General features: G+C 67.4%; 58 protein-coding genes, 1 tRNA gene and 1 riboswitch (1 of these 60 running past the window's edge). Of the genes, 37 read left to right on the plus strand and 22 right to left on the minus strand.

What is annotated here, in order from left to right:
- Positions 1–160: 160 nt before the first annotated feature.
- Positions 161–1039 (minus strand): class I SAM-dependent methyltransferase, encoded by an 879-nt coding sequence (locus EG854_RS01365; protein WP_123285950.1) that lies wholly within the window; start codon positions 1037–1039, stop codon positions 161–163.
- Between EG854_RS01365 and EG854_RS01370 the strand changes: the two genes are divergently transcribed.
- From EG854_RS01370 to EG854_RS01395, 6 genes are all read left to right on the plus strand, one after another.
- Entirely contained in the window at positions 1038–1847 is an 810-nt protein-coding gene (locus tag EG854_RS01370; protein WP_241153080.1) for a ComF family protein, read from the plus strand. The genes EG854_RS01365 and EG854_RS01370 overlap by 2 nt on opposite strands.
- A gap of 63 nt (positions 1848–1910) precedes the next feature.
- Complete coding sequence (gene grxC / locus EG854_RS01375; protein ID WP_123285951.1) at positions 1911–2168, plus strand: glutaredoxin 3; 258 nt, start codon at positions 1911–1913, stop codon at positions 2166–2168.
- 9 nt (positions 2169–2177) lie between these two features.
- The gene (locus tag EG854_RS01380) at positions 2178–3026 is read left to right on the plus strand and encodes a carbon-nitrogen hydrolase family protein (RefSeq protein WP_123285952.1); all 849 of its coding nucleotides are present in this window, start codon (positions 2178–2180) and stop codon (positions 3024–3026) included.
- Positions 3023–3448: a DUF1178 family protein gene (locus EG854_RS01385; protein WP_123285953.1), complete on the plus strand. Its 426-nt coding sequence runs from the start codon at positions 3023–3025 to the stop codon at positions 3446–3448. Before EG854_RS01380 ends, EG854_RS01385 begins: the two co-directional genes overlap by 4 nt.
- 2 nt (positions 3449–3450) lie before the next feature.
- Entirely contained in the window at positions 3451–4266 is an 816-nt protein-coding gene (locus EG854_RS01390; RefSeq protein WP_123285954.1) for a DUF6597 domain-containing transcriptional factor, read from the plus strand.
- 16 nt (positions 4267–4282) lie between these two features.
- The gene (locus EG854_RS01395) at positions 4283–4753 is read left to right on the plus strand and encodes a DUF6265 family protein (RefSeq protein WP_123285955.1); all 471 of its coding nucleotides are present in this window, start codon (positions 4283–4285) and stop codon (positions 4751–4753) included.
- Here the strand turns inward: EG854_RS01395 and EG854_RS01400 are convergent.
- The gene (locus tag EG854_RS01400; RefSeq protein ID WP_123285956.1) at positions 4750–4962 is read right to left on the minus strand and encodes a hypothetical protein; all 213 of its coding nucleotides are present in this window, start codon (positions 4960–4962) and stop codon (positions 4750–4752) included. The two genes, EG854_RS01395 and EG854_RS01400, sit on opposite strands and share 4 nt — an antisense overlap.
- A gap of 96 nt (positions 4963–5058) precedes the next feature.
- Entirely contained in the window at positions 5059–5862 is an 804-nt protein-coding gene (gene ubiG, locus EG854_RS01405) for a bifunctional 2-polyprenyl-6-hydroxyphenol methylase/3-demethylubiquinol 3-O-methyltransferase UbiG (protein WP_123285957.1), read from the minus strand.
- 53 nt (positions 5863–5915) lie between these two features.
- On the opposite strand from ubiG, the gene EG854_RS01410 reads away from it, so the two are divergent.
- From EG854_RS01410 to EG854_RS01440, 7 genes are all read left to right on the plus strand, one after another.
- Entirely contained in the window at positions 5916–7175 is a 1260-nt protein-coding gene (locus EG854_RS01410; RefSeq protein WP_123285958.1) for an aspartate kinase, read from the plus strand.
- Positions 7176–7226: 51 nt separating this feature from the next.
- Positions 7227–9494 carry a phosphoenolpyruvate--protein phosphotransferase gene (ptsP, locus tag EG854_RS01415; protein ID WP_123285959.1) on the plus strand — a complete coding sequence of 756 codons (2268 nt, stop codon included), beginning with the start codon at positions 7227–7229 and terminating at the stop codon, positions 9492–9494.
- Positions 9495–9740: 246 nt separating this feature from the next.
- Positions 9741–10721 (plus strand): helix-turn-helix domain-containing protein, encoded by a 981-nt coding sequence (locus EG854_RS01420; protein ID WP_241153081.1) that lies wholly within the window; start codon positions 9741–9743, stop codon positions 10719–10721.
- A 70-nt stretch (positions 10722–10791) separates the two neighbouring features.
- Positions 10792–11937, plus strand: coding sequence for a flavodoxin-dependent (E)-4-hydroxy-3-methylbut-2-enyl-diphosphate synthase (gene ispG, locus EG854_RS01425; RefSeq protein ID WP_123286024.1), 1146 nt, complete (start codon positions 10792–10794; stop codon positions 11935–11937).
- 42 nt (positions 11938–11979) lie between these two features.
- Complete coding sequence (gene relB / locus EG854_RS01430) at positions 11980–12162, plus strand: type II toxin-antitoxin system RelB family antitoxin (RefSeq protein ID WP_123285961.1); 183 nt, start codon at positions 11980–11982, stop codon at positions 12160–12162.
- The gene (locus EG854_RS13430) at positions 12162–12443 is read left to right on the plus strand and encodes a type II toxin-antitoxin system RelE/ParE family toxin (protein ID WP_123285962.1); all 282 of its coding nucleotides are present in this window, start codon (positions 12162–12164) and stop codon (positions 12441–12443) included. Before relB ends, EG854_RS13430 begins: the two co-directional genes overlap by 1 nt.
- Complete coding sequence (locus EG854_RS01440) at positions 12440–13039, plus strand: glutathione S-transferase N-terminal domain-containing protein (RefSeq protein WP_123285963.1); 600 nt, start codon at positions 12440–12442, stop codon at positions 13037–13039. Before EG854_RS13430 ends, EG854_RS01440 begins: the two co-directional genes overlap by 4 nt.
- A 21-nt stretch (positions 13040–13060) precedes the next feature.
- Here EG854_RS01440 and EG854_RS01445 read toward each other — a convergent pair whose 3' ends face one another.
- On the minus strand, positions 13061–13837 hold the full coding sequence (locus EG854_RS01445) for a sulfite exporter TauE/SafE family protein (protein WP_123285964.1): 777 nt from the start codon (positions 13835–13837) through the stop codon (positions 13061–13063).
- Positions 13838–14020: 183 nt separating this feature from the next.
- On the opposite strand from EG854_RS01445, the gene prfA reads away from it, so the two are divergent.
- The 3 genes from prfA to EG854_RS01460 all read left to right on the plus strand — a co-directional run bounded on the left by prfA (position 14021) and on the right by EG854_RS01460 (position 19050).
- Positions 14021–15088, plus strand: coding sequence for a peptide chain release factor 1 (gene prfA, locus EG854_RS01450; RefSeq protein WP_123285965.1), 1068 nt, complete (start codon positions 14021–14023; stop codon positions 15086–15088).
- 35 nt (positions 15089–15123) lie between these two features.
- A riboswitch (TPP riboswitch) is annotated at positions 15124–15229 on the plus strand.
- Positions 15230–15368: 139 nt separating this feature from the next.
- A complete protein-coding gene (gene thiC, locus EG854_RS01455; protein WP_123285966.1) occupies positions 15369–17342 on the plus strand; it encodes a phosphomethylpyrimidine synthase ThiC in 1974 nt (657 codons plus the stop codon).
- A 241-nt stretch (positions 17343–17583) separates the two neighbouring features.
- On the plus strand, positions 17584–19050 hold the full coding sequence (locus tag EG854_RS01460) for a restriction endonuclease (RefSeq protein ID WP_164461760.1): 1467 nt from the start codon (positions 17584–17586) through the stop codon (positions 19048–19050).
- 453 nt (positions 19051–19503) lie between these two features.
- Here EG854_RS01460 and EG854_RS01465 read toward each other — a convergent pair whose 3' ends face one another.
- The 3 genes from EG854_RS01465 to EG854_RS01475 form a co-directional block, all read right to left on the minus strand.
- On the minus strand, positions 19504–20205 hold the full coding sequence (locus EG854_RS01465; RefSeq protein WP_123285968.1) for a DsbA family oxidoreductase: 702 nt from the start codon (positions 20203–20205) through the stop codon (positions 19504–19506).
- Positions 20206–20786: 581 nt separating this feature from the next.
- Positions 20787–21464 (minus strand): bifunctional 4-hydroxy-2-oxoglutarate aldolase/2-dehydro-3-deoxy-phosphogluconate aldolase, encoded by a 678-nt coding sequence (locus EG854_RS01470; RefSeq protein WP_123285969.1) that lies wholly within the window; start codon positions 21462–21464, stop codon positions 20787–20789.
- Positions 21465–21523: 59 nt separating this feature from the next.
- The gene (locus tag EG854_RS01475) at positions 21524–22288 is read right to left on the minus strand and encodes an alpha/beta hydrolase (RefSeq protein ID WP_123286025.1); all 765 of its coding nucleotides are present in this window, start codon (positions 22286–22288) and stop codon (positions 21524–21526) included.
- 116 nt (positions 22289–22404) lie between these two features.
- On the opposite strand from EG854_RS01475, the gene EG854_RS01480 reads away from it, so the two are divergent.
- A complete protein-coding gene (locus EG854_RS01480; protein ID WP_123285970.1) occupies positions 22405–22659 on the plus strand; it encodes an Lrp/AsnC family transcriptional regulator in 255 nt (84 codons plus the stop codon).
- Positions 22660–22665: 6 nt separating this feature from the next.
- On the opposite strand, the gene EG854_RS01485 is transcribed toward EG854_RS01480, so the two are convergent.
- The 4 genes from EG854_RS01485 to EG854_RS01500 all read right to left on the minus strand — a co-directional run bounded on the left by EG854_RS01485 (position 22666) and on the right by EG854_RS01500 (position 27442).
- Positions 22666–24033 (minus strand): amidohydrolase family protein, encoded by a 1368-nt coding sequence (locus tag EG854_RS01485; protein WP_123286026.1) that lies wholly within the window; start codon positions 24031–24033, stop codon positions 22666–22668.
- A gap of 1 nt (position 24034) precedes the next feature.
- Positions 24035–25534: an amidohydrolase gene (locus tag EG854_RS01490; protein ID WP_123285971.1), complete on the minus strand. Its 1500-nt coding sequence runs from the start codon at positions 25532–25534 to the stop codon at positions 24035–24037.
- A 214-nt stretch (positions 25535–25748) separates the two neighbouring features.
- Entirely contained in the window at positions 25749–26678 is a 930-nt protein-coding gene (locus EG854_RS01495) for an electron transfer flavoprotein subunit alpha/FixB family protein (protein WP_123285972.1), read from the minus strand.
- Positions 26678–27442: an electron transfer flavoprotein subunit beta/FixA family protein gene (locus EG854_RS01500; RefSeq protein ID WP_123285973.1), complete on the minus strand. Its 765-nt coding sequence runs from the start codon at positions 27440–27442 to the stop codon at positions 26678–26680. Before EG854_RS01500 ends, EG854_RS01495 begins: the two co-directional genes overlap by 1 nt.
- A gap of 135 nt (positions 27443–27577) precedes the next feature.
- Here EG854_RS01500 and EG854_RS01505 point away from each other — a divergent pair, with 135 nt between their 5' ends.
- Positions 27578–27919, plus strand: a complete 342-nt coding sequence (locus EG854_RS01505) for a hypothetical protein (RefSeq protein WP_123285974.1) — start codon at positions 27578–27580, stop codon at positions 27917–27919.
- A gap of 10 nt (positions 27920–27929) precedes the next feature.
- Here the strand turns inward: EG854_RS01505 and EG854_RS01510 are convergent, their stop codons facing one another.
- The 3 genes from EG854_RS01510 to ahcY form a co-directional block, all read right to left on the minus strand.
- On the minus strand, positions 27930–28502 hold the full coding sequence (locus EG854_RS01510) for a cob(I)yrinic acid a,c-diamide adenosyltransferase (RefSeq protein WP_123285975.1): 573 nt from the start codon (positions 28500–28502) through the stop codon (positions 27930–27932).
- A 4-nt stretch (positions 28503–28506) separates the two neighbouring features.
- Positions 28507–28713, minus strand: coding sequence for a twin transmembrane helix small protein (locus EG854_RS01515; RefSeq protein ID WP_123285976.1), 207 nt, complete (start codon positions 28711–28713; stop codon positions 28507–28509).
- Between the two features lie 67 nt (positions 28714–28780).
- Positions 28781–30172 carry an adenosylhomocysteinase gene (gene ahcY / locus EG854_RS01520; RefSeq protein ID WP_123286027.1) on the minus strand — a complete coding sequence of 464 codons (1392 nt, stop codon included), beginning with the start codon at positions 30170–30172 and terminating at the stop codon, positions 28781–28783.
- Positions 30173–30355: 183 nt separating this feature from the next.
- Between ahcY and EG854_RS01525 the strand changes: the two genes are divergently transcribed.
- Genes EG854_RS01525 through EG854_RS01535 form a run of 3 tightly spaced genes read left to right on the plus strand, consistent with a single transcriptional unit; the run spans position 30356 to position 32739 of the window.
- Positions 30356–31285, plus strand: a complete 930-nt coding sequence (locus EG854_RS01525) for an aspartyl protease family protein (protein ID WP_164461762.1) — start codon at positions 30356–30358, stop codon at positions 31283–31285.
- 44 nt (positions 31286–31329) lie between these two features.
- The gene (bioB, locus tag EG854_RS01530) at positions 31330–32334 is read left to right on the plus strand and encodes a biotin synthase BioB (RefSeq protein ID WP_123285978.1); all 1005 of its coding nucleotides are present in this window, start codon (positions 31330–31332) and stop codon (positions 32332–32334) included.
- Between the two features lie 57 nt (positions 32335–32391).
- On the plus strand, positions 32392–32739 hold the full coding sequence (locus EG854_RS01535; RefSeq protein ID WP_123285979.1) for a Tat pathway signal protein: 348 nt from the start codon (positions 32392–32394) through the stop codon (positions 32737–32739).
- A gap of 7 nt (positions 32740–32746) precedes the next feature.
- On the opposite strand, the gene EG854_RS01540 is transcribed toward EG854_RS01535, so the two are convergent.
- Positions 32747–33721, minus strand: coding sequence for an ABC transporter ATP-binding protein (locus tag EG854_RS01540; RefSeq protein WP_123285980.1), 975 nt, complete (start codon positions 33719–33721; stop codon positions 32747–32749).
- Between the two features lie 93 nt (positions 33722–33814).
- Between EG854_RS01540 and EG854_RS01545 the strand changes: the two genes are divergently transcribed.
- The 4 genes from EG854_RS01545 to polA all read left to right on the plus strand — a co-directional run bounded on the left by EG854_RS01545 (position 33815) and on the right by polA (position 38178).
- On the plus strand, positions 33815–34063 hold the full coding sequence (locus tag EG854_RS01545) for a zinc-finger domain-containing protein (protein WP_123285981.1): 249 nt from the start codon (positions 33815–33817) through the stop codon (positions 34061–34063).
- A gap of 114 nt (positions 34064–34177) precedes the next feature.
- Positions 34178–34618 carry a VOC family protein gene (locus EG854_RS01550; protein WP_123285982.1) on the plus strand — a complete coding sequence of 147 codons (441 nt, stop codon included), beginning with the start codon at positions 34178–34180 and terminating at the stop codon, positions 34616–34618.
- A complete protein-coding gene (locus tag EG854_RS01555; RefSeq protein WP_241153082.1) occupies positions 34615–35226 on the plus strand; it encodes a DUF6655 family protein in 612 nt (203 codons plus the stop codon). The genes EG854_RS01550 and EG854_RS01555 overlap by 4 nt, the downstream gene beginning before the upstream one ends.
- 57 nt (positions 35227–35283) lie before the next feature.
- Positions 35284–38178, plus strand: coding sequence for a DNA polymerase I (gene polA, locus EG854_RS01560; RefSeq protein ID WP_123285983.1), 2895 nt, complete (start codon positions 35284–35286; stop codon positions 38176–38178).
- Here polA and EG854_RS01565 read toward each other — a convergent pair.
- On the minus strand, positions 38175–39146 hold the full coding sequence (locus EG854_RS01565) for a calcium/sodium antiporter (RefSeq protein WP_206423361.1): 972 nt from the start codon (positions 39144–39146) through the stop codon (positions 38175–38177). The two genes, polA and EG854_RS01565, sit on opposite strands and share 4 nt — an antisense overlap.
- Positions 39147–39227: 81 nt before the next feature.
- Between EG854_RS01565 and EG854_RS01570 the strand changes: the two genes are divergently transcribed.
- Positions 39228–40415, plus strand: a complete 1188-nt coding sequence (locus EG854_RS01570; protein ID WP_123285984.1) for a BaiN/RdsA family NAD(P)/FAD-dependent oxidoreductase — start codon at positions 39228–39230, stop codon at positions 40413–40415.
- A 250-nt stretch (positions 40416–40665) separates the two neighbouring features.
- Here EG854_RS01570 and EG854_RS01575 read toward each other — a convergent pair whose 3' ends face one another.
- The gene (locus tag EG854_RS01575; RefSeq protein WP_123285985.1) at positions 40666–42378 is read right to left on the minus strand and encodes a hypothetical protein; all 1713 of its coding nucleotides are present in this window, start codon (positions 42376–42378) and stop codon (positions 40666–40668) included.
- Positions 42379–42586: 208 nt separating this feature from the next.
- Here EG854_RS01575 and EG854_RS01580 point away from each other — a divergent pair, with 208 nt between their 5' ends.
- The 6 genes from EG854_RS01580 (at position 42587) to EG854_RS01605 (ending at position 47420) form a co-directional block, all read left to right on the plus strand.
- Entirely contained in the window at positions 42587–43291 is a 705-nt protein-coding gene (locus EG854_RS01580; RefSeq protein WP_123285986.1) for a response regulator transcription factor, read from the plus strand.
- Complete coding sequence (locus EG854_RS01585) at positions 43242–44891, plus strand: ATP-binding protein (protein ID WP_123285987.1); 1650 nt, start codon at positions 43242–43244, stop codon at positions 44889–44891. The genes EG854_RS01580 and EG854_RS01585 overlap by 50 nt, the downstream gene beginning before the upstream one ends.
- Positions 44888–45337, plus strand: coding sequence for an HPr kinase/phosphorylase (locus EG854_RS01590; RefSeq protein ID WP_123285988.1), 450 nt, complete (start codon positions 44888–44890; stop codon positions 45335–45337). Before EG854_RS01585 ends, EG854_RS01590 begins: the two co-directional genes overlap by 4 nt.
- Before the next feature lie 109 nt (positions 45338–45446).
- Positions 45447–45851, plus strand: a complete 405-nt coding sequence (locus tag EG854_RS01595) for a PTS sugar transporter subunit IIA (RefSeq protein WP_123285989.1) — start codon at positions 45447–45449, stop codon at positions 45849–45851.
- The gene (locus EG854_RS01600) at positions 45848–46141 is read left to right on the plus strand and encodes an HPr family phosphocarrier protein (protein ID WP_123286030.1); all 294 of its coding nucleotides are present in this window, start codon (positions 45848–45850) and stop codon (positions 46139–46141) included. The genes EG854_RS01595 and EG854_RS01600 overlap by 4 nt, the downstream gene beginning before the upstream one ends.
- Positions 46125–47420 (plus strand): APC family permease, encoded by a 1296-nt coding sequence (locus EG854_RS01605; protein WP_206423362.1) that lies wholly within the window; start codon positions 46125–46127, stop codon positions 47418–47420. The genes EG854_RS01600 and EG854_RS01605 overlap by 17 nt, the downstream gene beginning before the upstream one ends.
- On the opposite strand, the gene arsC is transcribed toward EG854_RS01605, so the two are convergent.
- The 4 genes from arsC to EG854_RS01625 all read right to left on the minus strand — a co-directional run bounded on the left by arsC (position 47389) and on the right by EG854_RS01625 (position 49365).
- Positions 47389–47787 (minus strand): arsenate reductase (glutaredoxin), encoded by a 399-nt coding sequence (arsC, locus tag EG854_RS01610; RefSeq protein ID WP_123285991.1) that lies wholly within the window; start codon positions 47785–47787, stop codon positions 47389–47391. The genes EG854_RS01605 and arsC overlap by 32 nt on opposite strands.
- Positions 47784–48839, minus strand: coding sequence for an ACR3 family arsenite efflux transporter (gene arsB, locus EG854_RS01615; protein WP_123285992.1), 1056 nt, complete (start codon positions 48837–48839; stop codon positions 47784–47786). The genes arsC and arsB overlap by 4 nt, the downstream gene beginning before the upstream one ends.
- Before the next feature lie 2 nt (positions 48840–48841).
- The gene (locus EG854_RS01620) at positions 48842–49207 is read right to left on the minus strand and encodes an ArsR/SmtB family transcription factor (RefSeq protein WP_123285993.1); all 366 of its coding nucleotides are present in this window, start codon (positions 49205–49207) and stop codon (positions 48842–48844) included.
- 82 nt (positions 49208–49289) lie between these two features.
- A tRNA-Ala gene (locus tag EG854_RS01625) sits at positions 49290–49365 on the minus strand.
- A 182-nt stretch (positions 49366–49547) separates the two neighbouring features.
- Here EG854_RS01625 and EG854_RS01630 point away from each other — a divergent pair.
- The 5 genes from EG854_RS01630 (at position 49548) to hisS (ending at position 54327) form a co-directional block, all read left to right on the plus strand.
- The gene (locus tag EG854_RS01630; RefSeq protein ID WP_164461764.1) at positions 49548–49871 is read left to right on the plus strand and encodes a YggT family protein; all 324 of its coding nucleotides are present in this window, start codon (positions 49548–49550) and stop codon (positions 49869–49871) included.
- 95 nt (positions 49872–49966) lie between these two features.
- The gene (locus EG854_RS01635; RefSeq protein WP_123285994.1) at positions 49967–50845 is read left to right on the plus strand and encodes a 3-hydroxybutyryl-CoA dehydrogenase; all 879 of its coding nucleotides are present in this window, start codon (positions 49967–49969) and stop codon (positions 50843–50845) included.
- Complete coding sequence (locus EG854_RS01640) at positions 50842–51411, plus strand: phthalate transporter (RefSeq protein WP_123285995.1); 570 nt, start codon at positions 50842–50844, stop codon at positions 51409–51411. Before EG854_RS01635 ends, EG854_RS01640 begins: the two co-directional genes overlap by 4 nt.
- 102 nt (positions 51412–51513) lie before the next feature.
- Positions 51514–52761: a DUF418 domain-containing protein gene (locus tag EG854_RS01645; protein ID WP_123285996.1), complete on the plus strand. Its 1248-nt coding sequence runs from the start codon at positions 51514–51516 to the stop codon at positions 52759–52761.
- A gap of 48 nt (positions 52762–52809) precedes the next feature.
- Positions 52810–54327: a histidine--tRNA ligase gene (gene hisS / locus EG854_RS01650; RefSeq protein WP_123285997.1), complete on the plus strand. Its 1518-nt coding sequence runs from the start codon at positions 52810–52812 to the stop codon at positions 54325–54327.
- Positions 54328–54631: 304 nt separating this feature from the next.
- On the opposite strand, the gene EG854_RS01655 is transcribed toward hisS, so the two are convergent.
- Positions 54632–55760, minus strand: the 3' portion of a protein-coding gene (locus EG854_RS01655) for a M13 family metallopeptidase (RefSeq protein ID WP_123285998.1). 1019 nt of this gene lie beyond the right edge of the window; 1129 of the gene's 2148 nt are visible here — the last part of the coding sequence; its start codon lies off the right edge, out of view — the gene reads right to left on this strand; the stop codon is at positions 54632–54634.

Here is a 55760-nt window from a genome sequence, read left to right on the forward strand (position 1 = left end):
AGCCCGTCTCGATCCGCTCGGCCAACAAGGCTCGACCCGACGGCGTCAGACGGGCATTCTTGTGTACGTTCATCCGGGGAACTCTTCGGTTGAGGTTGGTGCTTCGCAACCCCAGCTTCTCAGCCCATCCCCGGGTGAACAACCTTCATAGCTTCGACAGCTAGGCCTTGCCCGGAGCGATCCTGAACCCGGGTGCGACCGACCCCGGCTTCAACGGCTTGGGCTGATCGGGTGAGGGCGCCCAGCCGGTCAGGAACAGGGTCTCGAACGTCGCCTGCACCCTGGGCCGCGCATCGTCACCCGTCACCGAATATCGCTCCTCATAGAGCCCCGCCGCCTGGGCCACCGTCCAGCGCGACAGGGAAGGCTTCGGCCCCTCTGGCGCACCCGCCTCGCCCATGCCGCGCAGGTCCTTCACCAGCGCCATCATGCCGCGATAGCGCACCGCCACCGTGTCACCGTCCACCACCGGCAGGGCGAACCCGGCCCGCTGCATCAGACCTGCCGCGTCATAGGCATCGGCAAAAGGCGACACGCGCGGGGCCGCGCCCCCGGACACCTCCAGCTCGGCCCGGGTCAGCACATCGCGCAGCTCGATCAGTGTCCCCGCCCCGAACATAGCCCCCAGAAACAGGCCGTCCGGCTTCAGCGCCCGCCGGATCTGGCTGAGCGCCCCCGGCAGGTCATTGGCCCAGTGCAGCCCCAGCACCGAGACGATCAGATCGACTGACCAGTCCTCAAGCCCCAGCGCCCCCTCGCCCGGCACGACCCGGTCGGGCAGCGGCACCGGCGTGGTCACCGGCCCGATCCGGGCCGCGGCGTCATGCTCCGCCAGCACTTCAGCAAAGATCCCGGCGCGCGGCGACAGATCGACGACGACGGAGAAGTCGCGCGGAATGGCATCCAGACTGTCCGCCAGCCCCTCGGCAGCGCGCCGGTGCAGAAAGTCGACCGGCGTCCCGGCACGCTCGGCCCGTTGCACCCGCGCCTTCCTGCGGGCAGGGTCGAACAGACGAGGCGGAGCGGACGTGGGGGTCATGCGGATCGATATGGGGGCGGAGGGAGACTTCTGGAAAGCCGGTCCCGGCGCGCGTGTCCAGTCTTTCGCGCGTACGATGGGGCGTGGACTGGCCGATCTGATCCTGCCGCCGCCGGAAAGTCCGGGGCCGGCGGGCCGCATCGGCGCGGCCCTGACGTCGCTGGAATGGTCACGCATCACCTTTCTGGATGACCCCGTCTGCGATGGCTGCGGCGCCCCCTTCACCGTCGACTCCGGCGATTTTGCCGAGGGCCGCTGCGCCCCGTGCCTCGCCCATCCGCTGGCCTTCGGGCGGGCGCGCGCCGCCTGTCTGTATGACGATGGCTCGCGGCCGCTCATCCTCCGGTTCAAGCACGCTGACGACCAGCCGCTGGCCCCATTGTTCGCCCGCTGGCTGTCGCGCGCCGCCCGCCCCCTGCTGGATCAGGCCGATGCCGTGGTGCCCGTGCCGCTGCACCCCTCGCGCCTCTTGGCCCGCCGCTTCAACCAGGCCGCCGAGATCGCCAGGCCCCTCGCCCGGACCGAACGCCTCGACTATCTGCCCGACAGTCTGGTGCGCCGGGCCGCCACGGCCTCTCAGGGGGGCCTTGGCGCCCGGGGCCGCAAGCTGAATGTGAAGGGGGTCTTCTCCGTGCCCGAAGAGCGCCGGGGCCGTCTGCGCGGCCGGCGCATCCTGCTGGTCGATGATGTGCTGACCACCGGCGCCACAGCCGAGGCCTGCGCCCGCGCCTTGCTGGACGCCGGGGCCCGGGCTGTTGACCTCGCCGTCGTCGCTCGCGTGCAGACCGCCCGCACAATGCCTACATAGGGGAACAATCCGCCCGTCTACGGGCTGAACCGCTGTCTGAAACGTTCAAGGAGTATCTGCCCCGTGGCCGATGTCGTTCTCTATACCAAGCCGGGCTGCCCCTACTGCATCTCGGCCATGATGCTGCTGAAGAAGAAGGGCGTGGACTATCAGGAGGTCGTCGCCTCCAACGATCCGCAGCTCAAGGCCGAGATGACGTCAAAGTCGGGCGGTCGCGCCACCTTCCCGCAGATCTTCATCGGCGATCGCCATATCGGCGGCTCGGACGAACTGCATGCCCTGGACGCCCGCGGCGGGCTGGATCCTTTGCTGGAAGCCTGACACCCGCCCATGGCCGAACCGCTCGACATCGCCCTGATCCAGACCCGCACCCCGGCCACCAGTGCGACGGGTCTGGATCACGTCGCGCCCCTGATCCGTCAGGCGGCCGGTGAGGGCGCAAGTCTGATCCTGACGCCCGAGGCCACCAATCGCGTCGAGCGGCGTCGTGAGGGCCGCGCCACCCTCATGGCCGAGGCGGACGATGCCGCCGTGCAGGGGTTGTCGGCGCTGGCCCGCGAGCTGGGCATCTGGCTGCAGGTCGGCTCGGTCATGGTCCGGGCCGAGGACGATGCGGCCGGCCGCGCCGCCAACCGGGCCCTGCTGATCGACCCCGAGGGCCGGATCATCGCCCGCTATGATAAGCTGCATGTCTTCGACGTCGACCTCGACACGGGCGAGAGCTGGCGCGAGAGCAAGGTCGTTCGCCCGGGAGAGCGTGCCGTGGTGGCCGATACGCCCTGGGGCGGTCTGGGGCTTTCCATCTGCTATGATGTGCGCTTTCCGCAGCTCTATCGCGATCTCGCCAAGGCCCACTCTGATGTGCGCATGATCACCGTCCCCGCTGCCTTCACCGTGCCCACCGGCGAGGCCCACTGGCAGGTCCTGTTGCGCGCCCGCGCCATCGAGACCGGTGCCTTCGTGCTGGCGGCGGCCCAGGGCGGAACCCACGAAGACGGTCGCGCCACCTGGGGCCGGTCTACTGTGGTCGACCCCTGGGGCAAGGTGATCGCCGCCCTCGATCACGACCGGCCCGGCATCCTGCACGCCTCGCTGGACCTTGATGCCGTGGACCGCGCCCGCCGCGCCATCCCGGCCCTGACCCACGACCGCCCCTTCCGCTCCGCGAGCGACGCATGATCCGCTACGCCCTTTCCTGTGCGGCTGACCACCCGTTCGAGGCCTGGTTCTCCAGCTCGTCCGACTATGACGATCAGGCGGCCCGGGGGCTGGTCGAGTGCCCCTTCTGCGGCTCGCGCGAGGTGGCGAAACAGATCATGGCCCCCGCCGTCGCGGGCACGAAGAAGCGGTCCGTTCCCGATCTGCCGCTCCAGACCCTGATGACCGATATGGCCAAAAAGGTCCGGGCCCATGTCGAGGCCAATTTCGACTATGTCGGCGACACCTTCGCCCGCGAGGCGCGCGCCATCCACGAAGGCACCTCCGAACAGCGTGAAATCTATGGCGAAGCCACCGCCGAGGAGGTCAGGGCGCTCAAGGAAGACGGCATCCCCTGCGCGCCCCTTCCGGCTCCGCCGCCGGACCCGTCGAAGGCACACTGAGGGTGGATACGGGGGAGCGCTATCACGAGGTCGACCCGCCCGAGGCGCTCCGCCCCTGGGTGCGCATGGTCTGGACCTACGCCTGCCCCCGGCCCAGCCGGACGATCCAGCGGATCGCCCCCGACGGCTGCCCCGAACTGATCCTCGACCTCGGCGATCCCTATGAAGAGGCCGACACCGACGGCACCTTTCGCCTGCAGCCTCACGCCCTGTTCGCGGGGCAGATGACCCGGCCCATCGCCATCCGCCCGACCGGACCCGTCGAGATGGTGGCCCTGCGTTTTCACCCCGACGGCGCGCGCGACTGGCTGGGCCAGTCCCTCCGCACCGCCACCGACCAGCGGCTGGACATGACCGCACGGCTTGGGGGCCTCTCGCCTCCGTCCGGCGATCCCGAGGCGCAGGCGCATGTGATGCTGGACTGGCTGGAGGGTGAACGCCGGACCGGGGCCTGGACCCTCGACCCGCGGGTTCGGGCCGAGGTCGAGGCCCTTCATGCCGACCAGCCCCTGCCGGCCCGTGATGCCGCTGCCCGCCGCGCCCTGCAACGCCGCTTTCTCGACCGGGTCGGCATCGCGCCGCGCACCCTGCGCTCGGTCATCCGCTTCCGGCGCGTCTTTGATCATGCCATGGCCGAGGACGCCGAGGGCTGGCTGGATGCCGGTCTGGGCGCCGGCTATTTCGACCAGCCGCAGCTGGCCCGCGACTTTCGCCGCTTCCTGGGCTGTACCGCCACCGAATGGGCCCGCGAACAGGTCGAGCTGGCGCGCGCCATCGCGTCGCAAACCTACAAGCCCGGCGGGCCGGAACCGGTCTAGAAACCGGAGATCGCCGATGTCCCTTCTGCCTGCTCTCGCTGCTGCCCTGCTCACAACCACGGCCCCGGACCCCGTCGCCGGCCTCGGCTGGATGAGCGGCTACTGGCTCGACTGTTCGGACGGGCGCGAGGCGTCCGAGACCTGGAGCGATCCCCGCGTCGGCCTGATGGCCGGCCATGCCGTCACCGTGTCGCCGCAGGGGCGCGTCGGCTTTGAACTGGCCTTCATCACCACCCTGCCGGACGGCGTGGCGGTCTATGTCGTCAAACCCTCAGGTCAGGACGAGGTGCGGTTCGCCCTGACCGAACAGGGTGAGGACTTCGTCGTCTTCTCGAACCCGGACAACGACTTCCCCACCCATATTCGCTACGAGCGCGACGGCGAAGGGCTCCGCGCCCGCATCGACGGCGAGATCGCGGGCACGCCCCGCAGCGTCGAATGGCGCTTCGACGCAGCCCCGCTCAACAGCCGCTGCCCGTCGGATTAATCGCGGGTCCAGCCCTGCCCGGCCATGCAGGTCTCGAACGCCGGGCTGTGAACGTCGGCGGTCTCGCGGCACAGGTCACGGGCTTCGTTGAAGGGCGTGGCGGCCTTGGCCCGCCAGCCGTCCTCATGGGAGGCGTCGATGATGGTGACACAGGCCGAGGTGCTGAGGCCCGCCGCGATCAGGGCGGCGGTCAGAAGGATGCGTTTCATGGGGTCATCTCCGGTGAAGTTTGAGCTCACCTGTACGCCCCGCCCCCCACGCATTCCCGTTACAAGTCTGAAATCTGGATGAATTCCTCGTAAGGTTCAGTCCCGGTCGGCGATCATCATATAGTTGATGCCGACGTCGTCGCTCTCCGAAAACCGGCCCGACAGCGGGTCATAGGTCACGCCGAACGGCCCGCGTACGGCTACCCCGGGCGCCGCCTCCAGCCAGTCCTTCAGCGTGTCGGGCTTGATGAACTGGTTCCAGTCATGGGTGCCCGGCGGCATCCAGCGCAGGATGTATTCCGCCGCCACCTTGCCCAGCGCCAGAGACTTCAGCGTCTTATTGAGGGTCGCAACGATCATCATCCCGCCCGGCGCGATCATGGCGGCGGTGTCGCGCAGATAGGCGGCGGGGTCGGCGACGTGCTCGACCACCTCCATGTTCAGGATCAGGTCAAAGGGCGGCTCGCCTGCCGCCATCAGCCCCTCGGCCGTGCCGTGGCGAAAATCGATCGTCAGCCCCTGCGCCTCGGCATGGATGCGCGCCGTGCCGATATTCTTCTCCGAGGCATCGACCGCTGTGACATCAAAGCCCAGCCGCGCCATGGGCTCGGACAAAAGGCCGCCGCCGCAGCCGATATCCAGCAGCCTCAGCCCCTCGAACGGCCGCCGCGCGCTACCGTCGCGTCCGAACCGCGCCAGCGCCTCGCGCCGGATGAAGCCGAGCCGGACCGGATTGAACCGGTGCAGGGGCGCAAATGGTCCCTTCGGATCCCACCAGGTCTCGGCCAGCGCCGAAAAGCGCGCCACATCCGTCGGGTCGACGCTGTACGTCGGACCCGAGGCCTGCCCCGGATCGGTTTTCGGTTTGCGCGGCCCGGCCGTGTCGTTAGAAGCGCCCATGGGCATGGCATGAACGCCCCCGACATCAGTTTCAAGAGAGGATCCCGGTCAGAATGACGCGCCTTGTGCTGAAGTTCGGCGGGACCTCCATGGGCGACCTTGACCGGATCCGGCGTGCAGCGCGGATCGTGGCCGCCGAATACAATGCCGGACGGCGTGTGGCCGTGGTTGTCTCGGCCATGGCCGGCAAGACCAATGAGCTGGTCGCCTGGACCGACGGCGCGGGCCGGCCCGCCCAGGGAATCGACCCCACCGATGACGAATATGACGCCGTGGTCGCCTCGGGCGAACAGGTGACGGCCGGCCTGCTGGCCCTGACCCTGCGCAACATGGGTCTGCGCGCGCGCAGCTGGATGGGCTGGCAGATTCCCATCATCACCGACGACCAGCACGGCAAGGCCCGCATCATCGACATTCCGGGCGAGGCCTTGGGTCTGGCCGTCGACGGCGGCGAGATCGCCGTGGTGCCGGGCTTTCAGGGTGTCACCGCCGGCGGCCGTATCACCACCCTCGGCCGCGGCGGCTCCGACACCTCGGCGGTGGCCGTGGCGGCGGCGCTCAACTGTCCCTGCGACATCTACACCGACGTGGACGGCGTCTATACGACCGACCCCCGCATCGAGAGCCGCGCCCGGCGGCTGGAGCGGATATCCTACGAGGAAATGCTGGAAATGGCCTCGCTGGGGGCCAAGGTGCTCCAGACCCGCTCGGTCGAACTGGCCATGGCGAAAAAAGTGCCCCTTAGGGTGCTGTCCAGCTTCATTGAACCCGACGATCAGGGCGTGCTTCCCGACAAGGGCGGCACCCTGATCTGCGACGAGGAAGAGATCGTGGAAAAACGTATCGTGTCCGGCGTCACCATGAGCCGCGACGAGGCCCGCATCACCCTTCTGGGGTTGGATGACCGCACCGACGCCCCGGCCGACGTCTTCACCCGCCTGGCCGAGGCCGGGGTCAATGTCGACATGATCGTCCAGAGTCAGTCGCGCACCGAAGGCGCGGTCAATCTGACCTTCACCACGGGCCGCCGGGATGCCACCCGCGCCGCCGAGCTGATGCGCGCGGCCCAGACCGACATCGGCTTTCAGGAAATCCGCCTCGACGAGGATGTGGCCAAGGTCTCGGTGGTCGGGGTTGGCATGCGCAGCCACGCCGGCGTCGCCCAGACCATGTTCCGGGCCCTGGCCGACAAGGGCATCAAATTCCAGGCCATCTCGACCTCGGAAATCAAGATCAGCGTCCTGATCGATGCGGCCTATGCCGAGCTGGCCGTGCGCGCACTCCATTCCGCCTACGGCCTTGAAGCCGTATAAGCATGGGAATATCGCCCGGGCCCCCTATCTATCGGGTCTGACGGAGGGGCCATGCCGACTGCAAGCGGATTGACGACACGAGGGCCCAGAAACCTCCTGCGCCAGATCCGCGAGGCTATGGCCGGGGGCGGTCCGGCCCAGGAGCGGCTGGATCTGGTCGTCCGGATCATCGCCCAGACCATGGTCGCCGAGGTCTGCTCCATCTATCTGCGGCGCGCCTCGGGCGAGCTGGAGCTGTTTGCCACCCAGGGGCTGAACCGCGAGGCCGTGCACAATACCCGCCTCAGCCCCGGTGAGGGTCTGGTGGGCGAGGTGGCCCGCGTGGCCGAGCCGATCAGCCTGTCGCACGCGCCGTCCCACCCGAACTTCTCCTACCGGCCGGAAACGGGCGAGGATCCCTATCACGCCTTCCTCGGCGCACCCCTGCTGCGGGGCGGACGCGCGATCGGCGTTCTGGTCGTCCAGAACCAGTCCGCGCGTCGCTATGACGAGGACGAGATCGAGGACATCCAGACCATCGCCATGGTGCTGGCCGAAACGGTCGCATCCGGCGAGCTGATGGGCCTCGACGAACTGCGCGACGTCGAGGTGGCGCCGCACCGGCCTGAACGCTTCAAGGGTCAGAAATTCTCGGACGGCCTCGCCTATGGCCACGTCGTCTTGCACGAGCCGCCGCTCCCGCCCGAAAAGCTGCTGGCCGACGACACCCCGCTTGAGGAAGAACGGCTCAAGGCCGGGCTGGAGGCGCTCAAGGCCAATATCGACGCCATGCTGGACGGCAGTCAGGGCCTGTCCGGCCCCTCGTTCGAGGTGCTGGAAACCTACCGCATGTTCGCCGTCGACCGGGGCTGGAACCGCTCGCTGGAAGAGGCCGTCCGCTCGGGCCTGACCGCCGAGGCCGCCGTCGACCGGGTCCGCAACGAGCACCGCGCCCGCTTCGCCAAGGCCCGCGACCCCTATATCCGCGAGCGGCTGCACGACCTCGAGGATCTGGCCAACCGCCTGCTGCGCGTGCTGGCCGGCGATCGCCCCGGCGAACGCGACCTGCCCGAGGACACCATCCTCGTCGCCCGCAACCTCGGCCCGGCCGACCTGCTGGAGTACCCGCGCGAGCGGCTGAAGGGCCTGCTGTTGGAAGAGGGCTCGGCCGCCAGCCACGCGGCCATCGTCGCCCGCGCCCTTCAGATTCCGTGTGTGGGACGGATGGCCGGCATCCGCGACCGCCTCAGCGAGGGCGATCTGGTCATCGCCGACGGCGAAACCGGAGAGGCCTATCTGCGCCCCCGCCCCGATGTGCTGGAGGCCGTCCAGGCCCGCCTCGACCTGCGCAGCAAGCGTCAGGCCGAGTTCGCCCGATTGCGCGACACCCCGGCCATCACCCTCGACGGCAAGCGCATCCAGCTGCTGACCAATGCCGGACTCGCCGTCGACCTCGACAACCTGGACCAGACCGGCGCAGAGGGCATCGGTCTGTTCCGCACCGAATTCCAGTTCATGGTGTCGGAGGAACTGCCCCGGCTGGACGCCCAGACCAACCTCTATCGCAAGGTGCTGGACACCGCCGGCGACCGGCCCGTCACCTTCCGCACCCTCGACATCGGCGGCGACAAGGTGCTGCCCTATCTCGAGGCTGAGCGCGAGGAGAACCCCGCCCTCGGCCGTCGCGCCATCCGTCTGGGTCTGGACCGGCCGGGCCTGTTGCGGCTGCAGCTGCGCGCCCTGCTGTCGGCTGCCGAGGGCCGCGAGCTGCGCGTCATGTTCCCCATGATCGCCACGGTCGACGAATTCCGCGCCGCCCGCGAACTGGTCGATGTCGAGTGCGCCTGGGCCCGTCGGCGCGGCCGCAGCCTGCCCAGCCTGCTGCGGGTCGGGGCCATGATCGAATGCCCGTCCCTGCTGTGGCATCTGGATGCGCTTCTGCCCCTGACCGACTTCGTCTCGGTCGGCACCAATGACCTGCTGCAATATATGTTCGCCGCAGACCGCACCAATCCGCTGGTCTCGGACCGCTACGACCCCCTGTCGCCCCCGGCGCTCCGGGCGCTGGCCGAAATCCAGCGGAAATGCGCCGAGACCGGAACACCCGTCTCCGTATGCGGAGAACTGGCCGGCCGTCCGCTCGAGGCCTTTGCCCTTCTGACCCTCGGCTACACCCGCCTGTCCGCTCCCGCTGCCGGGGTCGGACCGGTCAAGCGCATGTGCCTGTCGACCGACCTGGGCCAGGCCCAGCGCGCCATGACCAGCCTGCTTGGCCTGTCCGCCGGTTCGATCCGCAACGAGATAGAGTCCCTGGCCCGGAAGTTGAACGTCGTGCTCTGAAGCGTCCCGTCCTGAAACGGTCCGGATGCTTAACGGGACGTTGATCGGGGGGCCACGATGGGTTATCCACAAGAGGATCGCAAAAGACCTCCGGGGGGAGGCGAGAACCGTCACCCGGGTTTGTTAGGCACTGCATCGTGGTTGAGTGCGGCATCATCGATGCCGATAGTTGGGTCGGGCCTCATGGCACTGGATACGGGGAACATCCCCGACGAGTTTCGGGCACATCCCGACTGGAGGGACCCTGTGCCCCCCATCACGAATGCTCCGACTCTCGGTGACGGGCTCCGCGCCGCGCGCAAGGCGTCCAATCGCTCGCTCGAGGACATGTCGGCCATCACCCGCGTCCACGTCCGCTATCTGCGCGCCCTCGAACAGAACGACACCTCCATCCTGCCCTCGCGGGTCTTCTCGATCGGCTATGTCCGTGCCTATGCCGGGGCGCTGGGCGTCGACGAACAACTGGCGGTCGAGCGCTTCAAGCGCGACGTGCCCGACCCTTCAGTCCCCCTGCAGGCCCCCGTCGGCATCGCCTTTGAGGAAGTCCGGCGCTATTCGCCGCGCATCATCGGTGTGCTGGCCATCATCGGTCTGGCCGTCCTCGGCTGGAACATCTTCCAGCGCGTCAGCCTGATGTCGCCGACCCAGCCGTCGGATCTGGTCGCCGTGCCCGAAAGCTGGTCGGTCGGCTCCACCCCCGGAACCGTGGCGCTTGACGTGGCCCAGCCGGCCCCGCCCGATCAGACCGTGCCCCCCCTCTATGTCACCCGCGGGCTTGAGACCGAGCTGACCGGCCTGACCGCCGCCGACACCGAAGCGGCCGCCGCCGCCGATGCCGGGACCGCACCCGTGCAAAAGGCCTTCAATCCTCGCGGGGCCGTCTATGGCGCCGCCGCCACCGCCTCACAGGTCGTCCTTCAGGCGCGCAAGCCGACCATTCTGGTCGTCCGCATGTCCGACGGCCGCGTCCTGTTCGCCCGTCAGCTGGCCGCCGGTGAAGCCTGGCGCGCGCCGGTCGGCGTCCAGGCCGTCATCGACGTCGCTGATCCGTCGGCCTTCGATGTCTACCTGAACGGCGAATACGGCGGCCGTCTGGAGCAGGCTCTGACCCCCCTGTCCCAGCTCAATCGCCGGGCCGAGACCCTCGCCCGTCAGGCCACCGAGGCCCTGACCCGCCGCACCGAAGCCGCCGTCCGCGCGGCCCAGGCCATGACCACGGACGGCTGACCACCCGGACGCGTCGGCGACATCGTGCGCCGTGGCAATCGGCGTCGATAAGGACTATCTGAACCTCGCCATGTCCGAGCTCTCCCACGTCCGCCCCTGGCGCCATATCGAGCGCCGACCCAGCCGCCAGATCATGGTTGGCAATGTCCCCGTGGGCGGCGGCGCGCCGATCACCGTCCAGTCGATGACCAATACGCCGACGTCCGACGCCGCGGCCACGATCGACCAGATCCGTCAGCTGGAAGAGGCCGGAGCCGACATCGTCCGCGTCTCCTGCCCCGACGAGGAGTCGACCGCCGCCTTCCGCCAGATCGCCCGCGAGGCCCGGGTTCCGCTGGTCGCCGACATCCACTTTCACTACAAGCGCGGCATCGAGGCCGCCCAGGCGGGCGCCGCATGCCTGCGCATCAATCCCGGCAATATCGGCTCGCCCGACCGCGTGCGCGAGGTCGTCCAGGCCGCCCGTGACCACGGCTGTTCCATGCGCATCGGCGTCAATGCCGGCTCGCTGGAGCGCGACCTGCTGGAAAAATACGGCGAGCCCTGCCCCGAGGCCATGGTCGAGTCCGCCCTCAACCACGCCCGCATCCTGCAGGACCACGACTTTCACGAGTTCAAGATTTCAGTGAAGGCGTCCGACCCCTTCCTGACCGTCGCCGCCTATCAGCAACTGGCCGACGCCATCGACTGTCCGCTGCACCTCGGCGTGACCGAGGCCGGGCCTCTGCGCTCGGGTACGATCAAGTCGTCGATCGGCCTCGGCAATATGCTGTGGTCCGGCATCGGCGACACCATCCGCGTCAGCCTCGCCGCCGATCCGATCGAGGAGATCAAGGTCGGCTTTGACATCCTCAAGTCGCTGGGCCTGCGCCACCGGGGCGTCAACATCATCGCCTGTCCGTCGTGCGCCCGGCAGGGCTTCAACGTCATCGAGACGGTCGGCATCCTCGAGGAAAAGCTGGCCCACATCACCACCCCCATGTCGCTGTCGATCATCGGCTGTGTGGTCAACGGCCCGGGCGAGGCCCTCTATACCGACGTCGGCTTCACCGGCGGCGGCAAGGGTGCGGGCATGGTCTATCTGAACGGCAAGATCGCCCACAAACAGGCCAACGAGGGCATGATCGACGAAATCGTCGCCCGCGTCGAAGCCAAGGCCGCCGAGCTGGACGCCGCACGGAAGGTTGAGTCTGCGTCGGAAGTCGCTGCAAAGTAGCAACCCGTTGCAGCCTTGGCGGCAAGGGCGCATTCTTCCTGCATGGCCAAACTCGATCCCATCGTCAGCGAATTCGCCACGACCGAAGAGGCCGAGGCCCATGATGCCTGGGTCCGTGCGAAGGTCGAGCAGTCGCTGGCGGAGCCCGGGCCTGAGATCCCGCACGATCAGGTCATGGCCGAGATTCAGGCCATGCTGGACGCCAAGGCCAAGCGGACCGGCTGATGCTGCCCATCGTCTGGCGGCCTGCGGCCCGGCGAAACTGGCATGCGATTATAGACTACGTCAGCGACCATAGTCCGCAGGGGGCAAACACGCTGAGGACCCACCTCGAGCAAGTCCTCGCGCAGGTCTCCGTGCATCCGCGATCAGGTCGCGAGGGCCGCGTCCCGGGTACGCGCGAAGCCCTCATTCATCCGAACTATATTCTGGTCTACCGTGCGGAGGCGCACCAGATACGCCTCATCAACGTCCTGCACTCAGCCCGACGGTACCCATCGCCATGAAACTCTACATCTCCACCCCCTCCCCCTATGCCCGCCTGTGCCGGATCGTGGCGCGCGAGCGCGGCCTCGCCGACCGGATCGAGGAGGTGGTGGCCGATCCCTATTCTGACGATCCGGGCCTGATGAGCTCCAACCCGCTGGTTCAGGTTCCGGCCCTGATCGCGGGCGACGGCCTGCCGCTGACCGACAGCCCGGTCATCTGCGAATGGCTGGATGCCCATGGCGTCTCCGGCCCGCGCCTGCTGCCGCCCGAGGGGCCCGAGCGCTGGCGGGTCCGTCGGCTCCAGACCCTGGCCCACGGTGCGCTGGAAATGGGCGTCAAACGCCTGCTGGAACGGCGTCGCCCCGAGAGCGAGCAGTCCCCCTCATGGATCGACCGCTGGACCCGCAACATGCACCGCTCGTTCGACGCCCTGGAACAGGCCCTGCCCGACGGTGACGCGCTCGATCTCGGCGTCATCGCCACCGGCGTCGCCACCACCTGGACCGGCTTTCGCCACCCGGACATCGACTGGCGCGCGGGTCACCCCCGCCTGGTCGCGCTCACTGACCGGCTTGAGGCCCGCGACAGCTTTATCCAGACCCACCCGGCCTGAGCCGGTCCCGTCGGTTTTCGTTCAGGGCGCGATCCCGGCCAGCTGCAGGGCCTGATAGCCGGCAAGCAGGATGATCAGCCCGCCGACCCCGTAGGTCAGGATCTTTGCCGGCACCCGTTTGGTGATCCAGCCCGCGAACGGGGCGGCGATCAGCCCGCCGACGATCAGCCCGCCGATGGCCCAGGCGTGGTTCTCCAGCGCGCCGCCATCCCACCTCCCGGTCAACAGGGCCACGAGGAAGGCGGCCGAAATGGCGCTGGTGACCAGGAGTTCGGCGGAATTGACCGTGCCGATGGCACGGCGCGGCTCGGTCCCCGCCCCGACCAGAGTCGAGGTCACCGTCGGCCCCCAGCCACCGCCGCCGATGGCGTCGAGAAAGCCGCCGACCACGCCCAGCGGCCCACTGAGCCGGGGCGGGAAGATGCGATTCCGGATGTTGTGCCCCGCCCGCCAGAGCACCCAGGCTCCAATCAGCAGCAGATAGACCAGGATGTACGGCTTGATCCTCTCGCCGGGGACCCCGGTCAGCACATAGGCGCCGACCACTCCCCCGACCACTCCCCCGATGGCGAGGGGCCAGAACAGGGGCCACAGGATGTTCCGGTGCGCGATGTGCGAGGCGGCCGAGGCGCCACCGGTAAAGATCTTGGCGACATGGACGCTGGCCGAGGCGGTCGCGGGCGGCACGCCGAAGGCCAGAAGGACGGTATTCGCGATGACGCCATAGGCCATGCCCAGCGCGCCATCCACCGACTGGGCCAGCAGCCCGACCAGCAGGAACATCAGGAAGGTGTCCAAGAGAGCTCCGCGACCGGCCGCATCACCACCGTCCACACAACGGTCGGCTTCGATTATAGCTTCGCACTTGCCGGGCGTCTCATGGGAACCCTGAGCGTCTCATTATTTGCCGCAGCGCGTCCGGCCTTGGTATCCACCGCCCCGTCGCGCTAAAGCACCGGCTTCGTCCAACAGGAGCTTCCCTTGCGACTTCCCCAGGCCCGTCTTGATCAGGTGATTGACCGCTTCCAGCAGGTCGAGGCGCGCATGGGTGCGGCCACCGACGGTCAGGAGATCGTGCGCCTGTCGAAAGAGCATGCCGAGATGAAGCCGATCGCCGACGCCGTCATGGCACTGGCGAAAACCCGGGAGGAAATGGCCGACCTCGAGGCCATGGCCTCCGATCCCGAAATGGCCGAGATGGCCGCCGACGAGTTGCAGACCCTCAAGGACAGCCTGCCCGAGATGGAGCGGGGCGTGGCCCTGCTGCTGGCCCCCCGCGATGCCGATGAACAGGCCTCGGCCGTGCTGGAAGTCCGCGCCGGCACCGGCGGCGACGAGGCCGCCCTGTTCGCCGGCGACCTGTTCCGCATGTACTCGCGCTATGCCGCCAACCGCGGCTGGAAGGTCGAACTGGACTCGGCGACCGAGGGCGAGGCCGGCGGCTACAAGGAAATCATCGCCACCGTCTCGGGCGAGGGCGTGTTCGGCCGGCTGAAGTTCGAGTCGGGCGTCCACCGGGTGCAGCGCGTGCCGGTCACCGAGGCCGGCGGCCGCATCCACACCTCGGCCGCTACCGTCGCCGTCCTGCCCGAGGTCGAGGACGTGGAGATCGAGATCCACGACAAGGACATCCGCATCGACACCTTCCGCGCCTCCGGATCGGGCGGCCAGCACGTCAACAAGACCGATTCCGCCGTGCGCATCACCCACCTGCCGACCGGCATCGTCGTGACCAGCTCGGAAAAGTCCCAGCACGTGAACCGCGACAAGGCCATGAAGAACCTGCGCGTCCGCCTTTATGACCAGCAGCGTCAGGCCAAGGATCTGGCCCGCTCCGACAGCCGCAAATCCCAGGTCGGCTCCGGCGACCGGTCCGAGCGCATCCGTACCTATAACTTCCCGCAAGGCCGGGTCAGCGACCACCGCATCAACCTGACCCTCCACAGCCTGCCGCAGATCCTCGAGGGCGACCTCGACCCCCTGCTGGACGCCCTGATCGCCGAGGACCAGGCCGCCCGCCTCGCCGACCTCGAGGCCGAGTTTTCCTGACCCCTTTCGCGGCCGTCCCATCCGGCCTATCGTGCCCGCGTTCTCCGGGGGGCCGCGCAAGGCGGCTGAGATAGGACCGCGTCCTGACCCGTCGAACCTGATCCGGGTCATGCCGGCGAAGGGAGAAGACGCTACTCGCCCGACGTCGGCGCCCTCATACCGAGAGGCTGCCATGAACATCCACGTCCCCGCCGACAAATCCAGCGCTCCCGAGGCTCAAGCAGCGAGCGACCGCGTCGCGAGCGATAGCCTCCCTCTCAAGGATGCGCGTGACGAAGTCATGCGCGAGACGGGCACCATTCCCACCGGCGAGCGGGCGGGCAGTCGCAAGGTCTATGTGGCGGGCGAGCTCTACCCCGACATCCGCGTGCCGTTCCGCGAGGTCGCGGTGCACCCCAGCGCCAATGAGCCGCCGGTGACCATCTATGACTCCTCGGGCCCCTACACCGACCCCTCGGTCACCATCGACATCAAGCGCGGCCTGCCCCTCGTCAAATCCAGCTGGCAGCTGGATCGCGGCGACATCGCCCCCGTGGCCCAGCCGCGCGAGGTCAAGCCCGAGGACAACGGCCACGCGTCGGGCCGCCACCTGGCCCCGCGCTTCGACACCTCGCACCACAAGGTCTTCAAGGGCGTCCCCGGCCGCCCGGTCACCCAGTACGAATACGCCAAGGCCGGCATCATCACGCCCGAGATGGAATATGTCGCCATCCGCGAGAACCTGCGGAGAGAAGTAGCGAGAGACGAGTGGCGAGTGGCGAGTGAAGAGGGCCAGACCATCACCCTCGCCGACGGCTCCACCCTGCCTGTATCCTCCTCGCCACTCGCCACTCGCCACTCGCCACCCCGGGACGGCGAGAGCTTCGGTGCCAGCATCCCCGACTTCGTCACCCCGGAATTCGTCAGAAGCGAGATCGCCCGCGGCCGCGCCATCATCCCCCACAACATCAACCACCCCGAGGTCGAGCCGATGATCATCGGCCGCAACTTCCTGGTGAAGATCAATGCGAACATCGGCAACAGCGCCGTCCTCAGCTCGGTCGACGACGAGGTCGACAAGCTGGTCTGGGCCACCCGCTGGGGCGCCGACAATGTCATGGACCTGTCGACCGGGCGGAACATCCACAACATCCGCGACTGGATCATCCGCAACTCCAGCGTTCCGATCGGCACCGTGCCCATCTATCAGGCGCTGGAGAAGGTGGGCGGCATCGCCGAGGACCTGACGTGGGAGGTCTATCGCGACACCCTGATCGAACAGGCCGAACAGGGCGTGGACTATTTCACCATCCACGCGGGCGTGCGCCTGCCCTTCGTGCCGATGACCGCCAACCGCGTCACCGGCATCGTCTCACGCGGCGGCTCGATCATGGCCAAGTGGTGCCTCAGCCACCACCGCGAGTCCTTCCTCTACGAGAATTTCGCCGAGATCTGCGAGATCATGCGCGCCTATGACGTCAGCTTCAGCCTCGGCGACGGCCTGCGGCCCGGCTCCATCGCCGACGCCAATGACGAGGCCCAGTTCGCCGAGCTGCGCACCCTCGGCGAGCTGACCAAAATCGCCTGGGATCACGGCTGTCAGGTCATGATCGAGGGCCCCGGCCATGTGCCGATGCACAAGATCAAGGCCAATATGGATGAGCAGCTGAAGCACTGCCACGAGGCGCCCTTCTATACGCTCGGGCCGCTGACCACCGACATCGCCCCCGGCTATGACCACATCACCAGCGCCATCGGCGCGGCCATGATCGGCTGGTTCGGCACGGCCATGCTCTGCTACGTCACGCCCAAGGAGCACCTCGGCCTGCCCGACCGTCAGGACGTCAAGGACGGCGTCATCACCTACAAGATCGCCGCCCACGCCGCCGACCTGGCCAAGGGCCACCCCGCCGCCCGCCTGCACGACGACGCCCTCAGCCGCGCCCGGTTCGAGTTCCGCTGGGAAGACCAGTTCAACCTCGGCCTCGACCCCGAAACCGCCCGCAAATACCACGACGAGACCCTGCCGAAGGAGGCCCACAAGACCGCCCATTTCTGCTCCATGTGCGGCCCCAAATTCTGCAGCATGAAGATCAGCCAGGACATCCGCCGGGATGCCAAACTGACCAAGGAATCGGGCGCCGAAACGGTCAAGGACGCCAACCCGACCAACACCGCCAACGCCGCCCTGACCTCAGCCGAAGCGGAAGCCGGCATGGCGGAAATGAGCGCGAAATTCCGGGCCGGGGGCGGGGCCATCGAAGTGAAGGTCTGACCCCCACGTCTCCTCCCCGTTCGCCGCTGGCGAATGGGGATGGGGACCGCGAAGCGGTGGAGGGGCGAGGCGGCCGCCGATCCGCTTTGCGCACCTCTGAGGTGTATGCCAAGGTTGCAGGTCTGCCTTGGGGGATTTGGGGATGGCGAGGAGCTTCACGTCGGCATTGATGAGTGCTGCGCGCGCATCGGAGAGGGCTCACCGAGCAAACCTTCGTAGCCAGGCGGCCTATTCAAGAGCGATGGAACGGCAGGCGCGCGCGAACGCTCGTGCCGCAAGGCAGTATTATCTTGAAGGTCGCGCCGATGAAGCGGCCGATCTCAACGAAGAACTTCAAGAACTCAACGAGCAACTCGCTTCGATCCTTGCGGATGGCTTGGACGCGGACCCCGGCGTGCATTTCGAGGCGCTGCGGCGCACGATTGATCTAAACGAGCTTCCGCCTAGCCTCCGCAATCTAAAAGCCCCGGATCGGTCGGCGTTTGAGCCGAGTCCCCTGTCTTTCTTCGACAAGTTGATGCCCGGCGCCACAGCACGATTCACGGCGGCGAAATCTGATGGCGAATTCAAGTATCAGGCGGCCATCGAACATCACAACCGTTTGCTAGTTCAACGCACTGAAGCCGTCCGGAGACTGCAAGAAGGCGTCGACGCCCACAACGCTGAGATCGACGATTTCGAAGCGGGCGTCGAGCGGGGAGACCCAAGTGCGCTGAAGGCATTTTACGAATTGGCCCTCGCCAGTTCTGAATACCCGGAGTCGTTCCCGAACGAGGTTCGCGTGGGCTACGTCGAGGAATCCAAGCAGATCATCGTCGATCTCCAGATGCCAAGCATGGAACAGGCGATCCCCACCGTTGAAAAATACTCATTTGTAAAAAGTGCGGACGAAATTCGGGAGAAGGCAAGGAGCGATCGGTCCCGAAAAGCGCAGTACGCCGACGTCATCTCGCAGATTGCGCTGCGTTGCTTGCATGAGGTCTTCTCCGCCGGCGACCCCGGATTCGTCCAGACAGTCGTGCTCAACGGGTTCGTTATTGCGACTGACCCTGGCACGGGCCGTCAGGTTCAGCCGTATTTGGTATCTGTCCGGGTCAACCGGGATCAGTTCTCGGAACTTCAGCTAAGCTCAGTTGATGCTGCAGCGTGCCTGAAGCGTCTTCACGCCAGCGTTTCCCGTAGCCCCGCTGAACTGGTGGCCATCAAACCTGTTGTCGACATTAACATGGCGGACCCCCGCTTCGTTGAGGAGCAGGACGTGCTGGCGATGCTCGATACGCGCCAGAACCTGATGGACCTTACGCCCGGCGAGTTCGAGTCACTCATCACCAATCTGTTCCAAAGCATGGGATTGGAGACGAAGCTCACCCAGGCGTCCCGAGATGGGGGTGTGGATTGCGTTGCGTTCGATCCAAGACCAGTTCTCGGCGGCAAGGTGATCGTCCAGGCCAAGAGATATAAGAACACGGTCGGCGTAAGCGCGGTTCGCGATCTTTTCGGCACGATGCACAACGAAGGTGCGTCGAAGGGTATTCTTGTGACGACGAGTGGGTACGGCAAGGCTGCATTTGCCTTTGCAGAGGGGAAACCGATCGAGCTTCTGTCGGGCAGCAACCTTCTCTATCTGCTCAAGGAGCATGCGGGAGTGGACGCAAAGATCGAGGTTCCGGAAGACTGGTCTGATCCCGTAGCCGATATCTCAAGTTAGAGATGCCCACCCTCGTTCGCCTCGCCGGGCCGAATGGTGCCGGGAAGACGACCTTCATCAACGGCTTTCTGCGCGAGCGGGCTTCTCCTCCCCCGCCTGCGGGGGAGGGGGACCGCGAAGCGGTGGAGGGGGCGCCAGCGTTCCAGTTCGTCAATCCGGATGAGGTGGCCCCCCCTTGTCATCCCGGACGCGCGGCAGCGCGATCCGGGACGCACCGACCCTCCCCTCATACCGCCCGGAAGGCGCGGCGCGGCTGTCCGGGCGAAGGGGTGAGCGCGTGGCGCGCGGCTCCCGGCTCAGCCCTCGCGGGCTATCCGGGAGGGCAAGGACTGCGCCCCTCCCGTCCCGGCTCTGCGCCGCTGCGCGGCTTGGCCGGGATGACAATATGTGCACCCCGCACCGCCCCCGCCGTGCTCTCTGTGCCTTCCTCTGTGTTCGCTGTGATGAACCTCTTCAGGTCCCCTCGCCCGCGATCTTCCGCAACGCCTCTTCGAACACCGCCGCCGGCTGGCCGCCGCTGATCAGATATTTGCCCTCCACCACCACGGCGGGCACGCCGGTGATGCCGCGCGACCGCCACAGGGCCTCGGCGTCGCGGACCTCGGCGGCATAGCGGCCGTCGGCCAGCACGGCCTCTGCCTCCGCCCTCGTCATCCTCGGGCTTGACCCGGGGACCAGCCCGGCCGCCTCTGCGGCATCGGCCAGCACTTCCGCGACGCTCAGGGGAAGGGTGTCGGTAAAGTGGGCGCGGAACAGGGCCTCTTTCAGCGCCCTCTGCTCGGCCAGCCCGATCGTGCCCGCCCAGTGCAGCAGCCGGTGGGCGTCAAAGGTGTTCCAGATGCGGCTGTCCGGCCCCATCCGCATCTCGAACCCTTTGCCGTCGTCGGGCCACGCCTCGGCCGCCCGGTCGCGGATCATCGTGCGGTTCTTCGCTGACTGTTCCGGCGTGGCGCCGTATTTGCGGCCGATGTGCTCGGTGATGTTTTCCCCCTCGGGCGCCATGTCGGGGTTCAGCTCGAACGGCTGAAAGCGGATCTCGGCCGTGATTCCCTCGGCCGCCAGCGCCCCCAGCGCCGTCTCCAGCCCGCCCAGCCCCACCACACACCAGGGACAGACGACGTCCGAGACAAACTCGATCTGCAGGGGTTTGGGCATGGCGCACTCCTTTGGCCTTACATGGCCCTTCTCCCCTCGGGGGAGAAGGTGTCGGGCGAAGCCTGACGGATGAGGGGGACCGGGGAGGCATACAGGAAGGGTGGCCGCGTCGGACCCGCCCCCTCATCCGGACCGCTCCGCGGCCCACCTTCTCCCCCGAGGGGAGAAGGACGCTCCAGCCCGCACAGCCGCCGGCCGTTTTCGCAATCCTTTCAAGGCCCGCGCCCGTTCCCGCACCCTTCTGCCCGACCGGGTCGCGGGGTGGCGTAGAGTGTCCGGTTGGCCCAACCCTTCACGGCACGGAGACGCAATCCAGACCATTCAGACGGTTCAGACGGTTCAGACGGTTCAGACGGTTCAGACGGTGTTTTCTCACCTCCCCATCTTGATGGGGAGGGGGACCACGGAGTGGTGGTGGGGGCGGCGGTGCCGTGTCCGGCAAAGCCCCTGATGCACGCCCGGCTGGCCGAGGCGCCGCCCCCTCCGTCTCGCAGGCTGCGCCCGCGAGCCACCTCCCCATCACGGATGGGGAGGTGATGAAGGCGCCGATTCCAGACCCTTCAGACCATTCAGACGGTGTTTTACCCGCGTACCGACCGCGCCAGCCCCACGGCCCGGCCGATGTGGGCTTCCAGCCCCTCCCAGTCGGCCTCGGCGACCAATTTGTCGGGGATCAGGCGCGAGCCCATGCCGGCGGCGATGATGCCGGCGTCGAACCAGGCCTTGAGCGAGGCTTCCTCGGGCTCGACCCCGCCGGTGGGCATGATCTTCGTCCAGGGCATGGGGCCCATGACGGCCTTGACGAAGGCCGGGCCGCCGACCTGGGCGCCGGGGAACAGTTTGACGACGTCACAGCCCCATTCCTGGGCCTGGCTGATTTCGGTGACCGAGCCGCAGCCGGGCATATAGGCTACGCGCTTGCGGTTACAGAGCCTGGCCACCGCCTCGACGCCGCAGGGGCTGACCACAAACCGGGCGCCGCGCGACAGGTAAAGGGCCCCCGTGCCCGGATCGACGATCGAGCCGATGCCGAGGATCACCTCCGGGTCGGTGCGGGACAGCGTCTTCGTCAACTCGCCGAACAGGTCGGCGGCGTGGTCGCCCCGGTCGGTGAACTCGATCACCCGGGCCCCGGCGCGGGCGGCGGCGCGGATGATGCCGAGGCAGGCCTCGGGCTCCGGGTGGTAGAAGACCGGGCAGATGCCCTGCGCCTCCAGCGCGGCCACGACGGTCAGGCGGTCGGCGGGATAGGCGGGCATGAGGCAGGCTCCGGGTCGGCAGGGGTCGGGTTCAGGGGTGCGACCAACCGGGCCGCGCGTCAAGCCGGGGCGGCTTCACGGCTGGTTTCGTGGGCCAGTTCGACCAGCCGCGCGACCTCGGGGCTGTCGGCCTCGAACAGGGGGGCCAGCACGGTGAAGTGGTTGAGGCCGACCAGCTCCCGGACCGAGGTGTCGGCCCCGCCCGCGCCCCAGCGCTCGGCCATGGCGTGCGACTGGCGGCGGAACTCGGCGCTCTCCTCGGCCCCGACCCAGCAGTCCAGGGTGGTGCCGCCGGGGCTGGAGCCATCGGGCACCGGCCAGTGGATCGGCGACAGGGCGGTGGCCATCAGGGGGTCGAGCCTGAGGGCGTCGTTGAGGCTGGTCTCGAGGAGGGGCAGGAGGTCGAACACGCCCGAGATGGCCACGGCGGCGCCCGCCCGGCCCTCGGACAGCAGGGCCGCCGCCATGTGTCCGCCCGCCGAATGGCCGAACACCAGCGGGCGGTATCCCGTGCGGTCGCGGATCCGCTCGGTCGCCACCCGGACCTGCCGCAGGATCTGGCCGAGGCTGACGGCCGGCGCGAGGTCATAGGTGGGGATGGCCAGCGCGACACCGTGGCTCAGCAGCGCCGGGGCGATCCCGTGAAAGGCCTGACCGTCCAGCGCCTGCCAGTAGCCGCCGTGCAGGAAGACGGCGACCGGCGCCTCCGGCTGACCTTCCGGCGTGAACAGGTCCAGCACCTCGCGCGGGCCCGGGCCATAGGCGATCCGCTGGTGCGGATGGTCGGCCCGCGCCGCCTCGGCCCGTTCGGCCCACCTCGCCATGACGGCCCCGTGCTCGGGCACCCGCAGGCGGTTGTTGTACTCGGCTTCGAGGTCCAGGCCCTTACTCCGTCCGTCCGCTTCGGCTACAGACCTCCGACCGACCGGAGGGACCGCCCATGATGACCGCCATCTTCGTCTTCATCAAATGCGAGCTGGGGCACGCCAACGACGTCGCCGCCGACATCGTCGACAACGTCGAGCGCGTCTCCGAGGTCTATTCGACCTCGGGCCAGTACGACCTGCTGGCCAAGTTCCAGCTGCCCAAGGAGATGGACATCGGCACCTTCGTCACGAAGGAGGTCCAGACCCGGCCCAACATCCGCGACACCTTCACCGTCATCACCTTCTCGCCCTTCCTGCCGGGCGCCTGACGGTCCTTACTGCGCGGGGTAGGCGGGGGGGCGAGCCCCCTCGCCCCCGCCGAGGTAGCGGTCCCGCAGCAGGAACGGCCGGCTCTCCAGCGGCTGCTCGACGCCGTTGATGTAGATAGCCACGGGCTGGCTCAGCGGCTCCAGCGGATCGCCGGTCCAGATGACCACATCGGCGGCGGCGCCCGCGCGCAACTCCCCGAACTGGCCGTCCATGCCAAAGATGCGCGCCGGATTGACCGTGATCGCCGCGATCGCCGCCTCATAGGGCAGGCCGTGCGAGACGGCGTTGCCGGCGTTGTAGCGGGTCTCGCGCGCCCGGTGGATCGAACCTTCATTGCCCTTGATGGCAATCACCACCCCGGCGGCATTGAGGGCCGCGGCATTCTGCATCCGCGCGGCCCGGCGCTCGAAGTTTCCGGGCAGGTTGGCGAGGGGGTTGAGCAGCACGGGCACGCCGGCGGCGGCGATCTGGTCGGCGACCAGCCAGCCTTCCTCGGCCCCGTCCAGGATGACCTTCAGACCCTCTTCCTCGGCGAGGCGCAGGACCTGCAGGATGTCGGCGGCGCGCGACACGGTGATGATCAGCGGCATCCGCCCCTCGGCCACCGGGATCAGGGCCTCCAGATCGGCCCGCGACAGCGACAGGGGCCTCAGATCATCGCGCTGATAGGCGGCCTTGTTGCGGGCATAGAGGCGCACCTCGGCCAGGGTCTCGCGGAACAGGACCATGGCCCCGCCGCGCGATCCACCGGCCACACCGGCACCGGCCTCACCGAACGGGGCGACCATGGCTACGCGCGGGCGGACGAGGATGTCAGCGCCCTCGGCCAGATGGATGACCGCCGCCTGACCCGCGAACAGGCCGGGCGAGTGATAACCGCCCTCACCGGCGCCGGCGGTGTCTTCCTCATGATAGTGGCCGCCGGACGAGCCGGGGTGGTTCGGCACGACAACGGCGCGCGTCACCCCGCCCAGCCGTGCGACCGGCAGGGTGATGGACCAGGGGTCCAGCCCGTAGGACACGTCAAAGGCGGCGCTCAGCGTGTTGGAGGCATTCCGCAGGTCATTGGTGCCGCTGACGGAGGACACCTCCGAGCCGCCGAGGCCCGAGTCGACCGCGACGAAGCCGGGGGCGACGACCTGGCCCGTAGCATCGATCACGCGGGCTCCGGCCGGAGCCGCGCCTGTGCCGACCGAGATGATCCGTCCGCCGCGCATGACGACGGTGCCGTTCTCGATCACCGAGGTGCCGGTCAGCACCCGGCCGCCAGTGACGGCGACGGTATCCTGCGCCAGCGCCGGAGCAGCGGCCAGTCCCAGAGCGGCGACGGCCCCAAGGACAATGGTCCGGAGAGAGGAAAGATTGCGGGTCATATCAGCGGGCTCCCTGGCGGACACCGGCGGTCGACTGGCCATAGCCGGGCTGGCCGAGTTCAAAGTCGGATACCGGCTGATAGGTCGGGTCGAACCGGTCGAAGGCCAGGCCTCCGTCGACGAACACCTGATCGGCCCGCGCATAGATGGAGAAGGGATTGGCGCTCCAGATGACCACATCGGCGCGCTTGCCGGGGGTCAGCGAACCCGTCTGGTCATCGATGCCGATGGCGCGCGCCGCATTCAGGGTGATCCAGCCGATGGCATGCTCCTCGGTCAAGTCCAGACCCGCCCGGCGCCCGGCGGCGAGGGCCGCGGCGGCTTCCTGGTTCAGGCGCTGGATCAGCTCGGCATCATCCGAGTGGACCACGGCGCAGGAGCCCTCCGGCGCGTCGACCAGGGCGACATTCTCCTCGATGGCGTCGAGGCTCTCCATCTTGAAGCCCCACCAGCCGGTCCACATGGCCGCGCAGATGCCTTCGCGGGCCAGCAGGGGCGCGACCTTGTAGGCCTCGGTGGCGTGATGGAAGGTGGTGATCCGATAGCCGAACTCCCTCGACATATCGATCATCAGGGCCATTTCGTCGCCGCGATAGCAGTGGTTCTGGATCAGGATCGAGCCGTCCAGTACGCCCACCAGGGTCTCGTGCTGCAGGTTGCGGGTGGGCGGGGACCCTTCGCCCGTCTCGCGCCACTTGTCCCACTTCTGGCGATAGTCCTGGGCGGCGATGAAGGCGGCGCGATAGCCGGCCATATTGCCCATGCCGGTGGCCGGCGAACGGCCCCGTCCGCCATAGACGCGGCTGGGGTTCTCGCCGCACGCCATCTTGACCGTATAGGGGGCGTCCGGGAACTTCATGCCCTGCATGGTGACCGACGGCACATTGCGCAGCGTCACGCCCCGCCCGCCGAACAGATTGGCCGAGCCGGGCAGGATGTGGAGGGTGGTCACCCCGCCGGCGCGGGCGGTGTTGAAGCCCGGATCCTGCGGCCAGACCGAATGCTCGGCCCAGACCTCGGCAGTGTTGGGATTGGTCGCCTCATTGCCGTCGCTCATCCCCTGAACGCCGGGCGAGGGATAGACGCCGAGGTGGCTGTGCACATCGATGATGCCGGGCGTCACATAGCGCCCCTCGGCATTGATCACCCGGTGTCCGGCCGGGAGAGCCGTCGAGGCGTCGCCGACCGCGGCGACCTTGCCGTCCGTCAGGATGACCACGCCGTTCTCGATCTTGCGTCCGTCGCCGGTGAACACGGTCGCCCCGACAATGGCCAGGTTCTCGCGCGGCAGGCCGCGATAGGTCGAGGGATAGGGATCCGGATTGGTCGCGGCGTCCATGCCGGTCGGCAGGGCCTTGGCCTCGCGCGCAGGGGCGGCGTCGCCATTCCCGTCGGAGGAGGCACCTTCCCCCGTGGTGGCACAGGCCGACAGGCCGAGCGTGGCGGCAAGGATGAGGGCGAGCGGCCCGGATGCGGACCCCCGCAGACGTGATGTGAACATGGTGGTCAGCTCCCCAGTCAACCGGATCGTCGCCTGCTCCGGCAGAGCATGCGAAACGTCGATTACAAGAGGGTTCCGCGAGCCTCGTCAAAGCCGGATTTATTACAAAGCTGTAAGGAGGGCCCGGATAGCCTGCGGAACGGAATCCGGCTCAAGCGAAAAGGGCGCGGAACCCTTAGCCCCACGCCCCTGACTTATCGCATTCGATAGAAGCCTATCCCAGCGCCGTCATCAGCTCGGGCACGGCGGTCTTGTAGTCGGCGACCAGACCATAGTCGGCGACCTGGAAGATCGGGGCGTCCGGATCCTTGTTGATCGCGACGATGATCTTGGAGTCCTTCATGCCGGCCAGGTGCTGGATGGCGCCCGAGATGCCGATGGCGATGTAGAGCTCCGGCGCGACCACCTTGCCGGTCTGGCCGACCTGATAGTCGTTCGGCGCATAGCCGGCGTCGACCGCGGCGCGCGAGGCCCCGACGGCGGCGCCCAGCTTGTCGGCCAGCGGATCCATGACGGCGTGGAATTCCTCGGACGAGCCCATGGCCCGGCCGCCGGAGACGACGATCTTCGCCGCGCCCAGCTCGGGGCGGTCGGACTTGACCTTTTCCTCGGAGACGAAGGTGGTCTTGGGCGCATCACCGCCGGTGACCGTCTCGATCGAAGCCGAGCCGCCTTCCTCAGCAGCATCAAAGCCGGTGGGACGGACGGTGATGACCTTCTTCGCATCGGACGACTGGATGGTTTCCAGCGCATTGCCCGCATAGATCGGCCGCACAAAGGTGTCGGCCGACACCACCTCGATGATGTCCGAGATCGGGGCGACGTCCAGCTTGGCGGCGATACGCGGGGCGAAATTCTTGCCGTCCGTGGTGGCCGGGGCGAGGATGGCGTCATAGCCCTCGGCCAGCGGCAGGACCGTGGCCTCGACGGTCTCGGCCAGCACCTTGCCCAGACCGGCGCTCTCGGCCAGCAGGACCTTGCGCACGCCCTTGATTTTCGCAGCAGCCTCGGCGGCGGCCTTGGCCCCTTCACCCACGACCAGAATGTCGATGTCGCCGCCGATCTTTGAGGCAGCGGTCACGGTCTTGTGGGTGGTGTCACGGACGGTCGCGCCGTCGTGGTCCGCAATGACGAGAACGGCCATCAGATGACTCCCTTGGACTTGAGCTTGGCAACCAGTTCGGCAGCGTCGGCCACCTTTTCACCCGCTTCGCGCTTGGGCGGCTCGGTGACCTTGACCACCTTGAGGCGCGGCGCCGTATCGGCGCCGTAGTCGGCGACCGCCTTCGTCGCGATCTCCTTCTTCTTGGCCTTCATGATGTTGGGCAGGGAGGCATAGCGCGGCGTGTTGAGGCGCAGGTCGACGGTGATGACCGCCGGCAGGGTGACCTCGATGATCTGCAGGCCGCCGTCGATCTCGCGCGTGACCTGGGCCTTGCCGTCCTTGATCTCAACCTTGGAAGCAAAGGTCGCCTGCGGCCAGTCCAGCAAAGCGGCCAGCATCTGGCCGACCGCATTATTGTCGCCGTCGATGGCCTGTTTGCCCATCAGAACCAGATCGGGCTTTTCCTCATCGACCACGGCCTTGAGCACCTTGGCCACGGCCAGCGGCTCCAGATCCGTGTCGGACTGCACCAGGATGCCGCGATCGGCGCCGATGGCCAGGGCGTTGCGGATGGTCTCCTGCGCCTGGGTTACGCCGACCGAAACGGCGACGATTTCCTCAGCCGTATTGGCGGCGTGGTGGCCCTTGCCTTCCTTGAGCCGAACGGCCTCTTCGACGGCGATTTCGTCGAAGGGGTTCATGCTCATCTTGACATTGGCGAGGTCGACCCCGCTCTGGTCGGCCTTGACCCTGGCCTTGACGTTATAGTCGATCACCCGTTTGACAGGGACGAGAACCTTCATGAGCCTATCCGTTGAAGCGCTGGAATATGTGGCGTTGGACATGGAACGGCCAAACCGGCCTGTCAATGTAACGCCGGGTCAAGCTAACTGCGGCAAAGCCACGCCGCGCCCCGGCAAAGGAGCCCCGGACCAACCATGCATCGCTTTCTGAGCTTCCGGCGACTGGGCATACTTTTCCTTGGCCTGTTCGGCATGATCGTCACCGGCCTGCTGGTCTATCAGCAGGTCTGGGTCAGCCCGGGCGAGCGATGCGAGGCGGCCGGCAACTGGTACGATGTGAGCACCCGGACCTGTGCCCAGCCGATCTTTATCCCCGACATCACCGGACGTCCCATCGGGGTCAGCCGGCTTGAGGCCTCCAAGGCCAAGAACAGCGAACTGATCGTGCTGGAACGCCAGGTCGCCGCCCAGAAGAAGGCTCGCCAGGACGCCGTCGACGCCGAGCGGGCACGGCTGCGGGCGCAGCAGGGCCGGTGATCCGGAACGGCTAGCGGGTGGCGCCGGGACGCCACTTCACATCATCGGCACCATGGTGGTTGGCACGCCGCCCCGCCACGAACAGATGGTCGGACAGCCGGTTCAGATAGCGCAGGGCCGCAGGCGTTACCGCCACGCCGGCCTCGGCCAGACGAACGGCGCACCGCTCGGCCCGCCGGCAGACCGTGCGGGCCAGATGCAGATGGGTCGACAGCGGCGATCCACCCGGGAGGATGAAGCTGTCGAGCGGCTTCTGGCTCTCGTTCATCCAGTCGATCTCCTGCTCCAGACGCTCGACCTGGCTGTCGATGATCCGCAGGGCCTCCCATTCCGGGGGTGGGTCCAGCGGCGTGGCCAGATCGGCGCCCAGATCGAACAGCTCATTCTGGATGCGCGCCAGCATGGCGTCGATCCGGTCGTTCTGGCCCGAGTTCAGCCGGGCGAGGCCGATCACGGCATTCAGTTCGTCGACCGCACCATAGGCCTCGACCCGCAGATCGGTCTTTGACACCGGCGCGCCATTGGCGAGGCGGGTCTGCCCCTCGTCGCCGGTGCGGGTGTAGATCTTGTTCAGCAGGACCATGGGCCTAGCCTCCCTGGGTGGATTTCCACCACATGGCGCCGACCAGCAGCACAACGCCCACGGCCTGCAGGCCGACGCGGACGCGCATCAGATGGTTGGACTGGCTGCGCGCCGCGTCACCGGGGGTGAACAGGGCCTTCAGCCCGAACCCGAGGGTGATGGCGACCGCGGCGATAGCGATCAGGATCAGAATGTCGACGATGTTGCCCATGCGGGCAAACTAGGCCGCGCGCCCCCGCCTGACCAGAGGGTCGGGCGGGGTGCGGCATCGACGCCGATCAGTAGCGATAGTGGTCCGGCTTGAACGGCCCGGCGGCGGGGACCGAGATATAGTCCGACTGTTCCTTGGTCAGGGTCGTCAGCTTGGCGCCCAGCTTGTCGAGGTGCAGGGCTGCGACCTTTTCGTCCAGATGCTTGGGCAGGACGTAGACCTGATTCTCGTACTTCGACTTGTTGGTCCACAGTTCGATCTGGGCCAGCACCTGATTGGTGAAGGAGGCCGACATCACGAACGACGGGTGGCCCGTAGCATTGCCAAGGTTCACCAGACGACCCTTGGACAGCAGGATGATCTTCTTCCCGTCCGGGAATTCGACGTGGTCGACCTGGGGCTTGATCTCGTCCCACTTCATGTTCTTCAGGCCTGCGACCTGAATCTCGGAGTCGAAGTGGCCGATGTTGCAGACAATGGCGTTGTGACGCATCGCCCGCATGTGGTCGACGGTGATGACGTCCTTGTTGCCCGTGGCGGTGACGAAGATGTCGGCGGAGCCGGCCACGTCATCCAGCGTCTGGACCTCATAGCCTTCCATGGCGGCCTGCAGGGCGCAGATCGGGTCGATCTCGGTGACGATCACGCGGGCGCCGCCCTGACGCAGCGAAGCGGCCGAGCCCTTGCCCACATCGCCATAGCCGCAGACCACGGCGACCTTGCCCGACAGCATGACGTCGGTGCCGCGGCGGATGGCGTCGACGAGGCTCTCGCGGCAGCCGTACAGATTGTCGAACTTGGACTTGGTGACGCTGTCGTTGACGTTGATGGCGGGGAAGGGCAGGTCGCCGCGCTCGGCCATCTGGTACAGACGGTGGACGCCCGTGGTGGTCTCTTCCGACACGCCACCGATGGCGTCACGGATGGCCGAATAGAAGCCGGGCTTTTCCTTCAGATACCGCTTCATCACGGCATAGAGGGCCTCTTCTTCCTCGTTCTCGGGATTGTCGAGAACGCTGGCGTCCTTCTCGGCCTTCGGCCCGAGCACGCACAGCAGGGTGGCGTCGCCGCCGTCGTCGAGGATCAGGTTGGGATAGCCACCGTCAGCCCATTCGAAGATCTTGTGGGCATAGTCCCAGTATTCTTCCAGCGTCTCGCCCTTGGTGGCGAACACCGGCGTGCCGTTGGCCGCGATGGCGGCCGCAGCGTGGTCCTGGGTCGAATAGATGTTGCACGAGGCCCAGCGAACCTCGGCGCCCAGCGCTTCCAGAGTCTGGATCAGCACGGCGGTCTGGATGGTCATGTGCAGGCTGCCGGCGATGCGGGCGCCCTTCAGCGGCTTGTTCGAACCGAACTCGTCCCGCAGCGCCATCAGGCCGGGCATTTCGGTTTCGGCGATGGCGATTTCCTTGTTGCCATACGGGGCAAGCGAGATGTCGCGGACGATGTAGTCGGTCATGGGGGAGCGCTCTTTCGCGGCAAGGGCCATCGAGGCCGGTCACGGGTGTGGCCGCCGCTATAGACCGCGCGACGCCCCAGGGCAACAAACACATAAGGACATCCTTATATGCCCGGCTCGTCACCGTGGCGCTTTCGTGCGAGCGTGCCGGTCCGCGTGCGCTTTGGGAGGACCAATCCGGGCATGGCAACAGGCGCCTTTTCGCGACGAGGGCTGGTTCTGGCGGGTGCGTCCGGCCTTCTCCTGCCCGGACTGGCCCGGGCCCAGGACCCGGTCGGGGCCGATCCCGACCATTCCGGCCGGGGCGTGGTCGAGGTCGAGATCGACGGACAGACCGGCCTGCGGTTTGCGCTCGACACCGCTGCCAGCGCCTCGGTTCTGGCCTCGGATATAGTCTCCCGTCTGGGCCTGACGGTCGGCGGCCAGGTCGATATGCACACCGTGGTGGGGGTTGAGCGCGTGCCCTGGGTCCGGGCCGGGCATATCCGCAGCGGCGCCCTGAACCGACGCGATCCCCGGCTGGCCATCGGGGACCGGCGCGGCATGCTGGGGCTGGACGGCCTGCTGGGGCTGGACCTGCTGGCCGGACATCGGCTGGAATTCCGCTTCCGGGGGCGTCACCGGGCCACGATCGGTCGCCCCCGTATTGAGGAGCAGGGCTTTCTGGCGGCCGAGCGTCCCCGGGTGCGTTTTGCCCCGCCGGTGGTGCGCGAACCGGACGGCGTGGCGGAGCGACTGATGATCGTGGATGCCCGGGTGCGCGGCGTCAGGGTCCCGGCCGTGATCGACACCGGGGCCGAGGTCAGCCTGATCAACCCCGTTCTGGCCGAAGCCGCCGACGCTCGCGACCTGATCCTTCGCAATTCCGCCACCGCACAGGCCGTCCAGTCACCCACAGGACGGGCCGCCGCCGCCCGGCCCATGATCATAGACGCCCTCCGGCTGGGCGACATGGTACTGGACCGGCTGGGGGTGCTGATGGGCGACTTCCACATCTTCCGGCATCTGGGCCTGGCGGACCAGCCGGCCATGCTGCTGGGTGTTGATGTGCTGGGGGTCTTCAGCCGGGTGGTGATGGACCTCAGGGATGGCGAATTGCTGATGGAGATCTGAGCGCAGGGCTTGCCCCGGCGCGACGGTCATCGCATCAAGCGCCCATGACCCGTGATCTCGCCACCCCCCGCCATGACTGGACCCTCGCCGAGGTAGAGGCCCTGTTCGAACAGCCCTTCATGGAGCTGGTGTTCCAGGCCGCTGAGGTGCACCGCCGGACCTTCGACCCCTCCGAGGTCCAGCTCAGCCGCCTGCTGTCGATCAAGACCGGCGGCTGCGCCGAGAACTGCGGCTATTGCTCGCAGTCGGCCAGTTTCGACACGGGGCTGAAGGCCGAAAAGCTGATGGACACCCAGGCCGTGCTGGCCGAGGCCATGGCGGCGAAGGCTGGCGGCGCCGACCGGTTCTGCATGGGCGCCGCCTGGCGCGAGCTGAAGGATCGCGACACGCCCAAATTGGCGGCCATGATTTCGGGCGTGAAGGCGCTGGGCCTCGAGACCTGTGCCACGCTGGGCATGCTGACCGCCGATCAGGCCCGTCAGCTCAAGGACGCCGGGCTCGACTATTACAACCACAACCTCGACACCGGACCCGACTATTACGCCGATGTCGTCACCACCCGGACGTATCAGGATCGGCTGGATACGCTCAAGCACGTGCGGGATGCGGGCATGAGCACCTGCTGTGGCGGCATTGTCGGCATGGGTGAGGCGCGGCGCGACCGCGCGGGCCTGCTGCACGCCCTGGCCACCCTGCCCGCCCATCCGGACAGCCTGCCGGTCAATGCCCTGGTGCCCGTGGCGGGCACGCCGCTGGGCGATCAGGTCAAGCGCGAGGGCGAAATCGATCCGATCGAATTTGTCCGCACCGTCGCCGTCGCCCGCATCGTCTGCCCCCGGTCGATGGTGCGCCTGTCGGCCGGCCGTGAGGCGATGAGCCCGGAAATGCAGGCCCTGTGCTTCCTCGCCGGCGCCAACTCCATCTTCGTCGGCGACCGTCTGCTGACCACCGCCAACCCCGCTGCCGACGCCGACACCCGCCTGTTCGCGAAACTGGACCTGAGACCCATGGTCACGGATCGTCCCCAGGCGGTCGAGAGCGCGGCGTAACCGGCCCTTAAGCCCGGCGCGTTAGGTCTCTGCCGACGGCAGTTTCGGGAGAGGCCCATGACCGGTGGCGGTGGCGGTGGCGGTGGCGGCGGTGCGGCGCGACAGACCTATATCCAGATCGGCACCTCGACGGCGAACTTCAGCCGGGCGGGCGGACGACGCGGCGTCCTGACCGTCGAGACCGGGCTGGACGTCGCCGATGCCGACCTTTTCGTCCGCGCCGGCCAGTCCGCGCCGCGGCTGAGGGCCGCCTATAATCAGGTGATTTCCCGCGTGGCCGCCAGCCTGCGCGGTGACGCCCCACCCGATGTCGAACGGCTGGCGCGCGAGCTTCAGGCCGCCACCGACCAGACCCTCGGTCGGTCCGGCGCCCGCTTCCTGCTGGGCACGGTGATGGCCTTCTGAGGACGGCTCAGTCCTTCGTCGGATCGCCCTGGGCGTCGTCGCCATAGGTCAGGGCGAGGAAGACGTCTTCCAGATCGGGGTCCTCGGTCGAGATGTCGGCGATGGTGACGCCCGCCGCACGGACCGCAGCCAGCACCTGTTCTACCGAAGAGCGCCCCTTGCGATAGGTGACCGAGAAGGCGCCCCCCGACCGGGGCGTGACCTCAAAGCCCTCCAGCACCGGCGGGGTCGCCATCGGTGTCTCGGGCGACACCACGACATTGCGGGTGTCCAGCCGCCGCAGCAGCTGCGGCGTGGGCTCGCAGGCCACCACCTGGCCCCGGTTGACGATGGCGATGGTGTCGCAGAGCTCCTGCGCCTCTTCCAGATAGTGGGTGGTCAGCAGGATGGTCACGCCCTCGGCGTTCAGGCGGCGCACATATTCCCACAGCTGGCGGCGCAGTTCGACGTCGACCCCGGCCGTCGGCTCGTCGAGGATCAGCACCGGCGGGGCGTGGACCAGAGCCTTGGCTACCATCAGTCGCCGCTTCATGCCGCCTGACAGGGCGCGGACATAGGCATTGGCCTTGTCCGACAGGCCCAGCGCGGCCAGCAAGGCGTCGGAGCGACGTTCATCGGCCGGCACGCCATAGAAGCCGGCCTGGACTTCCAGCGACTCGCGCGGCGTGAAGAAGACGTCGGCGACAATTTCCTGCGGCACGACACCCAGGGCGGCGCGGGCGTCGCGCGGCCGGGTGTCGATGTCCCGGCCCCAGATCGACACCTCGCCCGAGGTCTTCTTCACCACGCCCGCCAGAATATTGATCAGCGTCGACTTTCCGGCACCGTTCGGCCCCAGCAGGCCGAACATGGTGCCGCGGGGGATGTCCAGATCAATGCCCTTCAGCGCCTCCTTGGGCGGGGCCTTCTTCGAGCCCGCATAGGTCTTGGTCAGCCCACGGATGCGGATGGCGGAGTCGGGCAGCGAGGAGGCAGCGGTCATGGGGTTCCGAATACAGGATCAGGCGTTTGACGCCGGTGGGCGCGCCGCATAGGTATGCCTCGCTCGCCTCCGCGCCAAGCTCAGGGTTCAGAAATGCCGCCGCGTCATCCCGTTCCTGCCCCCGGTTCCGCCGAATTGGCCCCCGAGGAAATCCCCGTCATGCAGCACCGGGTCGCCTGTGACGGTGGCGGGGGGGCGCTGGGCCATCCGCTGGTCTATATGGAGATCGGCGACGGCGGCGCGGTCGACTGTGGCTATTGCGACCGGCGGTTTGTGCTGGTGGCCGATCTGGCCCAGGACAACGAATATCGCGACCCGGCCCCACGCCACGACGCGCACTAGGACGGGGGCCTACTAAAGCCCCGCCACGCCCGTTACGCGAATTGACCCCCCGGACGATCAAGAGGCCTCTAGAAGACCCCTATCCTGCTTCCTCCCCCGAACCGGCTGGACCGTATGCGCTATCTTCACACCATGGTCCGGGTCTCTGACCTGGACGCCTCGCTTCGCTTCTGGTGCGATCATCTGGGCCTGAGCGAAGTCCGCCGCATGGACCATGAGGCCGGGCGGTTCACCCTGATCTTTCTGGCGGCGCCAAAGGATCTGGACCGGTCCGCCGCTAACCGGTCGCCCGAGCTGGAACTGACCTACAACTGGGATCCGGAAACCTACACCGGCGGGCGCAATTTCGGCCACCTCGCCTATAAGGTCGATGACATCCACGCCACCTGCCAACGGCTGATGGACGCCGGTATCACCATCAATCGGCCGCCGCGCGACGGGCGGATGGCCTTTGTCCGCTCGCCGGACGGCATCTCCATCGAGCTACTGCAGGAGGGCGAGGCCCTGACCCCGGCCGAGCCCTGGATCTCCATGCCGAACGAGGGCAGCTGGTGAGGGCGCCGCTCGCCATCGGCCTGATGGCGCTGACCCTTGCGGCCTGTGCCTCGACCACCGAGACCAATCCGGGACGCACGGCCACCGAACAGTTGCTGGTGGCGCGCGCCACTGATGCCGCCGTCGATGGTCTGCGCCTGCCGGTCCCGCCGGGAACCCGCGTGTTCGTCGATGACACCTATTTCCGGGCCGAGAGCGCCCCCTATGCCGTCAGCGCCATTCGCGGGGCCGTGCTTCAGGCCGGCTATCCCCTCGCCCGCACCCGGGACGACGCGGACGCCATCTTCGAGATCCGCGCCGGGGCCTTGTCGCTGGAGCAGATGCGTCGGGTGTTCGGCATCCCGGCCGTGCGTCTGCCGATCAATGACACCTTCAATGTCGTCTCGGTTCCCGAGCTGTCGGTTTACAGCCGCCGCGACCGGGTCGGCGTCGCTGAATTCTCGGGCTTTGTCTATGACGCAAAGACCGGCCAGGCGCTGGGGGCCATCGTGCCCATGACCGGCCAGTTCCGCATCCGCAGCCACCAGATGCTGATGATCTTTGCCTGGGGTCAGCAGCGGCTGGACCCGGGTGATCGGGAGCCCGGCGACAGCTGGTTCCAGTTCTGACGACGGCCACAGTGCTTCGCGGCTGACGGACGCGCCGGACCCCTCTATGGTCGCGCCATGAGCGACTCCGCCCCCTCCGAATCTGGCACCCCCGACCCGAGCGGCGACGTCCGCCTGTGGCTGATCGATGCCTCGGCCTATATCTTTCGTGCCTATCACGCCCTGCCGCCGCTGACGCGCAAGTCGGACGGCCTGCCGGTCGGCGCCGTCCAGGGCTATTGCAACATGCTGTGGAAGCTGTTGCGCGAGATGAAGGGCGAGGGCGGACCGACCCACCTGGCCGCCATTTTCGACCATTCGGAAAAGACCTTCCGGAATGATCTGTATGCGGACTACAAGGCCCACCGCCCCCCGGCGCCGGAGGATCTGGTACCGCAGTTCTCCTTGGTCCGCGAGGCCACGGCGGCCTTTGGCGTCCACTGTGTCGAACTGCCCGGTTATGAGGCCGACGACCTGATCGCCACCTATGCCTGCAAGGCCCGCGATGCCGGGGGTGAGACCGTCATCGTCTCGTCGGACAAGGACCTGATGCAGCTGATCGGCGGCGGCGTCGTCATGTGGGACCCGATGAAGGACCGCGTGCTGGCCAAAGACGCCGTCATGGAAAAGTTCGGCGTGACGCCGGACAAGATGATCGACCTTCAGGCCCTTGTCGGCGACAGCGTCGACAATGTGCCGGGCGCGCCGGGCATCGGACCCAAGACCGCCGCCCAGCTGTTGGGCGAATATGGTGACCTCGACACCCTTCTCGCCCGGGCGGGCGAGATCAAACAGCCCAAGCGCCGCGAGACCCTGCAGATCCATGCCGATCAGATCCGTTTGAGCCGCCAGCTCGTGACCCTGATCTGCGATGCGCCTGCCCCCGAGCCGATTGCCGACTTTGCCGTTCGCGATCCGGACTCGGCGACCCTGGCGGCCTTTCTCGAAAAGATGGAGTTCCGGTCGCTGGCGCGGCGGGTCGGGGACGGCAAGGCCACACCGCTTGAACCCGCACCCAATGGTCGGCCCAGAGCCCTGAACGCCCCGGTCGCCGCCCCACGCCATGCGCCCAGGCCTGCAACCGAACTGACGGTCCCCGAGACGTTCGACACCACAGCGTACGCCTGTGTCCGGACGATCGATGAACTCAAACGCTGGATCGCGCGCGCCACCGAGGCCGGCGTGGTCGCCTTCGACACCGAGACGGATGCCCTGTCCTCCAGCCACGCGGGCCTGTGCGGCCTGTCGCTGGCGGTGGCGCCCGGTGACGCCTGCTACGTGCCCCTGACGCATGAGGCCGAGCCCCGCGCCCAGTCGGGCGGGCTGGACTTCGACGGCGAGACCCCGCCCGAGGCCATCGACCAGATCCCGATGGATCAGGCTCTCGCCCTGCTGAAGCCCCTGCTGGAAAACCCTGCGGTCCTGAAGGTTGGCCAGAACATCAAATACGATCTGGCCGTCATGGCCCGGCACGACATCACCGTCGGTCCGATCGATGACACCATGCTGATCTCCTATGTGCTGGAGGGCGGTGTGCACGGGCACGGGATGGACGAACTATCCCGCCTGCATCTGGGCCATGAGCCGATTCCGTTCAAATCCGTGTGCGGCACCGGCAAATCGCAGAAGAGCTTCCGCCACGTGGCGCTGGAACCCGCCACGGCCTATGCGGCCGAAGACGCCGATGTGACCTTGCGCCTGTGGCGGCTGCTGAAGCCGCAACTGGCCGAGGAACGACTGGTCACCGTCTATGAGACGCTGGAGCGCGGCATGCCCGCCGTTCTGGCGCAGATGGAACTGACCGGTATCCGCGTCGATCCCGACCGTCTGAAGCGTCTGTCGTCCGAGTTCGGACTCAAGATGGCCGAGCTGGAAACCCGTGCCCATGAGGTCGCCGGCCGGCCCTTCAATATAGCCAGCCCGCGCCAGATCGGCGAGATCATGTTCGGGGAGATGGACCTGCCCGGCGGCAAGAAGACCGCCTCGGGACAATGGGGCACGGACGCCGCCATGCTGGAGACCCTGGCCGAGAGCCATGAGCTGCCGCGCGTCATTCTGGACTGGCGCCAGTTGGCCAAGCTGAAGGGCACCTATACCGACGCCCTTACCGAGGCGGCGGACAAGACCAGCTTCCGTGTGCACACCTCCTATCAGCTGGCGGCTGCCTCGACCGGGCGACTGGCCAGCTCGGACCCGAACCTTCAGAACATCCCGATCCGGACCGAGACGGGGCGTCAGATCCGTCAGGCCTTCATCGCCTCACCCGGACAGGTGCTGATCAGTGCCGACTACAGCCAGATTGAGCTGCGCATCCTGGCCCACATCGGCGACATCCCCGAACTGAAAGCCGCCTTCAAGGCCGGCCTCGACATTCACGCGGCGACCGCCTCGGAAATGTTCGGCGTGCCGATCGAGGGCATGTCGTCGGAGACCCGCCGGCGCGCCAAGGCCATCAATTTCGGCATCATCTACGGCATCTCGGCCTTTGGTCTGGCCGCCCAGCTGGGCATCCATAACAGCGAGGCCGGGGCCTATATCAAGACCTACTTCGAGCGCTTCCCCGGCATCCGGACCTATATGGATCGCATCAAGGGCGAGGTGAAACAGGCGGGCTTCGTCACCACCCTGTTCGGCCGCAAGATCCACATTCCAGCGATTCATTCGAAGTCGGGGGCCGAGCGGCAGTTCGGCGAGCGGGCGGCCATCAATGCCCCGATCCAGGGCACAGCGGCCGATATCATCCGGCGCGCCATGATGCGGATGCCGGACGCCCTCGCGGCTGAGGGTCTGGAGACCCGCATGCTGCTGCAGGTGCACGACGAACTGGTGTTCGAAGCGCCCGAGGCCGAGGCGGATCGCGCCATCGCTATCATCCGCCGGATCATGGAAGCGGCGGCCGAGCCGGCGATCTCGCTGAGCGTGCCTTTGGTGGTCGATGCCCGCGCGGCTTCAAACTGGGATGACGCCCACTAGCCAAAGGGCAGCAGGTCGCGGGCCAGCCAACCCAGATACACCGCGTATGCGAGCAGCAGGGCCAGGCCCTCCAGCCGGACGATTCGCATACCCGTCCGTACGAACAGCACGACCAGCGCGGTGGCGGCCACCATCACCCAGATGTCGAGGCGGATGATCTCGGGCGGCACCCGGATCGGCGCGACCAGGGCCGTGATCCCGAGAATGCCCAGCACATTGTAGATGTTCGAGCCGATGATATTGCCCAGCGCCACGTCGGAATGCCGCCGGAAGGCGGCAACGGCCGAGGTCACCAGCTCGGGCAGCGACGTTCCCACCGCCACCACCGTCAGGCCGATGATCGTGTCCGAGACCCCGATATCGCGGGCGACGACTATGGCATTGTCGACCAGCAGGCGCGCCCCCCCGACGGTCAGCAGGATGCCGATGACGGCCAGCCCCAGACCCGACCAGACGCCCCCGCGGGCATCCGGGGCATCCTCGGTCAGATGCTCGTATTTACGGGCCTCGCGGTCCCGATGGCGCCGCTCTCCCATCCAGGCCCAGAGCAGATAGACGGCCAGTCCCGCCAGCATGGCCAGACCCCAACGGTAGTCAATCGTGCCGGCGATCACGGCGATGACGCACAGGGCTGTCGAAGCGATCAACACCCAGCCGTCCCGCCGGAAGGCGTCCCGGTCGACAGCAATGGGCGAAATCAGCGCGGCGACGCCAAGGATCAGAAGAATATTGGCCGTATTCGATCCAATGACATTCCCCATGGCGATTCCGGGCGAGCCCGCCAGCACCGCGGTCAGGCTGGTCACCAGCTCCGGCGCCGAAGTGCCCATGCCGACCAGGGTCAGGCCGATCAACAGGGGCGAAACGCCCAGACTGCGGGCGGCCGTCGTCGCGCCCCGCACCAGCGTGTCGCCCCCGGCGACCAGGAGCACAAGCCCCAGCGCCAACAGGCCATAGGTCATGGTCATCGGTGTTCCCCCCCGCTAGAACCGCCCTCTCACAAACGGGCGCGCCGGACAACGCCGGTCGCCGGAAAAGGATGTGGCATTTTGCCTTCGACCGACATCGATGTGCTGATCGTCGGCGCGGGCGCAGCGGGGATGATGGCGGCCATCGAGGCCGGGCGCAGGGGACGCCGCGTCCGCATTATCGACCATGCCCGGGCCCCGGGCGACAAAATCCGCATCTCGGGCGGGGGCCGCTGCAACTTCACCAATCTGGGGTGCGGGCCGCATGCCTTCCTTGGCGAGAACCCGCGCTTTGCCACCTCGGCGCTGAAGCGCTTCACCCAGCACGACTTCATCAAGCGGGTCGATCAGGCCGGCATCGCCTGGCATGAAAAGACGCTCGGGCAGCTGTTCTGTGACGACAGCGCCAAGCTGATCATCCGTATGCTGACGGACCAGATGCGTGAGGCCGGAGCGGTCCTGTCGCTCGGCACTTCGGTAGACAGGCTTTCGCGTGAGGGCGAGGGGTTTCAGGTCGCCCTGTCGGACGGCAGCAGCCTGCGCTGCGCCTCCCTCATCCTGGCCACTGGCGGCAAGTCGATCCCGAAGATGGGCGCGACCGGCTGGGCCTATGACACGGCGCGGGCGCTGGGCCTGAGAGTCACCGAAACGCGCCCGGCCCTCGTCCCGCTGACCTTCGAGGCGGGGCTGCTGGAGCGGCTGAAGCCGCTGGCAGGGGTGTCGGTCGAGGCGGTCGTCAGCCACGGCAAGACGAAATTCGCCGAAGGCCTGCTCTTCACCCACCGGGGGCTGAGCGGACCGTCCGTGCTGCAGATCAGCTCCTACTGGCGCGAGGGCGAGACAATCTCCGTGGCGATGGCGCCGGGCGTGGAGGTGTTCGCGCAGCTGAAGGCGATGAAGGCGGGCAACGGTCGGCAGGCGGCGCACACGGCGCTGGGGCAGATCGTGCCGAAGCGGCTGGCCGAGGTTCTGGTCGAGCAGGAGGAGGCCGTCGGCAATCTTGCCGATCTGTCGGACAGGGCCTTGCGGCGACTGGATCAGGCGGTCAACGGCTGGAGCGTCAAGCCGGTCGGCAGCGAAGGCTATCGGACGGCCGAGGTCACCCTCGGCGGCGTTGCCACAGACCAGCTGGACCAGCAGACGATGGCAGCGACGCGCATCCCCGGCCTCTATGTGATCGGTGAGGCGGTCGACATCACCGGCTGGCTGGGCGGCTATAATTTCCAGTGGGCCTGGAGTTCAGGCTGGGCCGCGGGACAGGTCGCCTAGCTGCTATAACGGCGCTCTGACATAACTGTGACCACCTGCCGCCTTGTCTCTCCCGCCTTCGTCCGCAACAGTAGCTGTGCGGGACGGGCCCCTCTGGCGCGTTCCGGGGCCCCCCTCGTCCTCCGGTCCCGGATCGTGTGATGTCGGACCGCATCGGGTGCGCCCGGTGTCGGTCCGGGCCCAATTCGGACAAAAGCCGGCGCCGGGCGCATTTCACCGAACCGCTTACCCATGCATGCCGCCAACGATTTCAGGCCGCAAGCCCGACCGTGCGCATCAGCTCTCGGATCGGCTCCAGCGCGGCGGGGGTCGATCCCAGCTCGGCCCGCACCTTGGGGTGACGCAACAGCTTCAGGGCCTCGGCGCGGGCCCGCTCCGTTACCGGACCGCGCGGACCAGTCTCGCCTGCCGCCAGCCGTAGCAACACCTGCAACTTGTGCGGCACCGGCACGGGCGCGCGGACCATCTGGTCGATCAGCCGGGCCGAAGCTTCCACAGACGCCCCCACCTTGCCGAGGGCCTCACAGATCTGTCCTTCGTCGGAGTCCGACAGCTCGACTTTGCCCGCAGCGCGCTGCAGGCCCGCCAGCGTGGCCAGAACCTGACCGGGCGGGAGCTCCGACCGGCGCATTTCCGTCTCGAACCTGAGCGAGCTGAGACAGGCGTGAAGCCAGCGCGCCGCAGATCGCTTGTTGGCAGTACCCGTGACGTTCTCGCACAGCCGCATCAGATGTTCGGCCTCGCACATCACCGTGCTGCACGGCTTGACAAAGGCGGCGACGAAATCGGCCGTAATCAGGCTCTTGGAGCGTTCGATGAAGGCGTCCTGCACCTCCTCCAGGGTCAACAGCCGACCGGCGGTTGCTGTAAGTGTCATGGCCAGCGCCCGGAGGATGTCGATTTCGCCTTCGGGGTCCGCGGGTCGCAGTCGGCGCGGCGAGCGCAGTTCGCGCAGAACCATCCGGGCCAGAACCGCAGACAACAGGGGATACTCGCCCGCCTGAAGTCGTTCGCCGAGACGACGGGCCGGCCCCTCAATGGTCGGAACCAACAGGCGCAGTCGGTGATCCCGGGCAATCAGGGCCTCGATCTCGGCGGGGGCGACCATGCGCACCACAGCGGCCAGGCTGGCGCCCTGATCCAGTGAAGGTCCGAGGATGTCGGCCAAACTGGTCCTCTGGGCCATCATTTCGCAAAGTATCTGCTCAATGGCGACCATGACTATGGCGCGGGGCGGACCATCCAACGGCGCGGCTTCGGCCAGATCCATCATCCGGTCCAGCCGGGTCCGGGGCGTCTTCAGGCCTGCCAAGGCTCCTGAAACGACCCCCCCCATGATGAAGGCCCGGTCGGAGGTCCCCGCCAGCCGGTGGGCCAGATCCGCCAGGGACCGGCCCTCCAGCGTCGGAAACCTCTGCGCCCGTCCCGCCGCGACCAGACGTTCGATCACGGAATCGGCCAGTTTCTGATAGTGGCGGATCAGTTCATGAACCGGCTGGCCTACTGCCTGGCTTTCCGGAACGGCGACCTTTTGCACAGCGTGCTGCAGTTCGACGCCCGACGCCTCCAGCACCTCGGCCAGATCCGGACGGTGCAACAGTTCAAAGGCGGTGACCCCGCGCCGGATCAGCCAGTCCTCCAGCACCCGACCGATCAGCTCCCGGGCATGGGGGGCGTAAAAGTCCTGGATTCCGGTGCAGCGCGGCCCGACCTCATCGTCAGGGATGACCCGCTTCTGCCGGACCTCGGGTGCGCCCTTGGTCAGGACAGTCAGGCTGGAGAACTCCATGGTCTCGGCGTCCAGCGTCTCCTTGGTGACCCGAACCGCCGCCGCCCGGTTGTCGTTCAAGATATCTTCGGCCGCCTCGATCGCGTGGTTGCGGCTCTCCGTCGCCATCAGCAAAGCCCATGGCGCGGGTGCGGTCTTTCGGATGAAGACTTCGTAGTGGACGGGGCCGGCCATGATATACCTGAAAACGCTACAAGCCTCGATCATGCCGGATGAGGGCTTAAGGCCGGGTTTCGCTCTCCGGCCCTGTCGGAAGCGATCAGGCTCTAGCCGCCCGCCCCGGCGCGCCCTAATGTCACCCCGATTGAATCCGAACGGTTACGCTTCGGGCGCGTTACACCGGTCGACGGCGCGATGCGTCGAAGCCTCTGAGGAGTGAACCTTGGCCAACATCACCCTGGTCGACGACGACGAGAACATTGTCGCCTCCGTGTCGCTGGCGCTGGAAAGCCATGGGCACAAGATCACGGCCTATCATGACGGCGCCTCGGGCCTTGAGGCCCTGCTGGCCACGCCGCCCGATCTGGTCATTCTGGATGTGAAGATGCCGCGCATGGACGGCATGGAGGTGCTGCGCAAGCTGCGTCAGACCTCGCAGATTCCGGTGATCATGCTGACCTCCAAGGACGAGGAGATCGACGAGATCCTCGGCTTCAACCTCGGGGCCGACGACTATATCCACAAGCCGTTCAGCCAGCGCCTGCTGCTGGAGCGGGTCAAGGCCCTGTTGCGGCGCGTCGGCATCGGCACGGGTGAGGGCGAGGCCCAGGGCGACGCCGCCGCCCGCGCCATCCGCCGGGGCAAGCTGACCATGGATCCCGCCCGCCACGAGAGCACCTGGGACGGCAAGCCGGTCAAGCTGACCGTCACCGAATTCCTGCTGCTTCAGGCCCTGGCCCAGCGCCCGGGCTTTGTGAAGAGCCGCGACAACCTCATGGACGCCGCCTACGACGATCAGGTCTATGTCGACGACCGCACCATCGACAGCCACGTGAAACGCATGCGCAAGAAGTTCCGGGTCGTCGATCCGGAGTTCGATGCCATCGAGACCCTGTACGGCGTTGGCTACAGATACCGCGAAAGCTGAAACCGAAGACGGCCGTGAGGCCCGCACGCGACCGCGATTCCGGCCGGTTGGATCGCGTCTCGGCGCCCTGATTCTTGCGCTGAATCTGCTCAGCCTGCTGATCCTGTTCGTCGGAGCCCTGGCCCTGAACGAATGGCGACGCGGCCTGATCGAGGCGCGTCAGGAATCGCTGATGGCCCAGGCCGAGCTGATGTCCAATGTTCTGGGCGAGCTGGGCATCACAACGGGCGTGCCGACTCCGGCCCTCGACGAATATGAAACCGCCCGATGGCTGCGCGACAATTTCGTGCCTGTCGGCCAGCGGGCCCGCGTGTTCGACCGTGACGGCCTGCCGGTGGCCGACAGCTATATGGTCACCGAGGCCATTCCCGGCGCGCCGCTGGATCCCGCCCTGCCCGCCGCAACCCCGGTGCCCGAACCCGACCTCGAGGCCGAGGTCGAGGAGGACCGCCGTCTGGAACAGGCCCGTCTGGAACTGGCGACCGAGATCGAGACCGCCCTGACCGAGGGGCCCCAGGCGGGCGTCCGCCGCGATGAGAGCGGCAACCGCGTCATTTCCGTCTCCCTGCCGATCCGGCATGTCCGCCAGGAATTGGGGGTGCTGACGCTTGAGGCTGCCGACGTCGATGAAATCCTGGCCGCCCAGCGCGCCGCCCTGATGCCCTTTGCCATTGTGGCCCTGGTCGTGTCGCTGTTCTCGTCGCTGCTGCTGCATCTGTTCGTGGCGCGACCGGTGATGCGTCTGTCCGCCGCCGCTGACAGCGTGCGCCTGCAACAGACCCGCGCCATCTCCATGCCCGACCTCGAAGAGCGTCGTGACGAGATCGGCGATCTGGCCCGTTCGCTCGAGACCATGACCCGTGCCCTGTCCGACCGGATGGAGACGATCGAGCGGTTCGCCGCCGATGTCTCGCACGAAATCAAGAACCCGCTGACCTCGATCCGCTCGGCGCTGGAGACCCTGCCGCTCGTCAAGGCCGAAGCCCAGCGCGAAAAGCTGACCGCCCTGTTGCAACAGGATGTGCGCCGACTGGACCGTCTGATCACGGACATTTCCAATGCCTCTCGGCTGGATGCGGAATTGGCCCGCGATCGCCCCCGCACCGTGGATCTGACCGCCCTGCTGAGCGACATCGTCGATGTATACCAGACCTCGCCCAAGCCGGGCGATGTGCCGCTGCATCTGTCCATCAACACGCCCGGGCCGACCCGGATCGTCGGTCGCGACGGACCTCTGGGACAGGTGATCCGCAATCTGATCGACAATGCCCGCTCCTTCAGCCCGCCGGACGGCTCCGTGCGCTTGACCCTCGACCGGGCGCCCGATGGGTCGCAGGACATCCGCATCCGGGTGGAGGATGACGGGCCCGGCATACCGGTCGAGAATCTGGAAACCGTGTTCCAGCGCTTCTACACCTCGCGGCCCAAGGGCACCCAGTTCGGTTCCAATTCGGGGCTCGGCCTGTCGATCGTGCGCCAGATTATCGAGGCCCACGGCGGCCGGGTCTGGGCCGAGAACATCACCGATCCCGACGATCCCGATCACATCACCGGGGCCCGCTTCGTCCTCGCCCTGACGCCCCTTCACACCCGGCCATGACCGGCCCGACACAGGTTCAGGCCACCGTCGTCGCCCTGCGTCAGGGCGAGGACTGGGTCGGCGTTGCCCTGACCGGGCCCTCCGGCGTCGGGAAAACCGGTCTGGCGCTCAGGCTGATGGCTCAGGGCTGGCAGCTGGTCGCCGATGATGCGGCCCTGATCTGGGCAAGTGGTGGCCAGCTGTGGGCCCGGGCGCCCCGGGCAACCGCCGGCCTGATCGAGGCGCGAGGTCTGGGGCTGGTCTTCACGCCCCATCGGGACCTCTGTCGGCTCGGGTTGGCCGTGACCTTGAGCCTGGATGAGCCCGAGCGCCTGCCCGATCCGGCGTTCGAACCCTGGCTGGGCCTGCCGCTTCGCACCATCGCGATTCAGGCCCGCGCGGCGGCGGCCCCGTCCATCGTGACCATGGCCCTTGCCGAGGCCGTGCGGCGTCCGGTCTCACCTTGACGCTTTAAACCGACGTCAGATTGCCCTATCAAGCGCGGCTCACGGTCCGGGTCACGACCCTTGGCCAGAGAATGACGCCGGGGATGGGTCCTGTCTTGGTGAAGCCTTCATGATCGGACTGGTGATCGTAACCCACGGCGGCCTGGCCTCGGAATTCCTCGCGGCCATGGAACACGTCGTCGGCCCCCAGCGCGGGGTCGCGGCCATCTGTATCGGCCCGGACGACGACATGGAGCGCCGCCGTCGCGACATCGTCGATGCTGCGGGTGCCGTGAACGACGGAGACGGCGTCATCCTGCTGACCGACATGTTCGGCGGCACGCCCTCCAATCTCGCCATTTCGGTCATGGAAGAAACCCGCGCCGAAGTGATCGCCGGTCTGAACCTGCCCATGCTGATCAAGCTGGCCAGCGTCCGCGCCCGTGAGCCGATGGAGGCCTGCGTCGCCCATGCACAGGATGCCGGCCGGAAATATATCTCGGTCGCCTCCTGGGTGCTGTCGGGGGAAAAATGAGCGGCGGCGATACCCTTCCGACCGCAGCGACGGTCGTCGACATCTGCAACTCCCGCGGCCTGCACGCCCGGGCCTCGGCCAAGTTCGTCAAACTGGCGTCCGAGTTCGAGGCCGACATCCGCGTGACCCGCGACGGCGTCACCGTGAATGCCCTTTCGATCATGGGCCTGCTGACGCTGGGCGCAGGCAATGGCTGCGGCCTGTCCATCGCGGCCGAGGGCCCCGATGCCGAGGCCGCCGTCGCCGCCCTCCGCGACCTCGTGGCCCGTCGCTTTGACGAGGATCAATAGGCCAGCGACACCGCTGACCCGCCAGCTGGGCCTGCCCGGTGCCATCGGCCTTGGCCTCGGCTCCATCCTCGGTACCGGCGTCTTCGTCAGCCTGGCGCTTGTCGCCGAGATCAGTGGGGCCCTGTTGCTGCCCGCCATTCTGCTGGCGGCGGTGCTGGCCCTGTTCAATGCCCTCGCCAGTGCCGAGCTGGCGGCCGCCCACCCTGTCAGCGGCGGCGCCTATGAATACGGCCACGTCTGGCTGACGCCTTCGCTGGGCTTTGTCGCCGGCTGGGTCTTCCTGCTGGCCAAGTCCGCCTCGGCGGCCACCGCGGCCCTGGGGGTCTCGGCCTACCTCCGCCACCTGACCGGAGGGGATGCCGACAGTCTGGCCGTGCCGCTGGCCGTCCTGACCAGCATCGGCGTCACGGCCCTCGTGGTGTCGGGCCTCCGGCGATCCAATGCGGTCAACATGGTCATCGTTTCCCTGACCGCGTTCGCCCTGATTGCGCTGATCGGCGCCAGCCTTTTGCGCCCGGGCCAGCCCGCGATCGATATCCCGAGCCCCGGCGTCGGCATCGACTGGAGCCTCCTCGCCTCGGCCACGGCCCTGATGTTCGTCGCCTATACCGGCTATGGGCGGATCGCGACCCTGGCCGAAGAGGTCCGCGACCCCGCTCGGATCATTCCGTTGGCCATCCTGCTGACGCTGGCGATCTCGGCGGCGCTCTACATCGGCGTCGGCTGGGCGGTCGTTCAGGCCTCAGAGGCGGGCGTGGCGCTCGATGCCGCCGGGGGCGCCCCGCTCGAGGCCGTGGCCAAGGCGCTTGAGCGTCCCGGCCTGACAGCGCTGGTCGCGGTCGGTGCGCTGACCGCCATGCTGGGGGTGCTGCTCAATCTCGTCCTCGGCCTGTCGAGAATTGTGCTGGCCATGGGGCGGCGGGGCGACCTCCCCTCCCCCTTGGCCCATGTCGATGCGCGGGGCGTGCCCACCCCGGCCGTGCTGCTGGTCGGTGCGGGCATCACCGCCCTTGTCCTGATCGGCGATATCCGCCTCGCGTGGACCTTCAGCGCCTTCACCGTGCTGATCTATTACGCGATCAACAATCTGGCGGCCCTGCGCCTGTCGCGGGCGCAGAGGCTCTACCCACCGATCGTGCCGGCGCTGGGGCTGGGCGGGTGTGTTTTTCTGGCGTTTCAGGTGCCCTGGCCAGTCTGGGCCACTGGGCTGGCGCTGATCGCGGCCGCTCTGGCCCTCCGCGCCGTGCTCAGCCGCCCACGATCTCGCCGTCTTCCTTGACGAAGCGCGACGGTGGCTCATCCAGCAAATCCAGCACCCGTTCCGAAGGACGGCACAGGGCGGCGCCCTTCGGCGTCACCACGATCGGGCGGTTGACCAGCGCCGGATCCTCAACCATGGCCGCCAGCAGGGCCTGATCACTGACGTTATCGGCGGTCAGGCCGCGCGCCTCGGCCGTGGTGCCCCGCACCCGCAGCAGGCCCTTCAGCCCCTCTCCGGTGCGAACGGCCAGATCGGTCAGTTGGTCAGGCGTCCAGCCGGTCTTCAGATACTCGACCACCTCCGGCTCGACACCCGAGGCCCCGACCATCTCCAGCACATTGCGCGAGGTGCCGCATTTGGGGTTGTGATAGACGGTGACGGTCATGGACGGGGCTCCTTCTGGACACGTTGGACGGCGCGGCCTGCCTCATACCAGCCGCGCGAGCGGTTCACGATAGCGACGACCGACAGCATCACCGGCACCTCGATCAGCACCCCGACCACGGTCGCCAGCGCCGCCCCCGAGCCGATCCCGAACAGGCCGATCGCGGCCGCCACCGCCAGCTCAAAGAAGTTGCTGGCCCCGATCAGGGCCGAGGGGCCCGCCACCGAATGTGCCTCGCCGGTCAGCCGGTTGAGGCCGTAGGCGAGGCCCGCATTCAGATAGACCTGGATAAGGATCGGCACGGCCAGCAGAGCGATGACCAGCGGTTGGGCCAGAAGCTGCTCGCCCTGAAATCCGAACAGCAGTACCAGGGTGATCAGCAGGGCCGCCAGCGACACGGGCTGGATGCGGGCCAGCGTGCGCTCATACAGGTCCTGCCCCCGGGCCAGCAGCAGCCGGCGGATGATCTGGGCCACCACCACCGGCGCCAGAATATAGAGCAGCACCGACAGCGTCAGAGTCGACCACGGCACTATGATCGCCGACAGCCCCAGCAGCAGGCCGACAATCGGGGCAAAGGCCACGATCATGATGGCGTCGTTCAGCGCCACCTGGGTCAGGGTGAAATGCGGCTCGCCCTCCGTCAGATGGCTCCAGACGAACACCATGGCGGTACACGGCGCCGCCGCCAGCAGGATCAGCCCGGCGATGTAGCTGTCGACCTGATCCGCCGGCAGCCATTCGCGAAACAGGCCGCCGATGAACAGCCACGCCAGCAGGGCCATGGAGAACGGCTTGATCGCCCAGTTGATGAAAAGGGTCACGCCGATGCCGCGCCAGTGGCGGCTGACCTGGCCCAGGGCGGCGAAATCGATCCGCACCAGCATCGGCACGATCATCAGCCAGATTAGCACCGCGACCGGCAGGTTGATCGAGGCGACCTCCATCCCGCCCAGACCGGCGAACACGCCCGGCATCAGGGCGCCCAGCCCCACACCCACGACGATGCATAGGGCGACCCACAGGGTCAGATAGCGTTCGAAAATCGACATGCTCAGGACATCCCGGATCGGAGTTCGGGCGGACAGCAGGCCATCCGGGCCAGCACATCGCCCAGCGGCGCGCAGATCTCGGGCGAGCCGTCACAGCAGTCTTCCATCAGGAAGGCCAGCAGATCGCTCATCCGGCCATAGTCGGCGGCATAGATGATGGAGCGCCCGTCCCGCACCGAGGTCGCCAGCCCGGCACGGGTCAGGACGGCCAGGTTATTCGACAAGGTGCTGGGCGCCATGCCGACCGCCTCGCCCAGCCGCCCGGCGGCCAGCCCCCCGGGCCCCGCCTTGATCAGGACGCGAAACAGGGCGAGGCGGCCCTCATGGGCAAGCGCGGACAGCGTCTCGACGGCAGCATTCGTTTCCATATTTCATGGATAATCGCAATATTGGCGCCCGCCAAGTGAGCTGCATGCGGCCGATGTCACTGTCCGGAAGGGGTGAAACGCCTGGTGGAGCCGAGCGGAATCGAACCGCTGACCTCGTCATTGCGAACGACGCGCTCTACCAACTGAGCTACGGCCCCGATCATGCTCGGGCACAGGCGAGCGCGGGACATAGTCGGGCGGGGCTTGTGGTGTCAATGCCGACTTGCGGTGATCACGCCCGGACCGTTCCTAAGCGTGACACCGTCGGCCTTGGCCGCAAGGCCCGGCTCAGGCTAGAAGCGGACCTCTGACGCAATTGCCGCTGCCAACAAGGATCGACATGGGCCCCGCCATCGCCGGCTTCATCTGTTTTCTGGTCGACTCGGTCTTCCTGCTGTTGTGGCTGGCGATCATCGTCTCGGCCGTCATGAGCTGGCTGTTCGCCTTCGACGTGATCAACTATCGCAACCGCTTCGTGGCCCAGCTGGCCCATTTTCTGGACAGCATCACCGCCCCGATCCTGGCACCCCTGCGCAGCATCATTCCGTCGCTGGGCGGCATCGACATCACCCCGATCATCGCCCTGCTGATCATCTCGGGCATCCGCTCCTACATCCTGCCAGCCAGCTGCGCGGCCCTGTATCAGCTGCTGGGCGGATTCTGATGCAGTCGGGTCACGCCCGGGTGCTTTCGCCGTCCGACCGGAACGCCTAAGGTGCCCGTCCCCCGGCGCTCCGGCGCCCTTGAATTTCGAAGGTCATGACCACGATCAGGACGGTCGCCATCATCGGCGCGGGACAAATGGGATCGGGGATCGCCCAGGCGGTGGCCACCGGCGGCTATGCGGTGCGCCTGTATGACGCCGACCTTTCGCGGCTGCCACTGGCGCATGGCACCATCGCCAACAGTCTGGCGCGCCGCGTCGAGCGTGAGAGCCTTGGCGCGGACGAGGCCCAGGCCATTCTGGGCCGGATCACCGACGCTGCCGATCTGGCCGCCGTCGGCACGGCGGATCTGGTGATTGAGGCGGCCGTCGAGGACGAAGCCGTCAAGACCGATATCCTGCAGGCGCTGACCCCGCATCTGGGGCCCGACACCCTGGTCGCGTCCAACACCTCGTCCATCTCGATCACGCGGCTGGCCTCGGCCACCGACCGGCCCGACCGCTTCATCGGCCTGCATTTCATGAAGCCGGCGCCCGCCATGCGGCTGGTCGAGATCATCCGCGGCATCGCCACCTCACCCGCCACCTATGAGACCGCCGTCGCCTTTGCCCAGAGCCTCGGCAAGACCACGACCAATGCCGAAGATTTCCCGGCCTTCATCGTCAACCGCATTCTGGTGCCGATGGTCAATGAGGCGATCTTCACCCTCTATGAGGGGGTCGGCGACGTCGCCTCGATCGACAAGGCGCTGAAGCTGGGCGCCAACCATCCGATGGGGCCGCTGGAACTGGCGGACTTCATGGGTCTGGACGTCGTGCTGGCCATCATGAATGTGCTCTATGACGGGCTGGCCGACAGCAAATACCGGCCCTGTCCCCTGCTGGTGAAATATGTCGAGGCCGGCTGGCTGGGTCGCAAGACCGGGCGCGGCTTCTATGACTATTCCGGCGACGTTCCGGTGCCGACACGATGAAGGCCCGTTTCGAAACGCTTGAGGACCTGCCCGGCCAGCGTCAGGTGACCTGGCGCCGGTCCGGCGGCTGGATTGCGCTCGCCGCCTTGCTAGGCATTGCCTGGCCGCCCCTGATCATCACCTTCTTCGTCTGGCCGCCCCAGACCTGGCTGGATGGCCTCAGCACCGACTGGCGGATCCTGGTTCTGGCGGTCGGCATCTTCGCCGTGCCTCTGTGTCTGTGGCTGCTGAATCAGGAGCGGATCCGCACGGGTCGACCGGCCACCCGGCTCGGCATCGTCTGGCGCTTCATGTTCTACGGGGGTCTGCTGGCCGCCGCCCTGCAGGGGTTCAACGCCCTCGTGCTCTCCGGCATAGGCGCCGCCCGCTCGGCCGATATCGGCCAGGCCATGGGCTATGCCGAAACGGCCCTGCTGATCTTTGGCGTCGGCGGGGTGCCGCTGGCGATCCTGGTCGGCATCAGCTACGCCCTGTGGGCGGGCCTGTGCGCAGCCTTTCTGGCCTTCATGCCGCGCCCGGCGCCGGTTCGAGACCGGCTGGGCCTCAGCGGACGCGACACCTTTTAGGCCCCGCTGAACGACGTTACAGGAAATTTACTTTCCTTCGTCCGCACACGCTGCGACCTTCGCCGCCTGATATCGAGTGACCGTCGGGGGGGACATCACACCATGACATCTACAGACCTGCATACCGAACCGGCATCCGCGCGGCTCGCGCCCGTCGCGCCCAAGGACCGGATTTTCAATCTGGACATGCTGCGCGGCTGGGCGATCCTCGGCATTCTGGCGGTCAATGCCATCGCCTTTGCCTGGCCCTCGCTGTTGATGATGGCCGAGGCACCGCCTCCGGCGAATACGACCCAGGCCGACGTCATCGGCGTCTGGGTGATCGACGTCTTCTTCTCGGACAAGATGCGCACCCTGTTCACCCTGCTGTTCGGGGTGTCGATTTTCCTTGTGGGCGGGGAGCGCAGCGACCTCGACCGGGGGGCCCTGCTACGCCGGCGCCTCTGGTGGCTGATGCTGATCGGCGCGATCCACGGGGCGGCCCTGTGGTTCGGCGATATCCTGTTTCTTTATGCCGTCAGCGGCTTCCTGTTCTTAATGTTCCGGTCCTGGTCGGCCCGGCGCCTTTTGTGGGTCGGGGGGTTGATCACCCTGTTCTGGGCGCTGGTCGCGACCGGCTTCTACTGGGGTATGGCCAACCTGCCCGCCGACATCGCCAGCAAAATGACCCAGGGCATGCCGGTGGCGACGCCCGAGGCCGTTCAGGCGGTGGTCGACACCTATCGCTCGGGCTGGCCCGCAGGCTGGCTGGCCAATCTGACCACCTGGGCCACCTTCCTTGTCGCCATCCTGATCATGGTGCCGGTGACGGTGCCGCTCATGATGATTGGCCTCGGTCTCTACAAGTCCGGCTATCTGACGGGCACCGCCTCGATGGGCACCTATCTGACCGTTCTGGTCCTCGGCGGTGCCAATCTGGCGGTGTCGGCTTACTGGGGCTGGCAGAAGGCCATGGCGCCGGATGGCGTGGATCCCACCGGGGGTCTGGCCGCCGCCTCGACAGGGGCGGCCCCGCTGGTCACCCTGTTTTATGTCACCGCCCTGATCCTGCTGACGAAGTTCGGGCTGAAGGTCATCACCCAGGTGTTGGTGCCGGTCGGTCGCATGGCCTTCACAAACTATCTCAGCCAGACCCTGATCATGGTCACCCTCTATTACGCGCCCTGGGGACCCATGTGGTTCGGCACCCACAGCACTTCGCAGATGTGGATGGTGGTCGGCGCGGTCTGGCTGGCGCAGTTGATCTGGTCGCCGCTGTGGCTGTCGGTGTTCCGCATGGGACCGCTGGAATGGGCGTGGCGCTGCCTGACCTACGGCCGGATGGTCCGCATCTCGAAGGGCGGCGACTGAACCGACGGTCGCATTGCGGGACGGGGGGTGATGGCGTAATCGCCCCCCATGAGCACTGAAGCCCCCTCCGACGCCCCGATCACCGACGCCCCCCGCCCTGAGGCCCGGGGGCCGCGAGGCTTTCAGGACCGGCGCGGCCCGGACCTGATCGCCGAACGCCGCATCGTCGAGCGGGTCTCGGCCGTCTATGAGCGCTGGGGCTTTGAACCGCTGGAAACCTCGGCCTTCGAATATGCCGATGCGCTCGGCAAATTCCTGCCCGATGCCGACCGTCCGAACGAGGGCGTCTTCGCCCTGCAGGACGACGACGACCAGTGGATGGCGCTGCGCTACGACCTGACGGCACCGCTGGCCCGCTATGCCGCCCAGAACTGGGAGACCCTGCCCAAGCCGTTCCGGCGCTATGCCTTCGGTCCCGTCTGGCGCAACGAAAAGCCGGGACCGGGGCGCTTTCGCGAATTCATCCAGTGCGACGCCGACACCGTCGGCTCCGACCGGCCCGAAGCCGATGCCGAAATCCTGGCCCTCGCGGTCGAGGGCCTGACGGCTGCCGGGCTGGATCGGGATCAGGCCCAGATCAAGGTCTCGAACCGCAAGCTGTTTGATGGCCTGTTCGGGGCGGGCGGGATCGACGACCCGGCCCAGCGCCTGACCGCGCTCCGCGCCATCGACAAGTTCGACCGGCTGGGCTGGGAGGGGGTCTCGGCCCTGCTGGGCGAGGGCCGTCTGGATGAGTCCGGCGACTACACCAAGGGCGCGCAACTGCCGACCGTCGTCATCTCGACCGTCGAGCGCTTCCTCGCCTCGGCGGGCCAGGCCAACCTCAGCCGCGCCGACACGCTAGCCGCTGTGGCCGGGGCGGGCGATCTGGGCGCCGCCGGCGAGGAGGCTCTGAAGGAGCTGCAGGCCATCGACGCGGCGCTCGGCATTATGGGCGTCGACCAGACCGCCGTCCGGTTCGATCCCACGGTCGTGCGCGGGCTGGAGTATTACACCGGCGTGGTGTTCGAGGCCGAACTGTTGCTCCCGACCACGGATGACAAGGGGCGACCCGTCCGGTTCGGCTCGATCGGCGGCGGTGGCCGCTACGACGATCTCGTCGCGCGGTTCACCGGACAGAGCGTGCCCGCGACCGGCTTTTCCTTCGGCGTCTCGCGGCTGGCGGCGGCCCTGCGCGCCAGTGGGCGTGATCCGGCGGGCGAGGCGCGCGGCCCGGTCGTGGTCATCGCCTTTTCCGACGCCGACATGGCCCACTATCTGGGCGCCGTCGCCGAGCTGCGGGCCGCCGGCATCGCCGCCGAACTCTACCTCGGCCGCGCGGGCATGAAGGCTCAGATGAAGTATGCCGACCGACGGGGCGCCCCGGTCGCCGTCATGCTGGGCGGCGACGAAATCGCCGCCGGTACGGTCACGCTCAAGGACCTCGACGCCGGTCGTCGCCTGTCGCAGGCCGTCTCCGATAATGCCGAATGGAAACAGGCGCGTCCGGGACAACAGACCCTGCCGCGCGACCAGATGGTGGCCGCGATCCGTGCGATTCTCGAAGGATCGTCAATAAGCGACTGATCCGGTCGCTGACTTATCGACGATCAGTCAAGAAAACGCCGGATTTCGCCTTCGGTTTGATTGACTTGTCGGGTCCGGATCGTATGAATGGGGCTCTCGAAGCGCGCGACGCGATGCGACGCGCAAACTTCGTAGGCGTTTCGGGGAGGAAACGTCCGCTCCTAGACGAGCGAAAGAAGCCCGCCGCGATGTATCCCCCGCGGCGGGCTTTTTCGTGCCTGGCGCTCACCGCCGCCGCAATCTCCGGCCACGAAAAAGGGGCCGCCCGATGGACAGCCCCTCGTTCATTTCATCCTGACGCGGCCTACCAGAGGCGGACGCGTTGTTCCGGGGTCAGATAGTATTTCTGGCCGGGCTGGACGTCGAAGGCTTCATACCAGGCGTCCAGATTGCGGATCGGCCCCACCACCCGGAACTCGGCCGGCGAGTGCGGGCCCGTGGCGATCTGGTTCCGCAGCGCTTCGTCGCGGTATTTGGTGTTCCAGACCTGGGCCCAGCCGAGGAAGACACGCTGGGTGCCCGTCACGCCGTCCAGAACCGGAGCTTCCGCGCCGTCCAGCGAGGCCAGATAGCCTTCCAGCCCCAGGGTGACACCGGCCAGATCGCCGATGTTCTCGCCCATGCTCAGCGCCGGACGGATCGGATAGCCCGGCAGCGGCTCATAGGTCGCATACTGGCTGCCCAGCATGTCGGCCCGGGCCTCAAAGCGGGCCGCATCCTCGGACGTCCACCAGTCGCGCAGCACGCCGTCGCCGTCGGACTTGCGGCCCTGGTCGTCGAAGCCGTGACCGATCTCGTGCCCGATCACGCCGCCGATGGCGCCATAGTTGACCGCCGGATCCGCCGTCGGATCGAAGAAGGGCGGCTGCAGGATGGCGGCCGGGAAGACGATCTCGTTCTTGGTCGAGTTGTAGTAGGCATTGACCGTCTGAGGGGTCATGCCCCACTCGTCGCGATCGACCGGACCGTCCATGCGGCCCAGCTGGTACTGCCAGCGGAACACGCCGGCGCGTTCGACATTGCCGACCAGATCATCGGCCCGTACCTCAAGCGCGGAATAGTCGCGCCACTTGTCCGGATAGCCGATCTTCACCGTGAAGTTGTCGAGCTTGTAGAGGGCCTGTTCCTTGGTCTCGGCGCCCATCCAGTCCAGCTGGCGGATGCGGGCGGCCAGCGCCACGCGCAGATTGGCCACCAGCTCTTCCATCATCGCCTTGGATTCGGCGGGGAAGTATTCGGCGACGTACAGGCGACCGAAGGCCTCTCCCATCACCCCTTCGGCGAAGCTGACGGCGCGCTTGTCGCGGGCCCGCTGTTCCGGCTGGCCCGACAGGTCGCGGCCGCGGAACTCCCACTGGGCGTCCGAGAAGCGCTGCGACATATAGGGGGCCATGTCGTCGGCGGTGTGGAAGGCCTGCCAGGCCTGCAGCAGC

Origin of the sequence: Brevundimonas halotolerans, assembly GCF_003730275.1 — a bacterium.
GTDB lineage: Bacteria > Pseudomonadota > Alphaproteobacteria > Caulobacterales > Caulobacteraceae > Brevundimonas > Brevundimonas halotolerans.

Coding starts and splice junctions, on each gene's coding strand:
- EG854_RS01370 (WP_241153080.1), top strand. CDS start 1,038: ATGCGGATCGATATGGGGGCGGAGGGAGACTTCTGGAAAGCCGGTCCC.
- EG854_RS01365 (WP_123285950.1), bottom strand. CDS start 1,039: ATGACCCCCACGTCCGCTCCGCCTCGTCTGTTCGACCCTGCCCGCAGG.
- EG854_RS01380 (WP_123285952.1), top strand. CDS start 2,178: ATGGCCGAACCGCTCGACATCGCCCTGATCCAGACCCGCACCCCGGCC.
- EG854_RS01385 (WP_123285953.1), top strand. CDS start 3,023: ATGATCCGCTACGCCCTTTCCTGTGCGGCTGACCACCCGTTCGAGGCC.
- EG854_RS01395 (WP_123285955.1), top strand. CDS start 4,283: ATGTCCCTTCTGCCTGCTCTCGCTGCTGCCCTGCTCACAACCACGGCC.
- EG854_RS01400 (WP_123285956.1), bottom strand. CDS start 4,962: ATGAAACGCATCCTTCTGACCGCCGCCCTGATCGCGGCGGGCCTCAGC.
- ubiG (WP_123285957.1), bottom strand. CDS start 5,862: ATGGGCGCTTCTAACGACACGGCCGGGCCGCGCAAACCGAAAACCGAT.
- EG854_RS01410 (WP_123285958.1), top strand. CDS start 5,916: ATGACGCGCCTTGTGCTGAAGTTCGGCGGGACCTCCATGGGCGACCTT.
- ptsP (WP_123285959.1), top strand. CDS start 7,227: ATGCCGACTGCAAGCGGATTGACGACACGAGGGCCCAGAAACCTCCTG.
- ispG (WP_123286024.1), top strand. CDS start 10,792: ATGTCCGAGCTCTCCCACGTCCGCCCCTGGCGCCATATCGAGCGCCGA.
- relB (WP_123285961.1), top strand. CDS start 11,980: ATGGCCAAACTCGATCCCATCGTCAGCGAATTCGCCACGACCGAAGAG.
- EG854_RS13430 (WP_123285962.1), top strand. CDS start 12,162: ATGCTGCCCATCGTCTGGCGGCCTGCGGCCCGGCGAAACTGGCATGCG.
- EG854_RS01440 (WP_123285963.1), top strand. CDS start 12,440: ATGAAACTCTACATCTCCACCCCCTCCCCCTATGCCCGCCTGTGCCGG.
- thiC (WP_123285966.1), top strand. CDS start 15,369: ATGCGCGAGACGGGCACCATTCCCACCGGCGAGCGGGCGGGCAGTCGC.
- EG854_RS01460 (WP_164461760.1), top strand. CDS start 17,584: ATGGAACGGCAGGCGCGCGCGAACGCTCGTGCCGCAAGGCAGTATTAT.
- EG854_RS01465 (WP_123285968.1), bottom strand. CDS start 20,205: ATGCCCAAACCCCTGCAGATCGAGTTTGTCTCGGACGTCGTCTGTCCC.
- EG854_RS01470 (WP_123285969.1), bottom strand. CDS start 21,464: ATGCCCGCCTATCCCGCCGACCGCCTGACCGTCGTGGCCGCGCTGGAG.
- EG854_RS01475 (WP_123286025.1), bottom strand. CDS start 22,288: ATGGCGAGGTGGGCCGAACGGGCCGAGGCGGCGCGGGCCGACCATCCG.
- EG854_RS01480 (WP_123285970.1), top strand. CDS start 22,405: ATGATGACCGCCATCTTCGTCTTCATCAAATGCGAGCTGGGGCACGCC.
- EG854_RS01485 (WP_123286026.1), bottom strand. CDS start 24,033: ATGACCCGCAATCTTTCCTCTCTCCGGACCATTGTCCTTGGGGCCGTC.
- EG854_RS01490 (WP_123285971.1), bottom strand. CDS start 25,534: ATGTTCACATCACGTCTGCGGGGGTCCGCATCCGGGCCGCTCGCCCTC.
- EG854_RS01495 (WP_123285972.1), bottom strand. CDS start 26,678: ATGGCCGTTCTCGTCATTGCGGACCACGACGGCGCGACCGTCCGTGAC.
- EG854_RS01500 (WP_123285973.1), bottom strand. CDS start 27,442: ATGAAGGTTCTCGTCCCTGTCAAACGGGTGATCGACTATAACGTCAAG.
- EG854_RS01505 (WP_123285974.1), top strand. CDS start 27,578: ATGCATCGCTTTCTGAGCTTCCGGCGACTGGGCATACTTTTCCTTGGC.
- EG854_RS01510 (WP_123285975.1), bottom strand. CDS start 28,502: ATGGTCCTGCTGAACAAGATCTACACCCGCACCGGCGACGAGGGGCAG.
- EG854_RS01515 (WP_123285976.1), bottom strand. CDS start 28,713: ATGGGCAACATCGTCGACATTCTGATCCTGATCGCTATCGCCGCGGTC.
- ahcY (WP_123286027.1), bottom strand. CDS start 30,172: ATGACCGACTACATCGTCCGCGACATCTCGCTTGCCCCGTATGGCAAC.
- EG854_RS01525 (WP_164461762.1), top strand. CDS start 30,356: ATGGCAACAGGCGCCTTTTCGCGACGAGGGCTGGTTCTGGCGGGTGCG.
- bioB (WP_123285978.1), top strand. CDS start 31,330: ATGACCCGTGATCTCGCCACCCCCCGCCATGACTGGACCCTCGCCGAG.
- EG854_RS01535 (WP_123285979.1), top strand. CDS start 32,392: ATGACCGGTGGCGGTGGCGGTGGCGGTGGCGGCGGTGCGGCGCGACAG.
- EG854_RS01540 (WP_123285980.1), bottom strand. CDS start 33,721: ATGACCGCTGCCTCCTCGCTGCCCGACTCCGCCATCCGCATCCGTGGG.
- EG854_RS01545 (WP_123285981.1), top strand. CDS start 33,815: ATGCCGCCGCGTCATCCCGTTCCTGCCCCCGGTTCCGCCGAATTGGCC.
- EG854_RS01550 (WP_123285982.1), top strand. CDS start 34,178: ATGCGCTATCTTCACACCATGGTCCGGGTCTCTGACCTGGACGCCTCG.
- polA (WP_123285983.1), top strand. CDS start 35,284: ATGAGCGACTCCGCCCCCTCCGAATCTGGCACCCCCGACCCGAGCGGC.
- EG854_RS01565 (WP_206423361.1), bottom strand. CDS start 39,146: ATGACCATGACCTATGGCCTGTTGGCGCTGGGGCTTGTGCTCCTGGTC.
- EG854_RS01575 (WP_123285985.1), bottom strand. CDS start 42,378: ATGGCCGGCCCCGTCCACTACGAAGTCTTCATCCGAAAGACCGCACCC.
- EG854_RS01585 (WP_123285987.1), top strand. CDS start 43,242: ATGCCATCGAGACCCTGTACGGCGTTGGCTACAGATACCGCGAAAGCT.
- EG854_RS01590 (WP_123285988.1), top strand. CDS start 44,888: ATGACCGGCCCGACACAGGTTCAGGCCACCGTCGTCGCCCTGCGTCAG.
- EG854_RS01595 (WP_123285989.1), top strand. CDS start 45,447: ATGATCGGACTGGTGATCGTAACCCACGGCGGCCTGGCCTCGGAATTC.
- EG854_RS01600 (WP_123286030.1), top strand. CDS start 45,848: ATGAGCGGCGGCGATACCCTTCCGACCGCAGCGACGGTCGTCGACATC.
- arsC (WP_123285991.1), bottom strand. CDS start 47,787: ATGACCGTCACCGTCTATCACAACCCCAAATGCGGCACCTCGCGCAAT.
- arsB (WP_123285992.1), bottom strand. CDS start 48,839: ATGTCGATTTTCGAACGCTATCTGACCCTGTGGGTCGCCCTATGCATC.
- EG854_RS01620 (WP_123285993.1), bottom strand. CDS start 49,207: ATGGAAACGAATGCTGCCGTCGAGACGCTGTCCGCGCTTGCCCATGAG.
- EG854_RS01630 (WP_164461764.1), top strand. CDS start 49,548: ATGGGCCCCGCCATCGCCGGCTTCATCTGTTTTCTGGTCGACTCGGTC.
- EG854_RS01635 (WP_123285994.1), top strand. CDS start 49,967: ATGACCACGATCAGGACGGTCGCCATCATCGGCGCGGGACAAATGGGA.
- EG854_RS01640 (WP_123285995.1), top strand. CDS start 50,842: ATGAAGGCCCGTTTCGAAACGCTTGAGGACCTGCCCGGCCAGCGTCAG.
- EG854_RS01645 (WP_123285996.1), top strand. CDS start 51,514: ATGACATCTACAGACCTGCATACCGAACCGGCATCCGCGCGGCTCGCG.
- hisS (WP_123285997.1), top strand. CDS start 52,810: ATGAGCACTGAAGCCCCCTCCGACGCCCCGATCACCGACGCCCCCCGC.